The organism is Alteromonas sp. ABH2_165 (genome assembly GCF_056159945.1).
The window spans coordinates 980,255-1,027,498 of record NZ_JBSWWF010000001.1 but is presented as its reverse complement, the minus strand read 5'-3'; the positions used below and the strand labels follow the sequence as shown (position 1 = coordinate 1,027,498).

At 47.9% G+C, this 47,244-nt stretch carries 37 protein-coding genes (1 of these 37 running past the window's edge); 17 read left to right on the top strand and 20 right to left on the bottom strand.

Features of this window, described 5'->3' with window-relative positions; translation table 11 throughout:
- Positions 1 to 8: 8 nt before the first annotated feature.
- Positions 9 to 905 (bottom strand): AraC family transcriptional regulator, encoded by an 897-nt coding sequence (locus ACXAFQ_RS04530; RefSeq protein ID WP_474818379.1) that lies wholly within the window; start codon positions 903 to 905, stop codon positions 9 to 11.
- A gap of 128 nt (positions 906 to 1,033) precedes the next feature.
- Positions 1,034 to 2,011 carry an NAD(P)H-quinone oxidoreductase gene (locus tag ACXAFQ_RS04525; protein ID WP_474818378.1) on the bottom strand — a complete coding sequence of 326 codons (978 nt, stop codon included), beginning with the start codon at positions 2,009 to 2,011 and terminating at the stop codon, positions 1,034 to 1,036.
- A 133-nt stretch (positions 2,012 to 2,144) separates the two neighbouring features.
- Between ACXAFQ_RS04525 and ACXAFQ_RS04520 the strand changes: the two genes are divergently transcribed.
- Positions 2,145 to 3,338: a class I SAM-dependent rRNA methyltransferase gene (locus tag ACXAFQ_RS04520; RefSeq protein WP_474818376.1), complete on the top strand. Its 1,194-nt coding sequence runs from the start codon at positions 2,145 to 2,147 to the stop codon at positions 3,336 to 3,338.
- 4 nt (positions 3,339 to 3,342) lie between these two features.
- Here the strand turns inward: ACXAFQ_RS04520 and ACXAFQ_RS04515 are convergent, their stop codons facing one another.
- The 4 genes from ACXAFQ_RS04515 to ACXAFQ_RS04500 all read right to left on the bottom strand — a co-directional run bounded on the left by ACXAFQ_RS04515 (position 3,343) and on the right by ACXAFQ_RS04500 (position 9,809).
- Entirely contained in the window at positions 3,343 to 3,645 is a 303-nt protein-coding gene (locus ACXAFQ_RS04515) for a PilZ domain-containing protein (protein WP_070123261.1), read from the bottom strand.
- Between the two features lie 179 nt (positions 3,646 to 3,824).
- Positions 3,825 to 7,730, bottom strand: coding sequence for an ATP-dependent RNA helicase HrpA (gene hrpA, locus ACXAFQ_RS04510; RefSeq protein ID WP_474818374.1), 3,906 nt, complete (start codon positions 7,728 to 7,730; stop codon positions 3,825 to 3,827).
- A 160-nt stretch (positions 7,731 to 7,890) separates the two neighbouring features.
- On the bottom strand, positions 7,891 to 8,913 hold the full coding sequence (locus tag ACXAFQ_RS04505) for an AraC family transcriptional regulator ligand-binding domain-containing protein (RefSeq protein ID WP_474818373.1): 1,023 nt from the start codon (positions 8,911 to 8,913) through the stop codon (positions 7,891 to 7,893).
- The gene (locus tag ACXAFQ_RS04500) at positions 8,910 to 9,809 is read right to left on the bottom strand and encodes a GGDEF domain-containing protein (protein WP_474818372.1); all 900 of its coding nucleotides are present in this window, start codon (positions 9,807 to 9,809) and stop codon (positions 8,910 to 8,912) included. Before ACXAFQ_RS04500 ends, ACXAFQ_RS04505 begins: the two co-directional genes overlap by 4 nt.
- Before the next feature lie 355 nt (positions 9,810 to 10,164).
- Here ACXAFQ_RS04500 and ACXAFQ_RS04495 point away from each other — a divergent pair, with 355 nt between their 5' ends.
- A complete protein-coding gene (locus ACXAFQ_RS04495; RefSeq protein WP_474818370.1) occupies positions 10,165 to 12,858 on the top strand; it encodes a TonB-dependent receptor in 2,694 nt (897 codons plus the stop codon).
- A gap of 81 nt (positions 12,859 to 12,939) precedes the next feature.
- Positions 12,940 to 14,811: a phytase gene (locus ACXAFQ_RS04490; protein ID WP_474818369.1), complete on the top strand. Its 1,872-nt coding sequence runs from the start codon at positions 12,940 to 12,942 to the stop codon at positions 14,809 to 14,811.
- Positions 14,812 to 14,871: 60 nt separating this feature from the next.
- Here the strand turns inward: ACXAFQ_RS04490 and ACXAFQ_RS04485 are convergent, their stop codons facing one another.
- Both ACXAFQ_RS04485 and ACXAFQ_RS04480 read right to left on the bottom strand, forming a co-directional pair.
- A complete protein-coding gene (locus tag ACXAFQ_RS04485) occupies positions 14,872 to 15,294 on the bottom strand; it encodes a CBS domain-containing protein (RefSeq protein ID WP_474818368.1) in 423 nt (140 codons plus the stop codon).
- A 95-nt stretch (positions 15,295 to 15,389) separates the two neighbouring features.
- A complete protein-coding gene (locus ACXAFQ_RS04480; protein WP_474818367.1) occupies positions 15,390 to 16,403 on the bottom strand; it encodes an isoaspartyl peptidase/L-asparaginase family protein in 1,014 nt (337 codons plus the stop codon).
- Positions 16,404 to 16,534: 131 nt separating this feature from the next.
- On the opposite strand from ACXAFQ_RS04480, the gene sbcB reads away from it, so the two are divergent.
- The gene (sbcB, locus tag ACXAFQ_RS04475; protein WP_474818366.1) at positions 16,535 to 17,968 is read left to right on the top strand and encodes an exodeoxyribonuclease I; all 1,434 of its coding nucleotides are present in this window, start codon (positions 16,535 to 16,537) and stop codon (positions 17,966 to 17,968) included.
- Positions 17,969 to 18,163: 195 nt separating this feature from the next.
- A complete protein-coding gene (locus tag ACXAFQ_RS04470; RefSeq protein ID WP_474818365.1) occupies positions 18,164 to 19,738 on the top strand; it encodes a DUF342 domain-containing protein in 1,575 nt (524 codons plus the stop codon).
- 19 nt (positions 19,739 to 19,757) lie between these two features.
- Here the strand turns inward: ACXAFQ_RS04470 and ACXAFQ_RS04465 are convergent, their stop codons facing one another.
- The 4 genes from ACXAFQ_RS04465 to ACXAFQ_RS04450 all read right to left on the bottom strand — a co-directional run bounded on the left by ACXAFQ_RS04465 (position 19,758) and on the right by ACXAFQ_RS04450 (position 26,702).
- Positions 19,758 to 21,158 carry a transporter substrate-binding domain-containing protein gene (locus tag ACXAFQ_RS04465; RefSeq protein ID WP_474818364.1) on the bottom strand — a complete coding sequence of 467 codons (1,401 nt, stop codon included), beginning with the start codon at positions 21,156 to 21,158 and terminating at the stop codon, positions 19,758 to 19,760.
- Positions 21,159 to 21,371: 213 nt separating this feature from the next.
- Positions 21,372 to 21,920: a PEP-CTERM sorting domain-containing protein gene (locus tag ACXAFQ_RS04460; protein WP_474818361.1), complete on the bottom strand. Its 549-nt coding sequence runs from the start codon at positions 21,918 to 21,920 to the stop codon at positions 21,372 to 21,374.
- Between the two features lie 61 nt (positions 21,921 to 21,981).
- Complete coding sequence (locus tag ACXAFQ_RS04455; protein ID WP_474818360.1) at positions 21,982 to 25,113, bottom strand: S8 family serine peptidase; 3,132 nt, start codon at positions 25,111 to 25,113, stop codon at positions 21,982 to 21,984.
- 413 nt (positions 25,114 to 25,526) lie between these two features.
- Positions 25,527 to 26,702 (bottom strand): thiolase family protein, encoded by a 1,176-nt coding sequence (locus ACXAFQ_RS04450; RefSeq protein ID WP_474818359.1) that lies wholly within the window; start codon positions 26,700 to 26,702, stop codon positions 25,527 to 25,529.
- Positions 26,703 to 26,950: 248 nt separating this feature from the next.
- Between ACXAFQ_RS04450 and ACXAFQ_RS04445 the strand changes: the two genes are divergently transcribed.
- Genes ACXAFQ_RS04445 through ACXAFQ_RS04420 form a run of 6 tightly spaced genes read left to right on the top strand, consistent with a single transcriptional unit; the run spans position 26,951 to position 33,884 of the window.
- Entirely contained in the window at positions 26,951 to 27,361 is a 411-nt protein-coding gene (locus ACXAFQ_RS04445) for a MerR family transcriptional regulator (RefSeq protein WP_474818358.1), read from the top strand.
- The gene (locus ACXAFQ_RS04440) at positions 27,358 to 28,527 is read left to right on the top strand and encodes an isovaleryl-CoA dehydrogenase (RefSeq protein ID WP_474818357.1); all 1,170 of its coding nucleotides are present in this window, start codon (positions 27,358 to 27,360) and stop codon (positions 28,525 to 28,527) included. Before ACXAFQ_RS04445 ends, ACXAFQ_RS04440 begins: the two co-directional genes overlap by 4 nt.
- 55 nt (positions 28,528 to 28,582) lie before the next feature.
- Positions 28,583 to 30,193: a carboxyl transferase domain-containing protein gene (locus ACXAFQ_RS04435; protein WP_474818355.1), complete on the top strand. Its 1,611-nt coding sequence runs from the start codon at positions 28,583 to 28,585 to the stop codon at positions 30,191 to 30,193.
- Positions 30,194 to 30,203: 10 nt separating this feature from the next.
- Positions 30,204 to 31,007 (top strand): enoyl-CoA hydratase/isomerase family protein, encoded by an 804-nt coding sequence (locus ACXAFQ_RS04430; RefSeq protein WP_474818353.1) that lies wholly within the window; start codon positions 30,204 to 30,206, stop codon positions 31,005 to 31,007.
- A complete protein-coding gene (locus tag ACXAFQ_RS04425) occupies positions 31,004 to 32,974 on the top strand; it encodes an acetyl/propionyl/methylcrotonyl-CoA carboxylase subunit alpha (RefSeq protein WP_474818352.1) in 1,971 nt (656 codons plus the stop codon). The genes ACXAFQ_RS04430 and ACXAFQ_RS04425 overlap by 4 nt, the downstream gene beginning before the upstream one ends.
- A complete protein-coding gene (locus ACXAFQ_RS04420; RefSeq protein WP_474818351.1) occupies positions 32,964 to 33,884 on the top strand; it encodes a hydroxymethylglutaryl-CoA lyase in 921 nt (306 codons plus the stop codon). Before ACXAFQ_RS04425 ends, ACXAFQ_RS04420 begins: the two co-directional genes overlap by 11 nt.
- Here ACXAFQ_RS04420 and ACXAFQ_RS04415 read toward each other — a convergent pair.
- Both ACXAFQ_RS04415 and ACXAFQ_RS04410 read right to left on the bottom strand, forming a co-directional pair.
- Positions 33,881 to 35,065, bottom strand: a complete 1,185-nt coding sequence (locus tag ACXAFQ_RS04415) for an MFS transporter (RefSeq protein WP_474818350.1) — start codon at positions 35,063 to 35,065, stop codon at positions 33,881 to 33,883. The genes ACXAFQ_RS04420 and ACXAFQ_RS04415 overlap by 4 nt on opposite strands.
- A 95-nt stretch (positions 35,066 to 35,160) precedes the next feature.
- Positions 35,161 to 35,694 (bottom strand): SRPBCC family protein, encoded by a 534-nt coding sequence (locus tag ACXAFQ_RS04410; protein ID WP_474818349.1) that lies wholly within the window; start codon positions 35,692 to 35,694, stop codon positions 35,161 to 35,163.
- Between the two features lie 300 nt (positions 35,695 to 35,994).
- Here ACXAFQ_RS04410 and glgC point away from each other — a divergent pair, with 300 nt between their 5' ends.
- Positions 35,995 to 37,266: a glucose-1-phosphate adenylyltransferase gene (gene glgC / locus ACXAFQ_RS04405; protein WP_474818347.1), complete on the top strand. Its 1,272-nt coding sequence runs from the start codon at positions 35,995 to 35,997 to the stop codon at positions 37,264 to 37,266.
- Here the strand turns inward: glgC and ACXAFQ_RS04400 are convergent.
- Entirely contained in the window at positions 37,263 to 38,054 is a 792-nt protein-coding gene (locus tag ACXAFQ_RS04400; protein ID WP_474818346.1) for an alpha/beta fold hydrolase, read from the bottom strand. The two genes, glgC and ACXAFQ_RS04400, sit on opposite strands and share 4 nt — an antisense overlap.
- A gap of 83 nt (positions 38,055 to 38,137) precedes the next feature.
- Between ACXAFQ_RS04400 and ACXAFQ_RS04395 the strand changes: the two genes are divergently transcribed.
- Positions 38,138 to 38,953 (top strand): acyl-CoA thioesterase, encoded by an 816-nt coding sequence (locus ACXAFQ_RS04395; RefSeq protein WP_474818345.1) that lies wholly within the window; start codon positions 38,138 to 38,140, stop codon positions 38,951 to 38,953.
- A 37-nt stretch (positions 38,954 to 38,990) separates the two neighbouring features.
- Here the strand turns inward: ACXAFQ_RS04395 and ACXAFQ_RS04390 are convergent, their stop codons facing one another.
- Positions 38,991 to 39,836 (bottom strand): HDOD domain-containing protein, encoded by an 846-nt coding sequence (locus tag ACXAFQ_RS04390; protein WP_474818344.1) that lies wholly within the window; start codon positions 39,834 to 39,836, stop codon positions 38,991 to 38,993.
- 274 nt (positions 39,837 to 40,110) lie between these two features.
- Here ACXAFQ_RS04390 and ACXAFQ_RS04385 point away from each other — a divergent pair, with 274 nt between their 5' ends.
- Both ACXAFQ_RS04385 and ACXAFQ_RS04380 read left to right on the top strand, forming a co-directional pair.
- Positions 40,111 to 41,379, top strand: a complete 1,269-nt coding sequence (locus tag ACXAFQ_RS04385) for a glycosyltransferase family 4 protein (protein WP_474818343.1) — start codon at positions 40,111 to 40,113, stop codon at positions 41,377 to 41,379.
- Between the two features lie 70 nt (positions 41,380 to 41,449).
- Positions 41,450 to 41,878: a hypothetical protein gene (locus ACXAFQ_RS04380; protein ID WP_474818340.1), complete on the top strand. Its 429-nt coding sequence runs from the start codon at positions 41,450 to 41,452 to the stop codon at positions 41,876 to 41,878.
- Here the strand turns inward: ACXAFQ_RS04380 and ACXAFQ_RS04375 are convergent.
- Together ACXAFQ_RS04375 and ACXAFQ_RS04370 are read right to left on the bottom strand one after the other, a co-directional pair.
- Positions 41,871 to 42,248 carry a SufE family protein gene (locus ACXAFQ_RS04375; RefSeq protein ID WP_474818339.1) on the bottom strand — a complete coding sequence of 126 codons (378 nt, stop codon included), beginning with the start codon at positions 42,246 to 42,248 and terminating at the stop codon, positions 41,871 to 41,873. The genes ACXAFQ_RS04380 and ACXAFQ_RS04375 overlap by 8 nt on opposite strands.
- On the bottom strand, positions 42,248 to 42,649 hold the full coding sequence (locus ACXAFQ_RS04370) for a DUF2750 domain-containing protein (protein ID WP_474818338.1): 402 nt from the start codon (positions 42,647 to 42,649) through the stop codon (positions 42,248 to 42,250). Before ACXAFQ_RS04370 ends, ACXAFQ_RS04375 begins: the two co-directional genes overlap by 1 nt.
- Before the next feature lie 124 nt (positions 42,650 to 42,773).
- Between ACXAFQ_RS04370 and ACXAFQ_RS04365 the strand changes: the two genes are divergently transcribed.
- Together ACXAFQ_RS04365 and ACXAFQ_RS04360 are read left to right on the top strand one after the other, a co-directional pair.
- Positions 42,774 to 43,619 carry a hypothetical protein gene (locus ACXAFQ_RS04365; protein WP_474818336.1) on the top strand — a complete coding sequence of 282 codons (846 nt, stop codon included), beginning with the start codon at positions 42,774 to 42,776 and terminating at the stop codon, positions 43,617 to 43,619.
- Between the two features lie 11 nt (positions 43,620 to 43,630).
- On the top strand, positions 43,631 to 44,077 hold the full coding sequence (locus ACXAFQ_RS04360) for a hypothetical protein (protein ID WP_474818335.1): 447 nt from the start codon (positions 43,631 to 43,633) through the stop codon (positions 44,075 to 44,077).
- A 15-nt stretch (positions 44,078 to 44,092) separates the two neighbouring features.
- Here the strand turns inward: ACXAFQ_RS04360 and ACXAFQ_RS04355 are convergent, their stop codons facing one another.
- Positions 44,093 to 46,201 (bottom strand): two-component system response regulator, encoded by a 2,109-nt coding sequence (locus tag ACXAFQ_RS04355; RefSeq protein WP_474818334.1) that lies wholly within the window; start codon positions 46,199 to 46,201, stop codon positions 44,093 to 44,095.
- A gap of 76 nt (positions 46,202 to 46,277) precedes the next feature.
- Positions 46,278 to 47,244, bottom strand: partial view of an HWE histidine kinase domain-containing protein gene (locus ACXAFQ_RS04350; protein ID WP_474818333.1) — the 3' end only. The gene runs 1,607 nt beyond the window's last position; 967 of the gene's 2,574 nt are visible here — the last part of the coding sequence; its start codon lies beyond the right edge, outside the window; its stop codon occupies positions 46,278 to 46,280.

Genomic DNA, 47,244 nt, shown 5'->3' with positions numbered 1-47,244 from the left:
CGTACAAATCAGTCGTTCGGAATCAATCGACCTGATGAACGTACGGGCAAATACACCCTACTTTGCGCCTCTGCCATAGGCACATCCGGGTAAAAGCGCAGTCGCTCTAAGAATGGTGGGAACTGTTCAAAGTGCCAGTCATAGCCCCCTTCGCCAATAACCTGTTCAATACGCCGCTGTAACTTGCCGTCGCTGCCAGTTTCTATCCAGCTTAAACAATGCAAAGCGGGAATGTGGGCTTCAGAAACGCCCTGCTTATTTGGCGCTATGTCTTTGTCGTGCTCAGCAGCAATACCGAAGGTAAACGCCTCAGGTTTAGTAGTGCTAGGATCTGAATAAAAGATGTTAAACGTTCGGCTTTGAGAAGGCGGTAAGCCATTCAACTTTCGCCATTGAATAAAGGCACCAACGGAAGCCATCAGCGTTTGCGGTGAACCTCTATGAAGGAGCTGCGCCAATTTAACGCCTTCAAACTGAACTAACGTCGGTGCCGACTTATCCGTAGCGGTATTGTCTGGAGTCTCACTGTCCAGCACCCTTACCGCATTGGCGAGTTGCGTTATGCGCTCAAGGTCCGGAGAATGCCGGAATTCGCTGGGTGTCACGCCGGTCTGACGTTTGAAAGCCCTGCTAAAGCTCTCGCTGTTTTCATAGCCTGCCTCAAACCCAATATCAGTGACAGATATAGAATGGCGATAAGCGAGTTGCCAGGCGGCGCGATGTGTCCGAACCCTTCGCATGAGCGTTTGTAGGCTAATCCCGAAGGTTGTAGAAAACTGGCGGTGAAAATGATGCCGGGATAAACCAGCCACCGCCGCCAGTTCGTCCAAATTCGGCGTTATACCACTATTAGATTCCAGCCAGGCTATGACTTTTTCAAAAACGATTCTTTTATCAGCGCGCATTCTTTCTCATCAGGTCACGGGGTAAAAACATTGCTGTAGTTTACCGAATCCCTATCTGCTGTGCCTGACCGTTTTTGCTGTTGGAGGAGATTCACCACAACATACCTGTTAGATGAATCTCGAATTCATTACCATTCAACAATGATTTTGCCGCGACTATCGTTGGCTTCAAGGCGGGCATGAGCAGTGGCGACCTCTTCAACAGGCAATACCGTATCGACATTTACTGTGAGCGTACCGTCGTCAAAACCCGGTAAGCCGTGTTCGCAGAAATCACGAATTAAACCAGCTTTGTAACTATCACTGCGGTTTCTCAGTGTTGATCCCTGAATGCGGGCGCGTTTGCCCAACATCAATGCCATATCCAACTTGTCAGCAAAGCGACCAGCCAACATGGCTAGGTAAACAATGTGTCCGTCTTGCGCGAGTACTTTTAAATTGCGGTTCAGGTAATCCCCTGCCACAAAATCGAGCACAAAGTTCACGCCTTCGGGCCAGGTGTCTTTCAAGACGGCTGCGAAATCCTGCTCCTTGTAATTAATGGTAAGGTTAGCGCCCATGTCACGACACTGTGCTAGTTTATCTTCAGAAGACGCGGTGGTCGCTGTGGCAATGCCCTTCAGTTTGCAAAGCTGCAGTGCAGCTAGGCCAACACCGCTGGCACCGGCATGCATAAGGGCTTTATCTTGAGGTTGCAGGTTACCAATGGTGAATAATGCTTGCCAGGCGGTAAGAAACACCTCCGTGAGCCCTGCTGCGTATGTCAACGACATACTCTCTGGCACTGGCATTAGATGACGGGCATTTACCGCCACATATTCAGCATAGCCGCCACCCGCGACCAAACCGCACACCTTATCGCCCACTTTCCATTGAGTGACATCATCGGCAACGTCGGTCACTTCCCCGGACACTTCGAGCCCGAGAATGTCGCTTTCACCTGGTGGTGGCGGGTATTTTCCCTGCCGCTGTAAGGTGTCAGCACGGTTAACTCCAAACGCGTGCACTTTAACGAGTACCTGGCCACTGGCAACAACAGGGGGGGTTATTTCACTGATCTGCAAAGATTCAGGCCCCGCGCCCTTTTCGAAATCGATATATCGCATCGCTGTACTCCCTGGTTTGACGATCTGAATTCAAAGATACCTATGGTCGTCACAAATATTCGGTTCAAAAGTCGCGCCGGATAATGAGAAAAGCTATACTGCGCGCCACTTTCATCTAAGGGTTATCATAACAATGTCTGCCACCGTCGTCTTACAACCTCAACGTGATAAATCACTGCGCCGTCGTCATCCCTGGGTTTTTGCCAGCGCTGTCGCCACGGTAAACGGACGTTGCCGCAGCGGAGACACCGTTGATGTGGTAAGTGCAGAAGGTGACTGGTTGGGCCGTGGCGCCTGGTCACCTGAATCACAATTACGTGTACGCATGTGGACATTCAACAAAGATGAACCCGTAGACAACGGTTTTTTTGTTCGTCGTCTTACCACAGCCTTCACCCTTCGTGAGAATCTGGTGATCAGCGAAAACACCAACAGTTATCGCCTTATCGCTTCAGAATCCGACGGTTTGCCCGGTGTCACCATAGACGTGTACAACACGGTGATTGTGGTGCAATTGTTGAGTGCCGGTGCTGATAAGCAACGAGACAAGATTTTGTGGGCACTGAAAAAAGTGCTTCCTGGGAAAGACATTTTTGAACGCAGCGATGTGGATGTGCGTGCAAAAGAAGGGTTGGAACCCCTAGTGCAGACGCTTCATGGAGACCCGGAACCGGTGGTCACTATTCTCGAGAATGGTATTCAGATCCAGGTAGACATTCGCAACGGCCATAAAACCGGTTTTTACCTCGATCAACGTGATGCCCGTGCCGCTGCCGGCCGCTACGCCAAAGATAAAGAGGTGCTGAACTGTTTCAGTTATACCGGTACATTCTCGTGCTATGCGTTACAAGGCGGCGCGAAACATGTCACCAATGTGGATGTATCTGATCCTGCACTCGCTCTTGCAGCCAAACACCTTGAAATCAATGAGCTCGACAGTGCGCGTTGCGACATGGTGAACGGTGATGTGTTTCAGGTTCTGCGCAAGTATCACGAAGAACAGCGCCAGTTTGATATGGTGATCCTCGACCCGCCCAAATTTGTCGACAGCAAAGCGTCGCTGGGCCGTGCATCAAGAGGCTACAAAGACATTAACATGTACGGAATGCACGCGGTGAAATCAGGCGGATTACTGCTGACATTCAGTTGTTCGGGCCTGATGCCAGCCGATTTATTTCAGAAGATTGTGGCCGATGCCGCGCTGGATGCCGGCAAGACAATTAAGATAGTTGAACGCCTGACGCAGGCAAAAGACCACCCGGTGATAGGAACGTATCCGGAAGGCTACTACCTAAAAGGGTTGGTATGCGAAGTAACTGATCTGTGATCAGTTACTTCATTTCTGAGATTTCCACACCGATAATACAGCTTTCTTCGGTTTCCGGAACACAGCGAACCACGGTTGCCAGTGCGGATAACGATGGAATTTGCGAGCTGTTAGAGTCTATAGATACATTTACCTGTGTACCCACCTCTATAGACGGCTCTTCTACTTCCAAAGACATTCCAGTCGCGCTGATGTCTTTACATACAGCTTGGTGAGTCCGGCTCGATTCTTCATCGTTGATTTGAACCTGACAGGGTGAATTCACCATCATTCTGAAAAAATTTCTTTTATCGTCGTATCCCAACACGTTTACTTCTCCCAACCTCAGTTACAACTTAATAAAGTACCCATCTCTTATAGGACGGGACCCTGCTTATGTCAACTTAGTTTACCCGCTAATAGCGCAAAGTTTGATATGCGAAAGAATATGATGGTATATCCCTCACCCCTTTAAATTAAAGGTGCGATAGCACTCTTACTTTATTACTAGAAATTCTCCAATGCATTCAATACCCGTTTGGCTGAAACGGGATAAGCCGTTCCTAGCTGTTGAGCAAACAATGACACTCTGAGTTCTTCAATCATCCAGCGAATTTCAGCCAATTCTGCAGGCACTTTATCCGCCGGGAATTTATTGCACGCTTTTTTATACGCCGCTTCTGCCTTCTCAACGGTATGCTGATGCATGCGATCTTTATTCGGATCGATAGGCAGCTTCTCAAGACGACGGGCGAGCCCCTTGATATAACGGTTCCAGTCGCTCAGTCGTTGTCTTCCAAGACCGGTAACGAATCCAGGGTAAACCAGTGTGCCAAGATGCTGTTTTACATCGCCCAATGCGCTAACCATGTTCAGCGGCACGTTTCCTTTCATTTGTTTCTGACACTGGTGTGCCAACGTGAGGCCTTCCTCGACTTGTTTCGCGATATCCAGCACCACGTCGTTAATTTCTGCACGCACAACATCCAAACAGGCTTTAAACGTGTCTGCGTCACGAACCTCAGAGTTGTGTTCTTGCATAAAGCGGCGAGTTAAGTCATCGATTCCAGCCAAAATACAATCATCAATCAGGGCTTTAATCTGACCAAACGGATTAAAGTACAATCCCAACTTGGCTTTATTCGGTAACTTACTTTGCAAATAACTCAGCGGCGATGGCATTGCATTTCGAATCAGTACGTTGACACCACGTCGATGTTCAGCACGGGCTTTGTCAGCTTCATCCACCAGCACGATGTCAACTTTATCACCTTGTGGTACCAGAGCAGGAAATGCTTGCACCTCAAAGCCGCCCATCTTTTGGGTGAAGGTGGCTGGCAGTTTATCAAAGTCCCATTCTTGTAAGCCTTTACGCTCAAGTTCTGGTGTCGCTGCTTTTTCAAAGGTCGCTTTAACCTGCCCCTGACATTGCTTTTTCAGCGCTTCGAGGTCGTCACCTTGCTCAATCACTGCGCCTTTGCCATTGACTACGGCAAAATGCATTTTCAGGTGACGTTCCAACTGATCGGTTTGCCACTCCTCTTCCTCTATTGTGACACCTGTCATTCGGCGAAGTTTGTCAGATAGCGCCTGCAATATCGGTACAGGTTGCCCTTGCTTATCAAACTGATTGATATCTTCCAGACAAGCGTCAGCATAGTTGGGGGCCGGCACAAAATTCTTGCGTAAGCGTTTTGGTAGGCCGCGAATAAGGCTCACGATAAGTTCATGACGCAAACCCGGTACCAGCCAGTCGAAGCCTTTTTCACTCACCTGATTCAGAATCGGTAATGGAATTGTAACGGTAACCCCATCGTCTTTGGCGTTTGGCTCGAAATGATAGCGTAAGGGTAAGGTAATGGTGCCTTGCTTCCACACATCCGGAAACGCATTGGCAGTAGCTTGACCTGGCTGCTGGCGATACACGTCGTCTTCGGTAAACGCTAGTACCGACTTGTCCGGCTGCTTTTGCCACCATTTCCTAAATGCCGCTTCGTTGTTCACGTCAACCGGCAAGCGCATGGCATAGAAGTTAACCAGCAATTCTTCGTCTACCAGAATGTCACGGCGACGGGTTTTCTTTTCCAGCTCATCAACCTGCTCGAGCAGCGCTTGATTGTCCTGCAACACCTTGTCATTCAGCTTGGTGTCACCCTCAATCAGGGCGTGGCGGATGAATAAATCTTGCGACACATGGGCGTCGATTTTGCTGTACACCACTGAACGTTTCGGCACGATGGGTAGGCCAAACAGCGTCACTTTTTCAAACGCGATCACCGCACCTTGTTTTTTCGACCAGTGCGGCTCGGAATAGCTCGATTGCGTCACGTGTTTTGCTATCGGTTCTACCCAGGCAGGATCGATCTTCGCATTCATGCGAGCGAATAAACGGGACGTTTCCACCAGCTCTGCAGCCATGATCCACTTTGGCTGCGCTTTTGATAGTCCCGAGCCCGGGAAAATCATGAATTTGGTATTGCGTGAGCCTAAATATTCCCGTTCTTTGTCTTTCATTCCAAGATGCGATAGCAAGCCACTGCATAGCGCCTGATGCACAGACTGGAAATCTGCTTCCTGTTTACTGATCCCAAGACCAATTTCGGCCACTGATTTTTTCAACTGGCTGACAATGTCTTGCCATTCACGCATGCGCAGGTAATTAATAAAATTCGTCTTACACCATTTACGCAATTGATTATTGGTCAGTACAGCCTGCTGCTCGCGGAACGCCTGCCACAGATTAAACAGACTGATAAAATCGGAATCTTTGTCGCGGTGTTCGTTATGCTTCTCATCGGCCTGCTGACGTTTCTCTTGTGGCCGCTCACGGGGATCTTGAATAGATAAACCGGCAGCGATAACCATCACTTCCCGCAGTGCATTGGTGCGCCCGGCTTCAATCACCATGCGAGCATAACGAGGATCGATAGGTAAACGGGCAATATTACGACCCATTTGCGTGAGTTTCGGCTGCCCTTTGCTACGAGCTATGGCTTGAATTTCTTCCAGTAAACGGAAACCGTCGGTGATATTACGACTGTCTGGCGGCTGTACAAACGGGAACGCGCCGATGTCACCTAAGCCCAGTGCCAGCATCTGAAGAATAACCGACGCCAGATTAGTACGTAGAATTTCCGGATCGGTAAATTCCGGTCTGCCAAGGTAATCGTCCTCGCTGTATAAGCGAATACAAATACCATTAGAAACACGGCCACATCGTCCGGCCCGCTGGTTCGCGGAGGCCTGGGAAATCGGCTCAATGGGAAGGCGCTGTACTTTGCTTCTGGCACTGTAGCGAGAAATCCGCGCGGTACCCGGATCAATAACATACTTAATACCCGGAACGGTGAGCGAGGTTTCGGCCACGTTGGTGGCAAGTACAATACGCTGGCCACTGTGAGACTGAAAAATACGGTTCTGTTCAGCTGCCGACAAACGGGCATAAAGCGGCACGATTTCCGTATTACGGTATTTTTGTTTTTCCAATGCGTCCTGGGTATCGCGGATATCACGCTCACCACTTAAAAACACCAGGATGTCGCCGGGGGCTTCATTGCGTAGTTCATCTACGGCAGCGACAATGGCTTCAGTTTGATCAGCATCATCGTTACGATCTTCGGGATCGTGATAGCGAATTTCTACCGGATAGGTCCGACCGCTCACTTCCACAATGGGCGCATCGTTAAAGTGTCGGCTGAACCGTTCTGGATCGATGGTCGCCGAGGTGATAATAAGCTTCAGCTCCGGACGCTTGTCGAGAAGCTGTCGCAGATAACCCAGCAAAAAGTCGATGTTCAAACTACGTTCGTGGGCTTCATCGATAATGATGGTGTCGTACTGATTAAGGAAGCGGTCCTGCTGCATTTCAGCCAGTAGCATACCGTCAGTCATCAGTTTCACGTAGCTGGCATCGCTGACCTGATCGGAAAAGCGAATTTTAAAACCGACTTTGTCACCCAGCGGCGTTTTCAGTTCTTCCGCAATACGGCTAGCCACGCTGCGGGCCGCCAGTCGTCGTGGTTGGGTGTGGGCAATCATGCCGTTTATGCCCCGCCCTAATTCGAGACAAATCTTCGGCAACTGAGTGGTTTTACCTGAACCGGTCTCACCGGCAACAATCACAACCTGATGGGCTTCGATAGCGGCTTTGATGTCGTCTTTTTTATCGCTCACCGGCAGCGGCGGATACTCAATCTCTGGCAGGTTATCTGCCCGCCACTGACGACGTGTTTTCGAATCTTCAATGCGCTGAGTCACATCAGCAACAGCTTCACCCGCTTTGGGCGACTTTTCTTTAATCAGTGAAGACACTTTTTGCAGTCGACGACGCAGAGGGAAGCGGTCGGCCAGCATACAGTGTGATAATTCATTAAACAGCGAAGAAACTGACGGTGCGGCAGGTTCTGAAGACAAGACACTTTCCTTACAACAAGACTAATCAGTAATTTTGGTCGTTCCGGATAATTACGACAAAAAAGACGAATAGTTTATCACAATGTCACACCGCATAAAGACGCATGTCGTAAAACACTGTGTCGTTATCATTCGGCCTGAAAGACACGGCACGCTGCGTTTAGTGACCTCTGAGTTCGCTAGGAGTACGCCCGGTCCAGCGTTTTACAGCCCGGCGAAAATTGGTTAGGTCGGAAATGGCCATGTTCAGCGCGCTTTGCTCGTTAGTTAATCGGCAAATGCGCAGTAAAAATACCGCCTGTTCACGGCGCACTTCGTCGTTGAGTGCAGAAAAGGTGGTATTACATTCTTTAAGTTTACGTTTTAGCGTGGCGGGGCTTATATCAAGGGCTTGAGCCACGTCCAGCGCAGCAATCTGAGGGTTACGCGTAACTATATTTCTAATAATTTGCGGTAACAAGCCCCCTACTTTTCGCGTTTTTGCGAAATGGTGAACCGAAGCCATAAGCAAAAAGCCGTCGGCCCTGGAAAACGGTTCAACCAATGCGTTTTCAGGAACAGTCACACTAAAACAAGGTGAATCGAAATGTAACTTTCGACCCAGATACATTTCGAATTCTGCGATGTGTCTGGGGCGGCTGAAAGGGAAATGGAAGGTTAGCGGTAACCGGTGACCACACCACAGTTTACTGAGTGAGACCATGGCTGAACAAACAATCATCGATGCAATACCAAACGCTTTGTGATGGCCAGCGGCATCTCTAAACGTGAACAATCTGGCACTGCCCTGACGATACTCACCAAATGATACCAGTGGGCATACCTGATTAACAAAGGCCGACAGTAGCCGTAAAGCCTGATTTAAATCGCGGCTGTAACCCAGGGCATTCAAAAACCCTTTGTTGTGTGACGTTGCCAACGCTTGTCCAATAACAAACCCTAGCTCTCTTGCACCGCTCAGTTTTTCCGCATTAACCAGTAATGCGGCCAATTGCAGCGCCGACACCTTTCCGTTATCCCGGATGTCTGCTTCAAATATCCCTGTACCGCGCAGTAATTTATGTTCAGCCACGCCCCGGGAGCGACAAATATCGACCACGACCTGGCATAGCGGCTGCGCAGGAATATACCGTGTGTCCTGAGCTATCACCCTGTTAGACATCATTAATTGCCATTTACTCATGCAGCGTGGAAGTCCCGGCTGTTGAGTCGGCTTTGCAGCATACACAGTAGATTATCGGCATTAGTGCCATCGTTAATATTCAACACTGACACCCGGGCAGACTGGAACAATGCCGTGGTATTTGCCCCGCATTTAAACGCGAGATGACGTATGGATACCTGAATATCACTCGCTAATCTTGTTGCGGATTCACAGGATAGTTCCGGCATTAGGAACACAAATCTGTCACCGGCAAAACGGCACACGAGATCCGATGCTCTGACATGCATTATTAGTAAGCGGGCTATGTCTTGTAAGAAACGATCACCTTCCTGGTAACCGTGATTTTCGTTGAACGACGAGAATCTATTAATATCCAGCATCATCACACAGCCGCTAAGCTGATGAGATTTGGCATCGTTCACCCGCGCCCGCCAATAGTCGGCCTGATAAAGCTGAGTCACCGGATCGATTTGCTCGTGATTCCGATACGACCACTCTCTGCGCTCAAGCTGGCGATTCAGCGCCTTTTGTTCCTTATGCCAGCCTATGAGTGCCGCCGACATCACCACCATGCCAAAAGCAGCTGGCATGGATTCAAGCATACTCAACCATTCATGGGCAGCCGAGTAGCTCATACTCTCATCGAGAAAATCGAGTAATGCGGTAAAAGCAAAGCAATTGAGTCCTGCCACTAACAAGGTGGTTACCCTGCCCGGCGGACGACTGATGATCGCGGCGACGATCCAGGTTAAAGCGAACAACAATACGCAGCCTTCGCCAAGTACATCAAACCAATCGATTTCTGCTGCAGGACGCAATACACCGTGGGATAAACTTAAGTACACAGCAATGCTCTGCGCGCCTACACTGGCACCAATCAGATGACTCTGTCGGTAACGATATACAGGATTCATAATACCTCGATTAATACAACCATCAGGCTGGCTGTCATGGTGACTTGATTCGATTTAGCAGACTTAATATCTTGCCAGCCTGACAAAGAACAGGGTCATATTGGCTCATGAATGTGACAATCCCATGATAACTTTCTCGCCTAAACCGTGAATTTTCCTAAAAAGCGCTATGACATCAGCATGTTAGCGAAGGGTCATTTAGGCTCACGCTTTTACCAAAAACACAGAATTTTATTAAAAACAGTGATTTATGACAGTCTCTGTCACGTTTAAGTCACAAATTTGTCATCAACAGTTTTTAGCGTAGCGGCCAGCATTTTGACTCAACAATAAACTTCTTTGCAGGAACGCTCACATGCCACGTCTTTCGAAACTGACTCAACATTGCCTTGCAGCACTCAGCTTAAGCACTTTTGCACTTACTGCTAATGCCGGTGAAATTGCCGGCCAGCTGACCAATAATGACAACAGCCGGGTTTTCGCCGGCGCTCAGGTGAAAATCCAAGAACTGAATCTCACTACGGAATCTCGCCGCGATGGCACGTTTCGTTTTACTGCACTCCCTGCAGGAACCTATACGCTTCATATCAGCTACCTGGGCGCTCAGCCGGTAACAGAAGTGGTTTCGGTAACTGAAGACGGTGTTGTCACCCCGGTCATTTCATTGTCTGACAACGGCAAAGCCATTGCTGATATTCTGGTGAAGGGTCAACGCAGCGGCCAGGCCAGCGCCATTAACCGTCAGCGCGTATCAGATAGGATCTCCTCGGTTGTTTCTGCCGATGCCATTGGACAATTTCCCGATCAAAACGCCGCAGAAGCCTTACAGCGCCTACCTGGCCTTTCCATCGAGCGAGACCAGGGCGAAGGCCGGTTTGTTGGCATTCGCGGTATCGATCCTAACCTGAACAACGTGACCATCAACGGCCTGAACATCCCTTCTCCGGAGTCTGGTGTACGTTCTGTCGCCCTCGATGTTATTCCTTCTGAACTGATTCAAACCCTGGAAGTGTCTAAATCTGTTACACCAGACATGGATGCCGATGCGATTGGTGGTTCCGTTGAAGTAAAAAGTGTCAGCGCATTTGATTATCAGCAAGACACCGCAAAACTGACCCTGCAGGCCAGCCACAATGAGCTGGTAGATGAAACAAGTCCTAAGGTTTCTGGCAGCTACACACATCGTTTCAACGAGTCGTTTGGTGTTGCTGCTGCGTTGTCCTGGTTTGAGCGCGACTTTGGCTCAGATAATGTGGAAAGTAACGGTGACGACGAAGTAGAACAACGTGATTATCAAATCACCCGGGAACGTCTGGGCGCAGCGGTTAACTTTGATTTCCGTCCAGACTTCAACAATCAATACTTCCTGCGCACGCTGTACAGCGAATTCTCTGATGACGAATTCCGTCAGGCTAACGTTTTCACTTTCGACGGCGAAGACTCTGAAATCGAGCGTGAGAGTAAAGACCGTAAAGAAACCCAAACCATTCTTACTATCGCCGCAGGTGGTGAGCACCAGTTGGACAACTGGGATATTAACTGGCAGTTGGGTTATGCAAAATCTGACGAAGATGAGCCAGGCGGCGTTTACTATGTGTTTAAGCAAGACAACAGCAGTATTTCAGCCGATCTCGACACCATGAAGCCCCAGGTTCAGCAAAATGCTGAAGCCATGGACTTGTCACTCTACGACCTAGACGAAATCAGTTATGAAGATAATTACACCAAAGATGTTGAGAAAAGCGCCAAAATTGACTTCATTCGTTCCGTGCAATTGGGTGACTACGCGGGTGAATTTAAGTTTGGTAGTAAGTACCGTTCCCGGGAAAAAGATCGCGACAGTGGCATCTATATTTATGACGGCGATTTTGAAGGCATCACCGGAGAGGCTTTCGCAGCCGCGCAGCCAGACTGGAACATTGGCAACTTTGGCGATGGCCTGAACCGCGGAGCCCTGCGCAGCAACTTTGAGGCTAACCGCAACGCACTGGAACTGGCCGAGTTAGACTCGGAAGTTGAATCCAATGGTGCGTCTTACGTGAATAAAGAGGACATTTTTGCCGCCTACGCCATGTTAACCGCCGACATTGACGCACTACGTGTTGTCGCCGGTTTGCGCTACGAAAAAACCGACTTCAGCACCAACGGCATGCGTGTAGAGCTGGTAGAAAACGAACAGACCGACGTTGAAGAAGTCATTAACACACCGTGGAATTCAGATCGTGATTACGATTACTGGCTACCCAGTGTAAACCTGCGCTACGACTTGAATGACAAAGTGGTTTTGCGTGGTGCTTATACACAAACCATTGCCCGCCCAAAATTTGAGGACGTGGCCGCTTTCCAAATTATCGAAACCAAAACAGAAGAAGACGGCGACAGCTTCGTGACAGTTCGTGAAGCTGAAGTGGGTAATCCTGAATTACAGCCATACGAATCAGATAACTTTGATTTATCAGTAGAATATTACCCTGGCGCTATCGGTGTGGTATCTGCCGGATATTTCTACAAAGATATCGACAATTTTGTGGTTTATGCCGACGTTGCCGGTACTGAAGGTTGGGAAGGTTATGATGAAGTCATACAGCCGTTGAATGGCGAATCTGCCAGTCTGCATGGTTTGGAATTATCATGGGTAAAAGCCTTCGATAACGGCTTTTTAGTATCTGCTAACGGCACCTTCTCAAATTCCGATGCGACCACGCTGGTTGACGGTGAGCGCTTTGAAACCAGTTTACCTAATCAGTCTGACCGTATTGGCAATCTCACGTTAGGTTATGAAAATAATCTGGTGAGTCTGCGTTTAACCATGACGTACAAGAGCGAGAACTTTGAGGAAATTGATGGCGATATGCTGCGCATGGAAGACGATCATCACCAACTCGATTTTTCCGGCAAGTACTATATCAACGACGATATGATGTTGTATCTCAATGGTGTGAACCTCACTGATGAGCCATATTACAACTATTTCGACCAGCGTAACCGCAATGCACAGTATGAAGAGTACGGCCGCACTTTTGAAATTGGCTTTACCTGGCAGATGTAAAACGCCGGCAGATGCGGCCGCTGGTCGCATCTGATCTCTCATAGATTTATCGTTTTCTCATAACATTAACCGAGACTTCCAGTGAAAAATACCTTCTTCCCCCTTTCCTTTTTATTCTCCAGTTTGCTCCTCGCACCTTGTAAAGTAATGGCTGACGATGTGTTCGCAATCGCAGAGCCTCAGGCGTTTTCTGTAAATGGTGCTCAGCTCACCCCGCTAGCAATGAATGAAAAGCTTTTCTACCTGGTGACCAGCGAAACCGAAGGTTTAATCCTTACCAATGAAAAAGAACAGCCTGTTGCGACCCTGGCCGGTCACTTCGCTCAGTCCGATGTGCTCGTCACCGACAGCGGCTTTATCGTTGCAGCACTCAACAACGATACCTATGGTGTTGAATTGTTCCGTTATACATTCGCCAATCATGCATTTTCCCCGCTCACCACGGTAAATGCAGGCTCCGCAGATTTGGAAGCCGTCTGCCTGTCATCGGTAAACGACAAACTTAATTTGATCACGGGTGATGCCCTCGGCCGCATGCAGCAGTTCTGGCTTGAACACGACAAAAACATTGCCATGCGTACAGTAAACGTGGGGACCGGGCTGAAAAACTGTCAAATCGACTCGATGAATGGAAAGGTATTGCTAGCAGATGAAAACGTGGGCTTGTGGCAGTATGACAATTCAGTAGAAGCCGGTGATGGCCGTGATCTGATTACTTTACCCGATATGGCGGGCATAGAAGGCGTTGGCGTTTATAACGGCCTAACAATGCTGGTATCACCAGATATCAACGCCGTAGGGATATTGCAAGATTCGACCATTAACTGGACCACCACCAACGGCGATCACAAATGGGAAACCATCCGGTTTACGGCATACAACGATAACGCAATTATAGGCCTGTACGACGATAAAACGGAATCCCTTTATACCGTGCGCTTCGCCCTGCCCGCCGAGGCGGAACCCAAAGTTTCCACAAGCGCGAGAGTCGACGCCTACCTTACTGCCTTCGCGCAAACCGATACCGTTGCACGATTTGGCGATGCTGCTGACGATCCGGCGATCTGGTATTTGACCGATTCGCCGGAGAAGTCCATCATATTGGGTACCGATAAAAAAGGTGGGTTGGACTTGTTTGATTTATCCGGCAAACGTTTACAGCATTTGCCTGTTGGCAGGGTGAACAATGTGGATGTGCGTACCCATTGGCAGACAAAGCAAGGTACGTTCGACATCGCCGCTGCATCGAACCGCACTAGCCGTACCGTTGATATTTTTTTACTCGATGCTGATACCCGCACGGCAAGCACCGCGAGTAAGCTAAAATCTAATTTGAATGATTTGTATGGCCTATGTATGTATCACAGTGACAAAGGTGAACTGGACGTACTGGTTAACGATACCGACGGTCACGTTGAACGCCACCGTTTAACGATGCAAAACGATAGCATCACCAGCCGAATTATTGATACCTTTACCGTGCCTTCACAGCCTGAAGGTTGTGTGGCTGATGACGAAACTGGCATGCTGTATTACGGCGAAGAAGATAAGGCGGTGTGGATACGTGATCTAAATAATATCGACGCCACACCGCGCATACTCGCTCGCGTTGGCGGACCTATCCAAGATGATATCGAAGGCATGTCGTTGTTCGATGTAGATGGCGAGCGCTATCTCATCATTTCGAGCCAGGGTAATCATCGCTATGGCGTGTTCAGTACCAAAGACCATCGCTTGTTGGGCACGTTTGCGATTGCTGCAGACACAGATGCGGGAATAGACGGCGTGTCTGAAACCGATGGGCTGGAAAGTTTGTCAGTATCTTTTGGAGAAAGCTTACCGGAAGGTCTGCTGGTGGTGCAGGATGGCCATAACGTTATGCCTTCGCAACAGCAAAATTTTAAGCTAGTATCGGGCTATCAACTGGCCGAATTTATTCGCCAGTACCGCTAAATAAAGTGATTCTATTTAGAAAAACAAAGCCGGCTCGCAACTGCGATCCGGCATTTCTATTTAGCTGGCAATGCGGCTGTAACCCGATTCCAATTGCTTATCGATAGCCCGGAGGATGGCCGCACGGTTTATTACGCCTACCAGTACGCCATCTTCATCGATAACCGGAAACACCCGTGGTCGTTCGGCAATGAGGCGCTGGGCAACTTCAAGCACAGAATCCCAGGGTTTTACCGCGCTTATTGTGGTTTGCATGATGTCTTTCACCCGACAAACCTGTTCACGATAATAAGTCGATTCAATCATTTGTTTGAGACAATCCTGCTCAGACAAAAAACCGACAACCTGCCCTTTACTATCTTGAACGGCTCCCCCTGTTTGTTTGCTGGCCAGCAATGTCTCCACCGCGGCTGCTACCGTCATTTCTTCGGTTAACTTCACCGGATGATGGTTCATATAATCGCTTACTTGCAAAGATTCCATATTTAGCCTCCAGTCCGCCACATTAGCGCTTTCTTTCAGCCTAGACGCTGTTATCAGGTTATGCGAGTTGCCAGCCGCCAAATCTCACATTTTTTTTACAAGTCGGCCCATTCACCATAAATTCCAACAGAAAGCTTACCGTGCTTATCAATTTTGGCCCGATACATTCCCGCAGAATTAAACGGCGTCGCAATGTTACCCTCGTGGTCGATGGCGATAATGCCGCCGTCCCCGCCCACCGGTTTTAGTACATCAAAAATAACGGTATCAGACGCGTCTTTAAGACTCATATTCTGGTACTTCATACGCGAGCAAATATCTGCCGCCACGTGATAGCGGATAAAGTACTCACCGTGTCCCGTTGCAGACACCGCACAGCTGTCGTTATCTGCCCAGGTTCCGGCACCAATCACAGGCGAATCGCCGATGCGGCCGTAACGCTTGGCGGTCATTCCGCCGGTGCTAGTGCCGGCGATGAGGTTACCTTCGGCATCCAGTACCACTGCGCCAACCGTACCAAAACGTTCGTTGCCTTGCTGATCGCCGTATAACCCCGCATTTTCCATGCGCTGTTTTACTTTTTTCAACGACTCAAAACGGCGTTCCGTATCAAAAATGTGGTTATCCACCTGCTCTAAACCTTGCTCTTTGGCGAAGGTTTCGGCTCCTTTACCAGATAGCATCACATGTGGCGACTGATGCATAACGGCGGCTGCCGCTGCAATGGGACTACGAATGGTTTTCACACCCGCTACAGCGCCTGCATTTCGCGTACTGCCATGCATGAGCGACGCATCTAGTTCATGTTCACCTTTCCAGGTATACACCGCACCAATACCGGCATTAAAAAGCGGTGAGGTTTCCAGGATCTGAATGGCGGCGATTACGGCCTTTTCGCCCGGCTCGCCCTTTTCTAGAAGGGCATACCCGGTAGATGCCGCTTCTGCCAGCTTCGCTTTATAAGCTTGCTCAAGTTCCGGGGTAAAATTCTCTTTTAAAATAGTGCCTGCACCACCGTGAATAACAATGGCAACGGGCTTTTCGGCAGCTACGGCTGGGGTAAGTAAATTAGCGGCACCGAATAAAACGGCGGTTATGACTGCTTTCATGTGTGAATCCTTTATTATTGTTGAGTTATTAACCGAATTGGTGTGTCAGCCAGCCCCTTCGGCTAGCATGGTGAAAACGGCGCTGGTATAGTGCCTGCGCACAGTAATAACACAATGGACATGCATTACCAATGACACAAAACACGCCTTCCCTGCTATGGTACGATTTTGAAAGTTGGGGGGCCAACCCACTCAAAGACAGTCCTTGCCAGTTTGCCGCAATACGTACAGATATGGCACTGAATGTCGTTGGTAAACCCATCAATATCATGGCGCAAATCGCCAACGATACGCTTCCGCATCCACAAGCCTGCCTGATCACCGGACTCACCCCCCAGCAATCACTTCGTGATGGCATGACAGAGGCTGAATTCGCACGCAAAATTGCCGAGCAGATGAGTCAGCCAAATACCTGTGTGGTGGGTTATAACAGTATCCGGTTTGATGATGAGATGACCCGCAGTCTGTTGTATCGCAATTTTTATGACCCCTATAGCCGTGAATGGCGAAATGGCAACTCCCGCTGGGATATTATCGATCTTGCCCGTGCGTGCTACGCCCTGCGACCTGATGGCATTACCTGGCCTACCCGGGAAGATGGCAGTCCGATATTTAAGCTTGAAGCCTTAACCAAAGCCAATGATCTCGAACATGGCCAGGCCCATGATGCGTTGTCTGACGTGAGAGCAACCATTGCGCTGGCTAAGCTTATTAAACAACACCAGCCGAAACTCTATGACTACGCGTTTAGTTTACGCAGTAAGCAAAACGTCATGAAACAAATTGACGTGACTCAACCATCGGTGGTGTTACATGTTTCTTCCAGGCTGCCTGCTTCACAGGGCTGTACCACCTGGGTCATGCCCGTAGCGATGCACCCAACCAATGCCAATGCGATTATTACGGTGGACTTGTCGCAGCCTGTCGATATGCTCCTTGAAGATGACGCAGAGACCTTGCGGGAAAAGCTGTACACGAGCGCAGAGGATCTTGGCGATACGCCCCGCCCCGGGCTCAAACTGATTCATATTAATCGCTCTCCGTTTGTTACCACGGCGAAAGCGATGACCGAAGAGAACGCCGCCCGTCTAGGCTTGAATCGTGAGCAGTGTTTGCAAAACTACAAAATCTTAGCCAACTATCCGAATCTGCAGGCGAAACTTTCCAGCGTTTACAATCAGCCTTATGAAGAAAGTGACGATGATGCAGACTATACGCTTTATAGTGGCGGTTTCCTCTCCGATGCAGACCGACGTTGGTGTGACGAAGTACGTGAAACACCACCTGAACTGCTTGATCGTTTGAGCGAGCAAACGCAAAACCCAACATTACGCACATTATTATTTCGCTATCGTGCGCGTAACTTCCCCTCAACCCTCACAGCCGATGAGCTTCATCGCTGGCAGGCCCATAGACAGTACCGTCTTACCGACAAAGATTCACCGGCCACAATTACCCTGGAGCCGTTTTTAATGGAACTGGAACAGCTGGCGCATGAGCATGAAAATGATCCCGATAAACAGGCGATTTTGCGTGCACTTTACACTTACGCGCAAAACCTTTGACGGAAACGCAAAAAAGCCGATAGAGTAAGCCTAAGGTCATGAATAAATGTAAAGACTTAGCGGCATGATGCCGATAGGTATGAAGCGCAGCAGTATTGTGGATAAAACATGAAAGGAATTGCTTTCAATTATAATAGCGACACGCAGTATGTTTCACTTATTTTGCTTCCTGGGGACATGGAAAAGGAGGCGGATATGGACTGGATCAAAAACGCATTGCAAGAAAATGGTTACGGTGATTTTTACCTGTCGCAAAAGGCGTTGAAATCTGCCTGTGATAAAGCGAATTTGTGTTTTAAAACCGGTGACAAAACGGAAGTGTCTGCTGAAATCGCCCAACTGCGCCATGCAGAAGTCGACTTCACCATTAGTGAAGATAACCTCTCTGCGACTTTGCGCCTTACCACACCCTATGGTGGCCGTATGCCTAACGCGATCACCATTCGCAATCTGGCTTATAAAAACCGTATCACCCGCGGTGTCGGCATGCGCCATATTAATAACCTGCTGAAAGCTGCTGAGCGTGCCGAACCCGGAAAAGTATTTGAAGAAATCATTGCCAAAGGATTGCCGCCGCGCACGGGTAAAGGTTGTCGGTTTATTCCGCTGGTGCCCAATGCTTTAGAACGTATCTTACGCCCTCAACTTGATGAGAACAGTAAATCGGATCTGCGAAATTTAGGCGACGTCATTTGCGTGAAAACAGGCACGCCTGTGCTAAGACGTACCCCCCCGACGCAAGGCCGCAAAGGTTTCGATGTTAGAGGCAACGTGCTCTATCCCAAACCCGGCGAATGGACAGATTTTAAAATGGGCACGGGTACCAAGGTGTGCGAAGAGGATGACAATATCCTGCTGGCAACTAAATCCGGTATGCCTAAATACAATGACCTGCGAATGAACATTGATGAGACCTTCATTTGTAATGGCGTGAATGTGGGCACGGGTCATGTTACCTACGATGGTGCGGTGCTGGTAAATGGTGACGTGGCAGAGAACATGCGTATTAAAGCCACCAAAGACATCACAATTAACGGCTTTGTCGAATCCGCGACTATCGAGGCTGGTGGCGATATCATTATTACCGAAGGTGCCATGGGTAAGGTGACATCCAACACCGATGGCTACGGCTGCGTGCTTATTGCTGGCGGTAGCATCCATGTTCAGCATGGTCAGGGTATTGAAATTAAAGCCGGTAAAAACCTGACTGTTGGTCGTCAGTTGGCCTACAGTAAAGTGCAAAGTGGCGGTTCTGTCACCGTGGGTAATATCCAGAAGCCCATGGGCAATTTGTTTGCCTGCGACATTACGTGTCAGGATAAAGTCGAAGCAGGCACCTTAGGGGCTATCTCGGGTAGCACCCTGAAAGTTGATTTTTCTGATGGCATGAGTGCCCTGCTTGAACGAAAAGAGTCAACAGAGGAATTGCTTCGACAACTCAGAGAAAACAATTCCCGCCATCGTGAAAAACTCAATGTGATTACCAATCGCATTTTACACAAAGGGTTAGAAAACAAAGTCAGCGAGGCAAAAAGTTTACTTACCAATGAAAATGCTTTACTCAATTGGTTAGAACAAAAGGCAGCAGAACTGGCTTCCATGAAAGAGGAATATCAGCGCCGCATTTGTTTAAAAGCGAATAAGCGGATATACGCCGGTGTATCGGCAAAATTAAACAACAGAAACTGGCGTTCAGAACGGGAATATGAACGCTGTCGTATTCGCTACGAAGGTCATAAATGGCACTACGAGCCTGACACCTCAGCCTGATAAAAGCTACCAGACCGACCTATTCAGACACCATGACACAGTTCCCGCCCTGGCGACGGGAAGCACTGATAGCCCGGTGCAAATCGTCGCTCCATTCCTGGTACGTTTGGCCATTCTGAAGCTCTGCTACGCCAATATAATACGTATTCGCAGGCTCTGATTCATCGATTAACATAGAAAGCAGACGTTGCGCTAGGTGACGTGCTGCAGCAAGTTCTGTTTGCGGGCAGAGGATCACAAATCGGTCTGGCTCACTTCGCCCCGCTATGTCTACATCTCTCACCGTCGACAAACAAAGTGATGCCAGCTTTTTACACAGCGCATCACTTGATGGGCCCGCCGATAGCGGCTTTTGGCCGACCATAATATTTACAGCGATAAGCGTACACGGCGAATGGAAACGTTGGAACCGTGAAATTTCTTCTTCACATTTTTGCAGTACATAGTTTCGGTTATACAAACCGGTCACGGCATCACGGGTGGAGAGAAACTCCAGTGTTCGGTTTCTCTCTAATAACGAGGACTGCAAAATTTCGATTTCTTCGTCTTTGTAAGCGATTTCGCGTCGATACTGTTTCAATAAACGCTTGCGCCATCCTATAAAACCAATAAGTGCCAAACCGAGAAAAGCCACGGTGATTACCTGGACGTAACGGGTTTGTTTTACCTGTCGGACTGAATTCCATCTTTTATAAATCTCAACCCGGCGAACTTCTGGAATTGCATCAATGGCTTTGTTTAGCTTTGGCAGTAATTCTGAATAGTTTTTATTCACGCCAAAAGACAACATATCAAACGGCTCCGCAAAGCCCACGATCTTCAAATCAGTCAGGTCGTTCGCATTTATGGCTGAATAAACGCCCATGAGTGAACCGACCATGAGGTCAATATCTCCGGAAGCCAGTTTGTTCAGACCATCCAGTTCCGAGTCAACATACTCAGTAAGAATTTCTGGATAGTATCTCGCCAAGTATTCGGCATGACGATACCCGCTAACAATGCCTACCACCCGATTTCCAACAGCCTCAAAACCTTGGAGCATAGGCGTATTGTCTTGACCGATAATCACATTAGGCACTTCAAGATAAGGATGCGAAAAAAGGAGAAAATGACTTCGGCTGGGGGTACGATTGATCATAGTAGTCACCATACAGCCACCGGACTCTACAGCCGCCATGGTGTCTTGCCAGTTTTCGGTAGGAACCAGCTTGAATTTGTAGCCGGAAAGCTTACTGATAAGAGACAAATAATCAGCTGAAATGCCTATGTGCTGACCATTCCGCAATGCTTCGTAGGGCATCCAGTCTGGATCGATACAATAAGTCACTGTGTCTATTTCTGTTTGTGCAGCGAGTGTTTGACAAACAAACATCATCGAAAACACAAAAGCAAAACACAATTTGGCGAAACGCTTCAACAAAAACAACCTCTTAGAAAATTACAGCGACAACCTTATCAGTATCTCTTATCAATACGCACTAACGCAATGCTACTTTTTGAGAGTTAATATTGTAGTGACAAAAATGACAAATAAGTATTACTTTAATCGAATCATCTAGTCTATTCAAAGCAGGTATTAGACGCATAAAAAAACCTCCCGAAGGAGGTTTTTTAAAAATAAAACTTGCAGCAATTAAGCGCGGCGACGTGCAACCAAACCACCCAATGCCAGGGCAAACAGCGCCAGGATTGATGGTTCCGAAACATCAACGAAAGAGCGTGATGTTACAATACTGCCGTAAGCGGAAAAATCTGGCAGGTAACCGTCCACTTCGCTAAACGTTTCAAAATAATTAAAAACTGGATCATAATCATCAATAACAAATTGATAGAACCAAACATCACCAGGATAGGTATCTTCGATGTCAGCAGACAAAAATTCAATACCGGCAAACAGGTTATCTACATCAATTGAAGCGTCGATCTCATTAAGAATTTGAGGGATCCCAGCTGAGAAATAAACCTCAAAGTCAATAATATCAAAACCCATATCATCTAGAACATATACCTGCCCCATACCGGAGTTAATCAGCATATCGTCCAGCTCGAACGTTAAACTAGCTACATCAATGCCATCAATAGATACTGTTTCGGTGATGATTGCAGCATTAGATTGGGCTGCAAACATCATTGAACTCGCAGCTAATAATGCTGCACTAAAAAGTGATTTTAAGTTTTTCATGTGTACTTCTGCCTATTTTAGTAAGAGCGCAGCACCTGTGCTGCGCTCAATTTTTTTAAGATTATTGTTTAATGGCTTCTACCAGGGTCGTGCCTTGATTCACACCTTCACCATCGAAGAAGGTAACTGTACCAAGGTAAGGCAGGCCAGATTCCATACCACGAGTTGTAATGTTCACGTTGTTTAGACGACCATCAACGGCACGTCTTGACATGCTGAAACGACTGCTACGATCCTGCCCTTCAGACACCCAAACTGGCATCTGGAAGGCAGTTTCTTCAGCACCGTTTAGATCCCAACCGTGCACCCAAACAATATAGAAGTCACCTGCCCCTGCATTCGCAGCCGGCTCGGGGTTAACCAACGTAACTTCTTCATCAGAACCTGCTAATGCCGATACGCCTACTTGTGAACAAGAGTATGAAGCACAACGGTAAACGTAAAGGTCTAAGTCCGTCCCAGCTTGTTCTACCAGACTGTCATACAGACTGAAGCGAACGACACCGGTGCCTTCAGGAATTTCAAAGAAAGACGTGGATAAACCAGGTTCGTTGAACGAGAAGCTGCTGTCAGGGTCTTGTGCTACGGAATCGCTTACCAGGCCAGGCGCAGCCAGGCTGGTGTACTCGATAGAAGCACGACCGGTATAGTTCATCTGCGCCGTGAAGAATCCACGACCACGACTATTAATAGGCACCGCAACAGCCTCTGGCGCTACGATGGTTTCATCTGGCACAGGCATTACAGCTACCGGGCTACGAACTACGGTACCGTCAGCACCAGTTAGAACGATTGCACCAAATACCCACTCGTCAGCTACTGTCGACGCTGTTTTAGCGATAGTTACCTGGAATGGTGAAGTCGCAGCAGGGTCAACTTCCAGCATGTTACCGGCTAACGGTTCTTGCGCAGTGTTGTAACCTTGAACAGTCACATCTAGCGTTTCCAATCCTTCAACAGAAATGGAGTAAGCACCGCCAGAACCCGTTGCATCGGTTACCCAACGAAGAATCGTTTCTTCACCTGCCAACTCACCAATCGCAATTGACGGATAGTTCAACTGTGAAGGATCAGTTGGGAAGTTATACGCTTCGTAGGTTGCACAATCGATACCAGACTCACTGATAACGAAAGACTCTTCATCTAAACCACACATAAAGCTCATGTAGTCGTAGAAGGTCGCATCGAAAGTCAGGCCAGGTTCCATTGCAGAAACCGGCGCGGCATGACCTGCACCAAAGTCGAAAGGATCGGCGGGTGTAGAACCATCTTCTTTCGTTACACCTTGATACGCCGACGTCATCAGTGCAGATTTAACCTGCGCCGGTGACCATTCTGGATGTTGGTCCATCAGCAGTGCTGCCATACCCGCAATATGCGGAGAAGACATGGATGTACCACTCAAGTAAGCAACCTGACTGCCCGGCTCACCAAACATTGGCGTGTCGGTTGTCGCAGCAAGAATACGTACACCCGGTGCAGTAATATCAGGTTTAATGACATCCAAGGTTGAGCCATTTGGACCACGGCTTGAGAATTCAGCCATGATATTACCCACTTCCTCAACAGGTACGAACGTACCAGCGCTCATAGTGACACTTACATTGCCACCTTCAAGCGCTGCAGAGTAAAGCGCGCTGCCCACGTCAAGGGTAACCATACCACCCGGGATCTGGCCAACGTAGTCACCGCCCATGCGGGTTACACCACCGCCATTGTCGTATACCACTACGGCAGTAGCGCCAGACTCAACCGCACGGGTTACTTTTTGTGTAAATGCACAAGAGCCACGTTGGATAAGCGCGATATTGCCTTCGATGTCGGCTGCGTTATCTAATGGTGTTGCGGCATCACCCACGTAACAAGCTTCTAGCGGCTCTGCAACAACCAGTGAGCCAGTCACTGGGCCTGATTCGCTAAGCGGCAGTGTGATAGAACCTTCGGTGAATGCAACCGTGTCGGTTTCGTCGTAAGCAGTCACTTCAAGACCATTCGCAACAGATTCGCCATCGTAAGTCGAGGCAGCAACGGTTGTTACCCATGGTGCAGGTGTGCCAATAGTGGAAGGCGTAGGGCCTGAGTTACCCGCGGATACAGATACAAAAATACCTGCCTGAGCAGCACGTAACATAGCAGCCGTTGACGGATAAGTCAGGTCGGTACGGCTACCACCAATTGAGAAGTTGATAACATCAACACCATCAACAATGGCTTGATCGATGGCGGCCATGCTGTCACTGGCAAAGCAGCCAGCTTCATCGTTGCCTTCAGGGCTGGTGTAGTTAGAGTTCCAGCAAACCTTGTACATGGCAACACGAGCGCGAGGAGCAATACCACTCATCACACCAATTTCCGTGCCATTCATGATAGCTGGCACGCCTTCGTTACCCGCCGCCGTGCTGGCAGTGTGGCTACCATGGCCATCAGCATCACGAGGTGATTCAAATTCACCTAGCCCGTATTGGATGTCATAAACGGAACTGAACGTTTCATTGAAGTAACGTGCACCGATGAGTTTATTATTACAGGTAAAGGTACCCTCTTGGGCTTCTTCACCGGTATCACAAGCGCCGCTCCAACCTATGTCACTGGGGTCGCTGTATGTGCCGTCGTCGGCGAAACTTGGATTTTCTGGCGTGATACCCGTATCGAGTACACCTACAACAATGTCATCACCTTTAATGCCCAGAGTGTGTTGGCCATCAGGGCCTGTGAGCCCTAAAAATTCTGGGGTACTGGCAGTATCAACTTTAACCAGTTGATCTTCCCATACATTGGCAACGTTTGGATTTGCGCGAAGGGCTTTAACCTGCGCTGGAGTCAGCTTTGCGGAGAAACCGTTGAAGCTGTGAACATAGTTATGAATGATTTTAACGCGGCCAGATCGATTAGCTACGATGGTCTGTTGGCGTTTTAGCTGATTAGTGTAACGACGAAGCCGATTGGATTTGGCGGAATACTGGTTGCCTTTACTGGCAACAAGTTGTCGATGTGGGATAAGTTCCCCAATTTCCTCTGCGTAGGTGATACCTGGTTCCTTTTTCATCTGAACGATGTAAAGGCCAGAACTTCTTTTGACATTAGCTGAAGCTTCACTGAGTGAAATCTTCGACAAGTCTTGAGGAGCAATCTGTTGAGCGTTTACTGCGGTTGTCATACCCGCAGATACCGCCATTGAGATTACTGTTCCCAATAGTTTCTTCTTGAATGTCATATTGCTGCGTCTCCCATTGACACTTTTTGTTATTGCGGCTTCCGTCAAAATCGCAGCAAGCGCTGCGTTAAATCGGGAATTATTCTACGAAATATCCACTTCGTCAGAACCCGCTTCTGGATTTACTGCATTTATTATTATTCCCGATGTATTTTTGACTTCCGTGACATCGGTGAGGAATAAGTTATACAAAAAATGCACCAAGAAATATAGGAGACTGATATAAAAGAACTATATTTAATTGTGTAATATGAGATTTTACTAAAGTGTAAATTAAATTGACATTTTACGGCTCAAAAAACGAGCAATTTCAGATATTTACAATTAAATTAATATACAAAAAAGCAGCATAAACATGCTGCTTTTTGAATAAACCGCTTTGATGAATATAACTAGATCATTTCAACAGCCAGTGCTACACCTTCACCGCCGCCAATACAAAGTGATGCCACACCTTTCTTAACACCTTTATTAGCAAGTGCATGTAACAGAGTTACCAGAATACGCGCACCCGATGCGCCGATGGGGTGACCTAGCGCACACGCACCACCGTTAATATTCACTTTGTCTGCATTCAGACCCAGCTTTTGAATGGCAAGCATGGTCACCATGGCAAACGCTTCGTTAATTTCCCAAAGGTCAACGTCGTCTTTTGTCCAGCCGGCTTTATCCAGGACTTTCTCCATCGCGCCGACGGGTGCCACAGTAAACAGTTCTGGTTCAATGGCATTGGTCGCGTGAGCCACGACTTTAGCCAAAGGCTTTAAGCCCAATGATGCCGCTTTAGATTCAGTCATCACCAACAACGCGGCTGCGCCATCAGAAATCGAACTGGAGTTTGCCGCTGTGACAGTACCGTCTTTTTTGAAGGCAGGACGCAATGAAGGAATTTTGTCGGGGCGAGCCGCGCCAGGACCTTCGTCAGTGTCTACAATGACATCACCTTTACGTGAAGACACAGTAACGGCACAAATCTCGTTACCAAAAGCACCGCTGTTGATGGCTTCGTTTGCACGCGACAGAGAAGTCAGCGCGTATTCATCCATCTGACCACGGGTCAAACCTTCGTTGTCTGCCGTATCCTGAGCAAAACAACCCATAGCCTTACCGTCGTAGGCATTTTCAAGGCCGTCCATCATCATGTGATCGAGCACTTTACCGTGACCCATACGATAACCTGAACGAGCATTTGGCAACATGTAAGGCGCGTTACTCATGCTTTCCATACCGCCAGCCACAACCACGCTCGCACTGCCCGCCTGAATAATGTCATGGGCCAGCATTACCGCTTTTAAACCCGAACCACAAACCTTATTGAGTGTAATTGCCCCCGCAGACAACGGCAGTCCGGCTTTAAGTGCAGCCTGTCTGGCTGGCGCCTGCCCTAAACCTGCTGGCAACACACACCCCATAATGACTTCGTCAATTTCACTTACGTCAACATCTGCACAAATAGCTTTGATTGCCTCAGCGCCCAATTCCGTGGATGGCACAGAAGATAAACTGCCATTGAACCCACCCATGGGCGTTCGCTTTGCTGCCACAATTACTACCGCTTCGTTGCTCATAGTTGTATTGCCTCACTTGGTTAGAAAAAGATCCTTTACTCATACCGCGTAAATTATAGCCAGTACATCATACATTTGAGAAAAACGTAACAGAAACTTTGCAGTTATTGACGCTACATTATTCATACATTACCTTAACGTTAACTATCATTTACGTTAACGCAAACCTGCAAGGATGATTTATCGTGTTGTTCATCTGTCAACATGGCGCACCAATGCAGGATTTACTGGTTTAAAAGGCATGCTCAATGACTACCGACAAAAAAGAACAGCAAACTTACACCATTGGTGAACTGGCAAAGGAATTTGACATTACTCCCCGGTCAATCCGGTTTTACGAGGAACAGGAATTAATCAGTCCAACCCGAACGGGAATGAACCGGATTTATAACAATAAAGATCGGGTACGGCTAAAACTCATATTACGCGGCAAGCGGTTGGGCTTTTCGTTGGCGGAAGCAAAAAACTTGTTTGAGCTTTACGACAGCAACCCGGATTCCGCAATGCAGCTTGAAACCATGCTTAGTATGACCGAACAAAAACGCGCTGTTCTTCTTCAGCAGTTGGAAGATATCCAGATGCTAATGGGGGAACTCGACGAAGTAGAAGCGCGTTGCCGGGAAGAACTGGCTGAATTAAAACGAGGACATAAAGAATGACAACATCTTACCCTACCCTGAATTTCGGCCTTGGCGAAGACATTGACATGTTAAGAGAACACGTCAGTCAGTTTGCCAGCCAACAGATTGCCCCACTGGCCGGTTCGGCCGATGAAGACAATCAATTTCCAAATCAATTATGGACACAATTCGGGGAGATGGGTTTGCTGGGTGTCACCGTATCAGAACAATACGGTGGTGCAGAGATGGGCTACCTCGCCCATACCGTTGCCATGGAAGAAATCAGCCGCGCCTCAGCGGGGATCGGTCTCAGTTACGGCGCCCACTCAAACCTTTGTGTGAATCAGATCTACCGAAACGGTAATGACGCCCAGCGTGAAAAATATTTACCGGGGCTGATAAGCGGTGAGCATATTGGTGCCCTGGCCATGAGTGAACCTAATGCGGGTTCTGATGTGGTTTCCATGAAACTGCACGCAGAAAAGCAAGGCGATAAGTACATTCTCAACGGCAATAAAATGTGGATCACCAATGGTCCCGACGCCCACACTTTTGTCATTTACGCAAAAACCGACACCAATGCTGGACCCAAAGGGATTTCTGCTTTCATCGTAGAAAAAGATTTCCCTGGCTTCAGCCGGGCTCAAAAGCTCGACAAACTGGGCATGCGTTCTTCCAATACCTGTGAACTGGTATTTGAAGATTGCGAAGTGCCTGCTGAAAACCTCATGGGTAACGAGGGTGATGGTGTACGTATTCTCATGAGCGGCCTGGACTACGAGCGACTGGTACTTTCTGGCGGTCCACTTGGCATTATGCAAGCCTGTATGGATGTGGTTGTTCCTTATATTCACGACCGTGAGCAATTTGGCAAATCCATTGGCGAGTTCCAACTGGTGCAGGGCAAAGTGGCTGACATGTATACCCGCATGAATGCCGCAAAGGCTTATGTATACGCGGTAGCGAAAGCTTGTGATCGGGGTGAAACCACCCGCAAGGACGCTGCCGGTGCCATTTTGTATTCTGCTGAACTTGCCACCAGCATGGCGTTAGATGCTATTCAACTGCTCGGTGGAAATGGCTACATCAACGAATATGCGACCGGCCGTTTACTCCGCGATGCCAAGCTTTACGAAATTGGCGCAGGCACGTCAGAAATACGCCGAATGCTGATTGGCCGCGAGCTGTTTAAAGAATCTGAATAATAACGAAAAGGTGGCTGAAGCCACCTCATTTACCTAACGTCATTAAGGAGGGGTTATGCCCGTTCTGTCTTCGTCAGTTAATCCCGCATCAGGGAGTTATCAGGACAATGCTGCTCACATACAAGCATTGGTAGAGGATTTACAGCAGAAAGTTGCCCAGATCGCCCAAGGTGGCGGCAGCAAGGCAGTAGAGAAGCACCACAAGCGAGGAAAGCTGCTCGCCCGTGAACGTATTGACACACTACTCGACCCGGGCTCACCTTTTCTAGAAATTGGTCAGTTCGCTGCCTGGGAAGTCTACGAGGACTACGTTCCCTGTGCTGGCGTGGTAGCGGGTATTGGATTAGTAAACGGGATACAGTGCATGATTGTGGCGAATGACGCCACCGTTAAAGGTGGCACTTACTATCCGCTCACGGTAAAAAAGCACCTCCGCGCGCAAACCATTGCGGCAGAAAATCATCTTCCCTGTATTTATCTTGTCGACTCCGGCGGTGCGAATCTGCCCCGGCAAGATGAAGTCTTTCCCGACCGCGAACATTTTGGTCGTATATTCTTCAATCAAGCCAATATGTCAGCGCAGAATATCCCCCAAATTGCTGTTGTCATGGGCTCGTGTACGGCAGGCGGCGCCTATGTTCCCGCCATGGCGGATGAGAGTATTATTGTTAAACAACAAGGCACCATTTTTCTTGCTGGGCCGCCTTTGGTAAAAGCCGCCACCGGTGAGGTGGTAAGCGCAGAAGAACTGGGCGGTGGCGACGTGCACACCCGCACGTCTGGCGTGGCCGATCAATTGGCGAACAACGATCATCACGCCTTGGAAATGGCCCGCAATGCCGTAAAAAGACTGAATAGAAGCGATACGGCTTGCCAGGCTTTCAAGCACCAGTACGCAGAGCCCCGTTACCCCGCTGCCGATTTATACGGGTTGATCCCGAAAGACAGCAAGCAATCATTCGATGTGCGTGAAATCATTGCCCGGCTTGTTGATGATTCCGATTTTGATGAATTCAAACCCCTCTATGGCACTACCTTAGTGTGTGGCTTCGCCAGCATTTTTGGTATTGAAGTTGGCATTGTTGCCAATAACGGCATTCTGTTTGGAGAAAGCGCCCTCAAGGGAGCACATTTTGTGCAGCTGTGCGCGCAGCGTAAAACACCGTTGATATTTTTACAGAACATCACCGGTTTCATGGTAGGTAAACAGTATGAAACCAGTGGCATCGCGAAGCATGGTGCCAAAATGGTGACCGCCGTCGCTTGTGCACAAGTACCGAAAATTACCCTGTTGATCGGCGGTAGCTTTGGTGCTGGAAACTACGGCATGTGCGGCCGCGCTTACGATCCTCGCTTTTTGTTTATGTGGCCTAATGCCCGTATCTCGGTAATGGGCGGTGAGCAGGCTGCTGGCGTACTGGCGCAGGTAAAACGGGACCAGAAAGCCCGCAACAATGAGGCCTGGTCAGAAGAGGAAGAACAAGCTTTCAAACAACCTGTTATCGACACCTATGAAAAGCAAGGTCACCCATACTATGCATCGGCACGGTTATGGGACGATGGCGTGATCGATCCTGCCGATAGTCGTCGGGTGCTTGGTCTGGCTTTAGCCGCATCGTTAAATAAACCGGTCGAGGAAACACGTTTCGGCGTGTTCCGCATGTAAGGAGAACGCAATGGAATCCATCAATAAAATGGTTAGCTGTGAGCTAGACCATCGCGGCGTAGCCCGAGTTACGTTGAATAGACCGGACAAACACAACGCGTTTGACGATGTGATGATCAATGCACTTGATCAGATATTTTCATCCCTCGACGAGGATCACCAGGTTCGGGTGGTTGTGCTGCAGGCTATCGGCAAATCTTTCAGCGCGGGGGCCGACGCAGCATGGATGAAACGAATGGCGAATTTTTCCGTTGAAGAAAATCAACGTGATGCACATTGTCTTGCCACCATGCTAGAAAAACTGAACACGTTAAGTAAGCCCACTATTGCCCGGGTGCAAGGCGCAGCATTCGGTGGTGCCATTGGCCTTATTGCGTGTTGTGATATGGCAGTGGGTACCAAACTCAGTAAATTTTGTCTCAGTGAAGTCAGAATTGGTCTTATCCCTGCCACCATCAGCCCTTATGTGATTGCCGCCATGGGCGCACGGGTTTGTCGTCGCTATTTTCAAACCGCTGAAATGTTCTCAGCCCGACGTGCTCGGCGTTTTGGTTTACTCAGCGAGGTGGTAACAGAAGATGAACTGGACGACACCATTGAAGGCTTAATTACAGCCCTGCTTAGTAACGGTCCACAAGCGATGAGCCGGGCAAAATTACTGATAAGCGATATGGCGAACCGTTCAGTTGACGCACAATTGATGGATGAAACCAGCCAGCGTATTGCCGAGATCCGCGTCTCAGACGAAGGTCAGGAAGGACTAACTGCCTTCCTCGACAAACGTCGTCCGGCCTGGCAGGAGAAAACCGAATGATTACAAAATTACTGATTGCCAACCGTGGCGAAATTGCTTGCCGGGTGATCCGCACAGCCAAAAAACTGGGCATCCGCACCGTGGCGGTATACTCCACCGCAGACAAGCACGCCCAGCATGTGCAAATGGCCGACGAAGCGGTATGGATAGGTGAATCACCGTCTCAGAAGAGTTATCTGCGTGGCGAACACATTGTCGAGCTTGCCAGTGCATTAAACGTGGATGCTATTCACCCCGGGTACGGCTTTTTGTCTGAAAACGCGGCTTTTGCAGAAAGCTGCGCTGCCAAAGGAATTATCTTTGTCGGTCCTCCCGCCGATGCGATCCGTGCAATGGGATCTAAATCTGCTGCCAAGCAAATTATGCAGCAAGCCGGGGTTCCATTAGTGCCAGGCTATCATGGCGACGATCAGCGAGAAACGGTTTTACGAAACGCTGCCGATGAAATGGGATACCCGGTGCTGTTAAAAGCTGCAGCAGGTGGCGGCGGTAAAGGCATGCGTCAGGTTTGGCACGCCGATGAGTTCAGTGCGGCTCTTGCGGCCGCCAAACGAGAAGGGTTGGCAAGCTTTAATGATGATGCCATGCTAGTTGAAAAATACCTTACCCAGCCCCGTCATGTGGAATTTCAGGTGTTCTGCGACCAGCACGGCAACGGTGTATATCTTTTCGAACGGGATTGTTCACTTCAGCGTCGGCATCAGAAAGTCATTGAAGAAGCCCCGGCACCGGGCATGACACCGGCGTTACGGGAACAAATGGGCCAGGCGGCACTAAAAGCGGCTCAGGCGATTAATTATGAGGGCGCAGGCACCGTAGAATTTCTGCTGGACGAAGACGGCAGTTTCTATTTTATGGAAATGAACACTCGCCTTCAGGTAGAGCACCCGGTTACCGAAATGATCACCGGTGAAGACTTGGTGCATTGGCAAATACAGGTTGCGGAAGGTAAACCATTACCCAAAAAGCAGCATGAACTTACTATCACGGGTCATGCATTTGAAGCCCGCATTTATGCTGAAGATCCGGATAACGGCTTTCTGCCAGCAACGGGCACTTTAAGTACATTATCACCTCCTCATGAATCCCAGCATGTTAGGGTCGACACCGGTGTTCAGCAAGGTGATGAAGTGTCGGTTTACTATGACCCAATGATCGCCAAGCTGATCGTTCATGACGAAAACCGCGAAACAGCCCTGCGCAGACTAGCGATTGCCCTGCGTCAATACCAGATTGCGGGTGTCACCACGAATACCGATTATTTACATCGCCTGGCCACGCATCCAGCGTTTGTTGAAGCAAAACTCTCGACCACCTTTATCGATAAGCACGCCGACGACTTAAAAGCAGAAGCGGAAGTGTCTGATTTTTTATTGGCTGTGATGGCGGTATCCACGTTGCTCACGGAGACTAAACATCCGGCCTCGCCCTGGCAGGCAAACAGTTGGCGCATGAACAGTTGTAAATCGCAGCAAGTCACATTAGCTATTCACGAAAAGCACTATGTTGTATCGGTCACCTGGCCATCAGCTCGACAACCTCAATGGCACATTTATGTGGGTGACCAACGCATAGAATTGGAGGCACAGTGGCAGCAAGGCCAACTCGTTATCTCGCACAACGCAGTGCAGCACTGCTTTACAGTAGCAAAAGGAGAAACCTGGACGTTATTTTCAGATTCAGCTCCTATTGTATATCGGCCTGTTGCACCGGATTTGGGTAACACAGATGGCGGTGCAGGCGACCAACATTTTAAGGCACCGATGAATGGCACAGTGGTGGCGTGTCCGGTTGCTGTGGGCACACATGTCACTAAAGGAACCGTTTTGGTAGTCATGGAAGCCATGAAAATGGAACACAACATTACCGCCCCCTGCGATGGCGAAGTCACTGCATTACATTGTTCGGCGGGCAGCATGATTGACGGTGGTGCCATATTGCTGGAGTTTACCGCTGATGACGTTTAACTATCCATCTTCGGTTTCACTGGTAGAAGTGGGCGCCCGCGATGGCTTGCAAAATGAAAAGGCAGAAGTCACCACAGAACAGAAGGTAACGCTGATATCGTTGCTAGCAGCAAGTGGGCTTAAGCGAATTGAAGCTGGCAGCTTTGTGTCTCCTAAGTGGGTGCCGCAAATGGCAGATTCTGCAGACGTGTTCGCCCGTCTTGCTGCGTTTGAGCCTGCCTCGGGCGCTCAGGTAACCTATTCTGCCCTCACGCCTAATGTTAAAGGGCTGGAAGCCGCTCTCAGTGCGGGTGTCAACGAAGTGGCTATTTTTGGCTCGGCGTCTGAATCGTTCTCACAGAAAAATATCAATTGCAGTATTGATGAGAGTCTTCGACGCTTCGAGCCAGTGGTAAAGTTGGCCCACGCAAATCGTATCCGGGTTCGCGGGTATGTTTCATGTACCCTCGGTTGCCCCTATGAAGGCGACATTGCATCGTCAGACGTGGCGAGCGTGAGCCGACAACTCAGCGAGATGGGCTGTTATGAGGTCGTGATCAGCGACACCATTGGCACCGGCACGCCCGTTAAAACCGCCAGCGTGCTTGATGCTGTCATGCAACACGTTCCGGTAAATCAACTGGCCGTACATTTTCATGATACCTACGGACAAGCACTGGCCAACATTCACACCGCCTTGCAACTCGGTATTAGTTCCATCGACAGCGCCATAGCGGGACTTGGCGGTTGCCCCTATGCCAAAGGCGCAAGAGGCAATGTAGCCACAGAAGATGTGTTGTATATGCTTAATGGCATGGGCATTCAAACGGGTATCGATCTATCGGCCTTACTTGAAGCGAGCCTATACATCAGTAACGTGATAGGTCGCCAACCCCAGAGTAAAGTGGCAAACGCATTACGCGGTGGTTAGCTGTTTTGTGCTTTCTCACCGGGCAGGATACCGGTGAGCATGATGCCTATAAACAGAAAGCCTGCCATGATGTACACCACACTGAATGCCAATACCGAAGACAAGTACGCATACAGTGCGCCGAACAACAGTAGAATAATGCCAATGGCGGTGTTTGAAAATGCCACTAGTTCGGTGCGTTGCTGCCCTTCCCTCACATCCAGGCTATAGGTTTTCCGTCCTGTTCTTACGCCGGTATGCGCAACGGACAAAATGAAAAATAGCAATGCCGAAACCCAGACTGTCGACGCCCCAATAAACAGCAACGCGCAAACCGCAACTAACGCTAACGTACCCGCAAACTGCAGGGTTGTTCTCGCACTTTTGTCAGCAATTTTTCCCCAGATGATAGAAGAAAGCATGGTCGCACCGGCCTGAGCGGCCAGATACAGCGGTAGTAACGTTGTGGCATCGCTTTCACTTTCCAGCATAAAGTAAGGTGCGATTAATGCCGAATGCACAAACAACCCGCGAACCAGAATGAAACGGTACACGACGCTGTCGAATTGCCAGAAACGGGTTTTATTCTCTTTTTCGGTGGAAGACGTGTCTGCGTCTATGCGGGTTTTCACTGGAAACAAAATAAACAAGCCGACGATAAAGGCAATCAGGGCGAGTAGAATGATCACAGAGGTAGCTAGCTGCCCAAGTTGGTCTTTATAAAACACCAGGGGTACTGCCAATAACAGGGTTAAGGTGCCCGATATTGTTGAAGCGATACCGAGCAAATGTCCACGTTCGCCTTTAGCCGCAACATCGGCTTCGATGTCTTTCACCGTTAAAGAACAGGCTGAACGCCCCAAACTTAAGAGACATAGAGCCGCCATTACTGTTGCACCCGCCGTCACCCCATCGAGTAGCAAAGCCGTTGCCAATATGAGCGCAACGCCAGAAGCCTGAATAATCATGCCTACGCGCCAAATCACATGCCGGGCAGGAAATCGCCGCAGAATTACGCCAATCGCAGCCTGCGGCAGCAGTGCACCCGATTCTCGAATTGGTACTAACCAGCTTATCATCCAGCCAGGCGCACCTAACGAAAGCAATAACGCTGGCAGTGTTGTTTTAGCGGATATGAGTAAATCAGCCAGTTTTGTACTGGCCAGGGAAGAAATGAGTCGTTTCTTGTTAGAATTAGCCACGGTGAATAGTGTTGCTTAGCCTGGTCGTAGCGTAACTATAACCAGGCAAAAGGAAGAAAAGAAATACGTCGTTGGTCGCTATTTTCGCTTTACCCTTAGCTTCGGTTCTCAACCACCGTTTTCAGGTTTTCTAAACCAAGTTCAAAATCAGGGCCAATCATTCCGTCTATCATCAGGCTCATATAGCGATTAACGGGGTTCATGCCCAAATCCCCGCTGTCAGACCAGGTGACCAGCGTGCCTTGATCGGTGTCTGTTAATTTTATTACCCCTGTGGATGACATTTCGTAATCGGGGAAATACAAATGATAAATAATTTCCCGATTATGCTTCAGTGACACGATTTCCATTTCACCATCACCTTGAGTTTCACTTTCCCAGGATGTTTGCATACCAATTGCACGGTCTGGACCACTAAAAGAAACCGCCATATTAGGGTCGCGCATAAACCAGACAGCCCATTGTGGCCAGGATTTCAGGTTGACTATATTGGGATAAATCTTTTCTGCAGAAGCATTAATGGTAATTTCTCGTTGCACCTGGTAGTTAGATGGCAGGATAAAACCCACAGCAACAAACAGCGCAACGATAGCAACACAGGTAATGAGTATCTTTTTCAACCAAGCCATCGGTAATCCTTGAGTCTTTTTATCAACAGCAAATATATAACACTTGATTAACATTTGCAGTAGAAATGTCGTTAAACTGGTCGATATTCACTGAACGTCAGTAATAACCTTATCGACAAATACCTAAATATAAAGAAAAAAAGAACCTTATACTGGCTTCGATAAATCTCACATTGGCGTTGAAATTTATCTTGTGTAATATGAGGTTAACATCAACGGATACGTTACCAACCGATTGGTGACATTAAGCATTAGTCTTACCGGCACAGCCGTATCGTGCTGACAAAATGGAGAACAAACATGGCTGATAACAGTTCACGCTATATCAGTAATCTGACTCGCGATACCTATGCATTGATTTTGGCTGGAGGTAAAGGGTCAAGACTGCATGAACTGACTACCTGGCGCGCTAAACCCGCTTTATATTTTGGTGGTAAATTTCGAATCATCGACTTTCCACTGTCCAACTGTGTTAATTCAGGGATCCGTCGAATTGGTGTTGTAACGCAATACAAATCGCACTCGTTAATTCGCCACCTGGTGCGTGGCTGGGGTCACTTCAAGAAAGAACTGGGTGAATCCATCGAAATTCTGCCAGCTTCGCAACGTTTTTCAGATAATTGGTACGAAGGCACTGCCGATGCCGTGTTCCAGAATATCGATATCATCCGCGATGAACTGCCCAAATATGTAATGATACTGTCAGGCGATCATATCTATCGTATGGACTACGGCCCTATGCTTGCTCGTCACGTGGAAAGTGGCGCTAAAATGACAGTTTCCTGTATGTCTGTACCGCTGCAGGAAGCCGCGGGTGCATTTGGCGTAATGACCGTTGATGAAGATATGCGCATTCACGAATTTACCGAGAAGCCAGCAGAACCGGCGCCGCTGCCAAACGACCCTAGCCGCTGTCTGGCATCGATGGGTAACTATATTTTCGATACCGAATTCCTGTTTGAAGAATTACGCCGTGATGCAGAAACATCGGGCTCACAACGTGATTTCGGTAAAGACATCATTCCCTCAATCATCAAAGACCACAAGGTAATCGCCTACCCGTTCGAAACCTCGAACGATGAGCAAGCCTACTGGCGTGATGTGGGTACTATTGATTCGTTCTGGGAAGCCAACATGGAAATGGTCGCGCCTGTTCCTCAACTGAATCTTTACGACCGTAAATGGCCAATCTGGACTTATCAAGAACAACTCCCTCCCGCCAAATTCGTTTGGGACGAAGATGGCCGCCGGGGTGAAGCGATTAATTCAGTGGTTTCGGGGGGGTGCATCATTTCAGGCTCGACATTGCGCAGAAGCCTGTGTTTCTCAAACGTACGTTTACATTCATACAGTACCATTGAGGAAGCGGTTATTCTGCCAGACGTAGAAGTGATGCGTAACTGTCGCCTCAAAAAAGTCGTCATCGATCGCGGTTGTGTGGTGCCTGAAGGAACGGTCATTGGTTATAACCATGACGAAGACCGCGCCCGGGGCTTCCGCGTATCAGAGAAAGGGGTTGTGTTGGTTACCCGCGAAATGCTGGGTATGCCCGTGGGCAGCCTTAACGGCTAACGCTTTATCCAGCCCTCTAACGTGGCCGTGATCAATGCGGCCACGCCTTCAGGGTCTTCGAGGGGAAACATATGCCCACCGGCATACATTTTTACCTCAATATTGTTATCTTTAGCGAACCGGGCTCTGTCCGCTGAAGAAGAAACATGAGAATCCGTTCCGCCAACCAGTAATCCCGGACACTTCAGTTTCCCGGCAAACTTTTTTAGGTTATGAGGAAAATGTCGGAAGATATCGGCTTCAACCTGATTACTGAAGGTTAAATTGCGCGTTTCCCCTTCTACACGGGTGGCACTGTTCACATAATCTCGAATACATCGCTTATCCATGGTGCGGAACAGTTTTTTAGCCGCGAAATAGCCCTCAATATCGTCCTCTTTGTGCCACTGTGTCCGTCTGATCCTGGCCAGTTTCGAGGGGGTTATGTTATCCATTAAATTAAACCATTTTGCCGATTGCACCACGTACCGTTTAACCCCATAAACCAGGGGTGGATCTAGCATAATGACGCCTTTTACCCGCTCTGGATGCCGGCAGGCGGTCATAAACGACACCACTGCGCCAAACGAATGCCCCACCAGCCACACGGGCTCATCAACATCACATCTGTCGAGAAAATGGATTAACTCATCGACCTGATACATCCAGTTTTGTGACACGGGAAATTCCGCGCAATGACCGAATTGTGGATTGGCGAGAATTTGCCAGCTTTCGGGTAACCCGTTAAATATCGTTTTGTATGTGGCCGCTGGAAAACCATTCGCGTGAGCAAAATGAATAATGGTCATGTAAAACGATAAACTCCTTTTTATGATTGGAAGGTTTGGTACTTTTTGCTAGCATACAGCAAACTCATCCGACCAGAAAGATTATGCACGTAGATGAACTTCTTAACCAACCGGAAATGACCGCCCTGAGTGATAACCAATGGCAAACCGGTGCTTTAACCATTCCTTCTGACTGGGCCCAAGGAAGAACGGCATTCGGCGGCATCTCCGCAGGGATGATATATCAGGCTATCAGTACTCAGGTTCACGATAACCGCGTACTACGTTCCTATACTACAAATTTTGTGGGGCCCCTAGCCCTTAACGAACCTTTTCGCATTGTGGTGACCAGCCTGCGCACAGGTAAAAATGTGTCCCAATTTACCGGCGAAATCATACAAAATAATGCCGTTTGCGTATTTGTTCAGGCCTGCTTTGGTACGGCCCGACAATCTGGAATACGTGTCACCAATACAGAAAAACACGATATGCCAACGCCAACTAAGGCTAAATTTATCCCGCAAATTCCAAAGGTTACCCCTAAGTTCTTCCGTCATTTTGACCTGGCAATTAATGCCGGTGGTATGCCATTCACCCGTAAAGATACAAGTTTCTATCATGGTTTCATGCGCTTCACGCAGCCACCGCAGGAGATCACTGACGCGCACCTTATCACCATGATCGATGCCTGGCCCCCTACACTATTGCAAATGTTACGCTGGCCCGCACCGGCAAGTACCGTAAGTTGGAATCTGGAATTTATACATCCGCACAAAACGGTTTCCGGGCACGATTGGTTCGCGTATCAGGTACATACCCGACAAGCAGCAGATGGATATGGCCATACGGAAGCGACCATTTGGAACAGTAATAATGATGTGGTGGCATTAAGCAGACAAACCGTGGCCGTTTTCGACTAACCACGGCTTGCAAAGAAAGTGTAAGAAGGTACAACCCTCAATAAACGATAAATGAATTAGGGTTGAATAACGACATAACGCTGATGCATTGTAAGTTGGTAATATCCAATGCATCTTCTAAATCTTGTTGCTCAAACGACAGCCGGTCATAGAGTTCGGGAGTCAAGTTGTGATAGCTCGGGAAAACTTCTGGATTCACATTATCCAGTGCCAGCACGTAGCTTAGCTGAAGAATGAGGGTGTCTTTATCCATCACACCACTGTCGGTATCGTGGATTAATGACACCGGACGATAAATAGTATCGGGAATGCCCCATCGTTTTACTAATGCGGCAGATAGCTCTGCGTAGGTAAAACCTAGAATGGCGGTTTGCAATTCAGCAGGGCTGACTCTGGCATTGAATGCCAAACAGCGCGTCGCTTCCTGTGGCATTGCATCGACAACAACCAACTCCCCGAGATTATGCAGTAAGCCGCAAACAAACAGCCTCTCAGGCTCTCTAACTCTTTTCGCTTCAGCGAAATATTTAGCCAGAAGTGCGCAACTCACGCTCTGCTCCCAGAATTTATCTAAATCGATGACTTTTGAATTCACTTCTTTGAACGCGTAAGTGATGCCATACGCCAGCGCCAAATCATAGGCCGAGCGCGTACCAATAACTTGTAACGCTTTGCTGATGGTTTCAATTTTGTTGGGGAATCGGTAAAGGGCACTGTTGGCCACTTTCAGCATTTGCGAGGTAAGTCCGGGGTCGAAGGCAATGATCTCAGCAATATCGTCAATGCTTGCCGCCTGGTCATCCATACATTCTTTAAGCCGGGTCACGGCATCTGGTAACACGAAAATGTTGCAGGCTTTATCAGCGATCTCTTGTGCATTCATATGAGCACTACTCCGTAAATCATGTTCATACCATCTAAGATGACGCATCCATTACGTCACACTACCTTTTTATATAGGCTAAATAATGACAACCTGCCAATAAACTCTGTTGTTTCAGTAAATCAGAATTTGCCAGAACAGAAGAGGAAGCGGTGAAAATTCAATCTACCAATGCCAGAAAACAATCTAGCAGTCATTCGTTTGTACGCTACCAGCAGCATCCTTTATTCGCATCTGATAACATTCTTCAAAAGTTTGTATAAAGAGACGCTAGATGTCACAGCACCATTCCACCTCTCATAAGCAACGCAATGTCGTTATCATCGGTTTTGTCTGGCCTGAGCCAAATTCGTCTGCAGCAGGCCAAAATATGATGGGGCTCATCAACAGTTTTCTAATAGCAAACTGGCAAGTGACGTTTATGTCTGCTGCAACGCCATCTGAACAGGGCGCCGACCTTGCTGAATTGAGCGTGCATTCTGAAACAATATCATTGAATTGTAGCAGCTTCGATGAACGTATTGCTGCCATTCACCCAGATGTGGTGATATTTGATCGCTTTATGACTGAAGAACAATTTGCTTCGCGGGTGCGCGAAGCATGTCCGTCTGCAATGCGTATTCTGAATACTGAAGACTTGCATAGTCTTCGGCATTTACGACACCAACAAGTTCGCGATGGCGAAGCCACGACTATTCCCACTGCGAGTGTAAGCAATGATCACACACTACGGGAGATTGCGGCTATTTTACGCAGTGATCTTACACTGATAATTTCATCTGAAGAGTTGCAGCATTTACTGGCACACTACCCTGTGTCTGCGTCTCAACTACACCATGTTCCACTTTTTACCAGTAAGGTTTCGACCCCCTTGCCAGCATTCCAACAGCGACAACATTTTGTCTTTATTGGTAACTTTCGTCACGCGCCTAATTGGGATGCCGTTTTACAACTTCAACAAATATGGCCAGGCATTAGAAAGCAGCTTCCTCTTGCTGAATTAAACATTTTTGGCGCGTATCCGCCCAAAAAAGCCATGGCGATGGATAACCCATCGAAAGGATTCAGAGTAAGGGGCTGGGCAGCGAGTGCAGAAGATGAAATTGCCAAACACCGCGTAATGTTGGCTCCGTTGCGCTTCGGTGCCGGGGTAAAAGGCAAGTTAGTGACGGCAATGCAATGTGGTACCCCGTCGGTTACTTCAAGCATCGGTGCAGAAGGTCTTGGTGATGATAAGCACTGGCCTGGTATGGTTACACATAACCTCGATGACTTTATCAATGCCGCTGTCGCTTTGTATACTGATCCCAATATATGGCAGCAATGCAGCGATACAGGCCAATCTAGTTACAAGCAGCAATTCGATGATGCGTTACACGGTGAAAGGCTGACCGCATTGATTGAAAAACGTCTTGATGACCTTGAACAATGGCGGCAACAACAGTTCCTGCAATCATTACTTTGGCATCAGTCGCTACGTGCGACCCAGTATATGACCCAGTGGATTGAAGCGAAAAATTCTACCTCATCGCCTTCATCCTAAGCCTGAGCTCAAAATTACGCACAATTTTTAATCAGGTTGCTATGCTTATACAATTAGCCCGGGAGGCAACATGATTAAACATCTACTCGCATCTGTTTTTCTACTCATGTCAATGAGTACGTTTGCCGACCAGGAATATACGTCGGGGGCGCAATTTTGCCATGGCGTCGGTCAGGCGGTTGGCATGATTCAATATGGTCGTGCCACGGGCGTAGAAGACAGCGAAAATGAAGCCGTGCAGTTTATAGATACATTGTCTGTGCAAACCAAAACCGACTTACTCGCGTCTGTCGATCAGTTTATCCGTTCTTCATCGCCATTGCCCTCAGCATGGACAAGAATGCTTTTTACTCACGCTTGCATGTACAATTACATTGAGGATCTTGAGCAAATAAAACGCATATCGCGACGCGTGCCATACCAGTGTAACGTTAAAAAGCCTGATGTTGCCTGCTTGAAAGGGGTTGTAAACAGAATAGCCGAGAATCAGATCATCTAATTTCAGCCAGCCTGTTAATGACGTGTCGAATGCCGCTGGTTCGCGATTCACTCAGATAACGTGCCATACCTAACGATGCAAGATAAGCCTCATAGTCCGTTTCGTGCTGATCATTCTGACTATTGGCTTTTTCCAACAACACTGCCAACACCCCCCGAATAATTTTCGAATCGGACCAGGCCATCACACCTGAATCGCTTTTCACTATCCACACATCGCTTAGACACCCGCCAACTTTATTTTCAGCAATCCGATAGGATTCGTGCAATTCTGGCAAGGATTTACTTGCCAACATGATTTCACGCATGGTGGTATCCCAGCCTTGCGCTGTCGCCACTTTGTTGGCCAGTGGCAGCGATATCTTCTCCACTACTTCGCTTCTTCCTCTAAACTCTGTTTTAACTCTTCAGCAGTCATAACGATACCGGCATCTTCTTCGGTGAGAGGAAAGACACAAATACCGGTTTGGTTGGCTTGCAAACCCGGTAACCAGGTATTTAAAAATTCCGGCAGTGCCACTTGCTCCGGAGTCACATCACTTTGCGCCGCCACATCCCAGGTCATCACTAAATCTGCGTGAGGCCATACGGGGAGAATGATGTCATCGCCATTTTCAATCATCACGAAACCGTTAGTACCTTTTGCAAGCCATACAGCTTGGGCTTTGGTCGTATATTGAAGCAGTAATGCGAGTCTTTCTTCAGCCGAAAGTGACGTGGATTGCTTGACAACGATGTCTGCAAGTTTGTCTGAAATTGTCTCTGGAAACATAGGTGGTTCACACTGATTTAAATTAAATTTACGGTAATTATACTGCGAGTCGGTACGCGAAACTAATACTAACTTTAGTGTCTCCGTGCTATTCTATTTTCCTAATTGGAAAGAGAAACTATTCATGGATTCTGTATATTGCATCCAGTCCCCCGGTGACAACGTTTTAATGCCTCTTGAAGAAGAGCAGTTTCGCGAACTCAAGCGTGCTAGAAAGCGACTGTCGTCGGCATATGCAATTCGCCATAAGTTTCGCCTGATAAAAACAAACTACGCCCTCATCGCTAACTCCCTAAAGTCGTTGGGTTATTCATATCTTACAGAACTCACATCAGAGCAAAGACAAGACATTAAAAATCAGGTTAATGCTAATGTCAGCAATTACATTCTGAGTGCCAGAACATTTACAGCACAATTAAAACGTCATGTTCAAGCCTGTCTGCCTCAGGAACGTGTGGAAGTGAACCGTTTAACCCGACGTATGGAAATAGAGTATCAACGTTCTTTTGCTTACCGGTTTATAGATAGTTTATATGACTATATTTCTTACTATGGCATTAGCGTTCACAGTGTTGATGTTTTTGGTAAGCCATCGCCGAATAATACAGACGAGCGCGTGTACGAAATCAAGGCTTACATTGAACGCGCTTATCTTGGCGGCCCTACTGATTTCAGAGCATCAGTACTTAAAGAAATGCCAGCTCGTGTTGAGCTCATAGAGTTACTTGATGCTTATATGGAAAGTTTAGATCGAATCTATGATTTGGCGTGTAAAATAACCGATGAAGCCACCGAGCAAAGTCAGCTATTGTTAAGAGAATTTCTTAACGTATTTGAAGGGGTAAACGCTACCCGCGCTGACAATCTGTTCGTGGTGCATTCCGTAGGTGATTCTCCGGATAAAATCTACGATTCCTTCCCTATATCCATGTATTCCGCGCAAGCTGAAATTTACGATAATAATCCCTAGGAAATATCCGCATGGAATTTACCGCTAACACGCCAATAAGTCGTTCTTTTCCGAATGGTTACGAAACGCTTTATCGCGTTTCATACAATTACCGGTCATTTGCCTTACTGTTAGATACATTGGCAATAGAATCTGTCGGGAATAAGTCGGTAGAAATCGTTTTACCATGGTGTATTCATAGAAGCGAAGGTGAGGAAGTCGATATTCATGTTCTTAGGCTTATCGATTTTGCAATAACACTGCTTCACGAACTACACGAAAAAATAAATCACTTACAGAGCAAAGTGTATCTGCTTGATTTAGATATGAATCGATGTGTTTTTAAAATCGCCACAAATCAACCGCAAGCAGTGATAACCACACTGCAAAATATGCCGTGTCCTGAAGTTTTTAGTTTACCGCAAATTAAAACAGACACTGGCAATCCCACGGATATTAGGCAACAGTTTGTTGGCTAGGCAGCCACGCACTTGTTAGGCGTGCTGCTTATGGTTTGGCGATATACGTTTAATGATTTCTGTCAGTGCTCGAGGACGGTCGTAAAAGTACCCTTGCAATAAATCGGCTCCCATCTTTCTTGCAAACACATCATGCTCAAATGTCTCAATACCTTCAAACACAACTTGTTTGCCAAGTTTTTTGTTCATCGTCACCAAAGATTCAACCAATACCTGCATTTGCGGATTCTCGGATTTCGCCAACCAGGAATTGTCAAACTTGATCATGGTGGCCTCGTTATCTGTCAATTCTGATAACGCCACCAAACCGTGACCAAAATCATCGAGCGCCACAGCAAATCCATATTGTCGTAATGTGTTTATGAGTCTAATGGTTGTAGATGAAACAATGGAACGTTCAGAAATCTCAATAACGATACATGAAGGCTCGATATTGTAGTCTTCAAAAAATGTGACAAACTGTTCAATCAATGATGGTGAGCTTAATTGCGACGGTGACACATTGATGTGAATTTTAATGTGAGCAAGGTTATTGGCCTCTAGCAAACTGCAGGCGATGCACACTTCGCGAAGCATTTTCAAACCCAGCGGAGTGATCATGCCGGTCTCTTCTGCCACGGAGATAAAGGTTTCTGGTGCCACATCTTTCACGTCTTTTCCATGCCAGCGACAGAGCGCTTCCAGCGCGACGATTTCCCCTTGTGCATCAACCAAGGGCTGGAACAGCGCGAAAAACTCATGATTCTTAATGGCTCGGAACAAGCGTTGCTCAATGAGCAAGCGATATTCAATGGCCGTTTCCTGACTTTCAGAATACTTTACGGTTTGATTTTTACCCTGCTTTTTTGCTTCATACATGGCGATATCGGCACGCTTAAGTAACTCTTCCGGCGTATCGTTGTCGTTAAGATCAGCAATACCAATACTGGCTGTGACAGTTAGCGTAATACCCTGGCAGATATACGGCTTACTCAGGCTCTCCAGCATTCTTTCAGTGAGCTGATGCACATCACTACTTTCCTGAACCAAAATGACAAATTCATCGCCACCGTGGCGTATCAGTGAATCTGTTTCACGTAATTCTGATTTCAGGCGCTTGGCACAAGCGATGAGTAAAGCGTCACCAATTTCGTGACCGTAGCGGTCATTTATTTGCTTAAAACCGTCGAGATCGATGAAGACAAGGGATTGAATGAAATCGGCGAAATGCGCTTCTTCGAGCAACAATTTCATGTAATTTCGATTCCCCACATTGGTAAGCGGGTCACGAAATGCGAGTGCTTCTAATTTCTTCTCAGCCCTGGCCAAGTCAGAAATATCAGAAACGGTGAGCACAAATTGCTGTTCTTCGCTGTCACGCTGTAAACAAGACATGGTGATAAATGCAGGAAACAAATCATTGTCCAGGTTTCGAAGCGCAATTTTATGTCGATAAACTTTATTCTGTTCCGACATTTTAAGACAAGCCTCAAAATGGCTTGGCAGCAACCCGAAATTAGTGACCAGTTGACCCGGTAACCGCGCAGGCTCCTGACAAAATAACTTGCCGAGCGCACGATTAGCATCGTTTATCCGAAACTGCTTATCTACAATCGCAACACCTTCAGAAAGCTGGTCGAGAATAATGCTAGAAAGATGATGGCGCTTCTCGACACGCCCTCTGTCACCTTTTGTTTCAGTCTCGCCAAACTGGTTATTCAGCATGGCTTCTACGTCGTTAACGTGACTCAGTTTTTGTTCGATTTCAAAACGCTTTAACGCCGTTTCGCAACTTACTTTTATCGTTTTTGTATCAAAAGGTTTAACGATGTAGCCATATGGCGACGTTTCTAACGCCTGCTCTAGCGTGGTGTCGTCAGAAAAAGACGTTGTGTACACAATGGGCAACGTATGTTTTTGGTTTATTTGCCTGACAGCTTCAATGCCATTGCCTCCATCGGCGAGATGAATATCCATGAGGATAAGTTCAGGGCTAAATTCATCGGCCATGGCTATCGCTTGTTCTTCAGAGCGTGCCAGACCAACCACTTGTGCACCCAGGGAGGTTAACTCTCTAGCCAGGTAAGTAGCCGCAATGGTGGTATCTTCGACGACAAGAACGCGCTTATTCTCAATTAAACTCATAATACTTTCTGTCGGTGCCTCATTTCAGTTACCACTTCGCCATTCCTTACTCTTTTTAATGCCAATAGAAACATGATCAATCATCTTTTTGTTTATTCAACAACTGGGCCAATGTAAATTTGAGGTCCTGATCGGCTATCGGTTTGGTGAGTACCGGCACAGAAACCAAATCATCAGGAATAACGATATCTTCACCATAGCCGCTTACTATCATTAACGGCACATGTTGCTGTAATAACTCCCTGGTGAGGTTAAAGCTTGTCTCTTTACCAAGGTGAATATCCATAACAGCGAAACCGATTTGCCGCCCCGCGATAATCCTTCTCGCCGCTTCGGTGCTGCCAGAAACCAACACATTGGGTATGCCCAAATTTTTAAGCTTTTTCTGCATATCTAGAGCAATTACCAGGCTATCTTCTACCACCAAGGCGGAATCTGGTAGTGAGTTCAGAATTTGATTGTTTTCACTGGGCAGATTATTTAATTGCTTATCAACAGGATGAGTTTTAACGACCAAATATCTGTTGGGGATCATCAGCGTTGCTGACACACCGGCAGGGTGAAAATTGATGTCCACATCGCCCTCAAGCTCATGGGGGATAACGCTACGAATCATTGTCATGCCAAAGCTTTCATGGGCGGGAAGCGACACAGGCGGCCCACCGCTTTCGCACCATGTTATCACCAAATCAGAACCCCGATTGAGTGACCAGCTAATTCGGACACAGCCTTTCTCGTCAGAAGCTGATAACGCACCATATTTAGCGGCATTGGTGAACATCTCGTGAATCACTAACACTAAGGGTGTCGCAGCATAAGGAGATATCAGTACGTCTTCACCATGAAGCTCGATGTTATTGTCCTGATTGATATAAGCTTGAATTTCAGTTTCCAATAACTTGCGAAAGGAAACTTCAGACCATTCAGATGCCGTGAGTTGGTCATGCGCTGACGCCAGTGCCACAAGACGACCGGTTAGTACTTCAACGAAATCCCCTAGCGTACGGCCGTTTTGTTCCGTTTGAACCACTATCGCGTTAACC

Bases quoted from the DNA above. Each gene is read 5' to 3' on its own strand.
- ACXAFQ_RS04530 (WP_474818379.1), bottom strand. From the start codon at position 905: ATGCGCGCTGATAAAAGAATCGTTTTTGAAAAAGTCATAGCCTGGCTG.
- ACXAFQ_RS04525 (WP_474818378.1), bottom strand. From the start codon at position 2,011: ATGCGATATATCGATTTCGAAAAGGGCGCGGGGCCTGAATCTTTGCAG.
- ACXAFQ_RS04520 (WP_474818376.1), top strand. From the start codon at position 2,145: ATGTCTGCCACCGTCGTCTTACAACCTCAACGTGATAAATCACTGCGC.
- ACXAFQ_RS04505 (WP_474818373.1), bottom strand. From the start codon at position 8,913: ATGAGTAAATGGCAATTAATGATGTCTAACAGGGTGATAGCTCAGGAC.
- ACXAFQ_RS04500 (WP_474818372.1), bottom strand. From the start codon at position 9,809: ATGAATCCTGTATATCGTTACCGACAGAGTCATCTGATTGGTGCCAGT.
- ACXAFQ_RS04495 (WP_474818370.1), top strand. From the start codon at position 10,165: ATGCCACGTCTTTCGAAACTGACTCAACATTGCCTTGCAGCACTCAGC.
- ACXAFQ_RS04485 (WP_474818368.1), bottom strand. From the start codon at position 15,294: ATGGAATCTTTGCAAGTAAGCGATTATATGAACCATCATCCGGTGAAG.
- ACXAFQ_RS04480 (WP_474818367.1), bottom strand. From the start codon at position 16,403: ATGAAAGCAGTCATAACCGCCGTTTTATTCGGTGCCGCTAATTTACTT.
- sbcB (WP_474818366.1), top strand. From the start codon at position 16,535: ATGACACAAAACACGCCTTCCCTGCTATGGTACGATTTTGAAAGTTGG.
- ACXAFQ_RS04470 (WP_474818365.1), top strand. From the start codon at position 18,164: ATGGACTGGATCAAAAACGCATTGCAAGAAAATGGTTACGGTGATTTT.
- ACXAFQ_RS04460 (WP_474818361.1), bottom strand. From the start codon at position 21,920: ATGAAAAACTTAAAATCACTTTTTAGTGCAGCATTATTAGCTGCGAGT.
- ACXAFQ_RS04450 (WP_474818359.1), bottom strand. From the start codon at position 26,702: ATGAGCAACGAAGCGGTAGTAATTGTGGCAGCAAAGCGAACGCCCATG.
- ACXAFQ_RS04445 (WP_474818358.1), top strand. From the start codon at position 26,951: ATGACTACCGACAAAAAAGAACAGCAAACTTACACCATTGGTGAACTG.
- ACXAFQ_RS04440 (WP_474818357.1), top strand. From the start codon at position 27,358: ATGACAACATCTTACCCTACCCTGAATTTCGGCCTTGGCGAAGACATT.
- ACXAFQ_RS04435 (WP_474818355.1), top strand. From the start codon at position 28,583: ATGCCCGTTCTGTCTTCGTCAGTTAATCCCGCATCAGGGAGTTATCAG.
- ACXAFQ_RS04430 (WP_474818353.1), top strand. From the start codon at position 30,204: ATGGAATCCATCAATAAAATGGTTAGCTGTGAGCTAGACCATCGCGGC.
- ACXAFQ_RS04425 (WP_474818352.1), top strand. From the start codon at position 31,004: ATGATTACAAAATTACTGATTGCCAACCGTGGCGAAATTGCTTGCCGG.
- ACXAFQ_RS04420 (WP_474818351.1), top strand. From the start codon at position 32,964: ATGACGTTTAACTATCCATCTTCGGTTTCACTGGTAGAAGTGGGCGCC.
- ACXAFQ_RS04410 (WP_474818349.1), bottom strand. From the start codon at position 35,694: ATGGCTTGGTTGAAAAAGATACTCATTACCTGTGTTGCTATCGTTGCG.
- glgC (WP_474818347.1), top strand. From the start codon at position 35,995: ATGGCTGATAACAGTTCACGCTATATCAGTAATCTGACTCGCGATACC.
- ACXAFQ_RS04400 (WP_474818346.1), bottom strand. From the start codon at position 38,054: ATGACCATTATTCATTTTGCTCACGCGAATGGTTTTCCAGCGGCCACA.
- ACXAFQ_RS04395 (WP_474818345.1), top strand. From the start codon at position 38,138: ATGCACGTAGATGAACTTCTTAACCAACCGGAAATGACCGCCCTGAGT.
- ACXAFQ_RS04390 (WP_474818344.1), bottom strand. From the start codon at position 39,836: ATGAATGCACAAGAGATCGCTGATAAAGCCTGCAACATTTTCGTGTTA.
- ACXAFQ_RS04385 (WP_474818343.1), top strand. From the start codon at position 40,111: ATGTCACAGCACCATTCCACCTCTCATAAGCAACGCAATGTCGTTATC.
- ACXAFQ_RS04380 (WP_474818340.1), top strand. From the start codon at position 41,450: ATGATTAAACATCTACTCGCATCTGTTTTTCTACTCATGTCAATGAGT.
- ACXAFQ_RS04370 (WP_474818338.1), bottom strand. From the start codon at position 42,649: ATGTTTCCAGAGACAATTTCAGACAAACTTGCAGACATCGTTGTCAAG.
- ACXAFQ_RS04365 (WP_474818336.1), top strand. From the start codon at position 42,774: ATGGATTCTGTATATTGCATCCAGTCCCCCGGTGACAACGTTTTAATG.
- ACXAFQ_RS04360 (WP_474818335.1), top strand. From the start codon at position 43,631: ATGGAATTTACCGCTAACACGCCAATAAGTCGTTCTTTTCCGAATGGT.
- ACXAFQ_RS04355 (WP_474818334.1), bottom strand. From the start codon at position 46,201: ATGAGTTTAATTGAGAATAAGCGCGTTCTTGTCGTCGAAGATACCACC.